The sequence below is a fragment of the Streptomyces sp. NPDC006296 genome (assembly GCF_040613235.1).
In the GTDB taxonomy this organism is placed as follows: Bacteria; Actinomycetota; Actinomycetes; order Streptomycetales; family Streptomycetaceae; genus Streptomyces.
Window position 1 is genome coordinate 1 of sequence record NZ_JBEXRT010000029.1, and the last position, 56,779, is coordinate 56,779.

Annotated in this window: 50 protein-coding genes (1 of these 50 cut by a window edge); 25 read left to right on the plus strand and 25 right to left on the minus strand. The window is 73.3% G+C overall.

All coding sequences use genetic code 11. From position 1 onward, the window contains the following. Window positions 1-496 precede the first annotated feature (496 nt). Window positions 497-1,189: a metal-dependent transcriptional regulator gene (locus tag ABZ172_RS20405; protein WP_356885146.1), complete on the minus strand. Its 693-nt coding sequence runs from the start codon at window positions 1,187-1,189 to the stop codon at window positions 497-499. 207 nt (window positions 1,190-1,396) lie between these two features. Here ABZ172_RS20405 and ABZ172_RS20410 point away from each other — a divergent pair, with 207 nt between their 5' ends. Beyond that, entirely contained in the window at window positions 1,397-2,152 is a 756-nt protein-coding gene (locus ABZ172_RS20410) for an SIS domain-containing protein (RefSeq protein ID WP_356885147.1), read from the plus strand. A gap of 30 nt (window positions 2,153-2,182) precedes the next feature. On the opposite strand, the gene ABZ172_RS20415 is transcribed toward ABZ172_RS20410, so the two are convergent. Both ABZ172_RS20415 and pdxH read right to left on the minus strand, forming a co-directional pair. Next, window positions 2,183-3,568 (minus strand): PAS domain-containing protein, encoded by a 1,386-nt coding sequence (locus ABZ172_RS20415; RefSeq protein WP_356885148.1) that lies wholly within the window; start codon window positions 3,566-3,568, stop codon window positions 2,183-2,185. Window positions 3,569-3,982: 414 nt separating this feature from the next. Next, a complete protein-coding gene (gene pdxH, locus ABZ172_RS20420; RefSeq protein WP_356885226.1) occupies window positions 3,983-4,615 on the minus strand; it encodes a pyridoxamine 5'-phosphate oxidase in 633 nt (210 codons plus the stop codon). Between the two features lie 258 nt (window positions 4,616-4,873). Between pdxH and ABZ172_RS20425 the strand changes: the two genes are divergently transcribed. After that, window positions 4,874-5,983 (plus strand): citrate synthase 2, encoded by a 1,110-nt coding sequence (locus tag ABZ172_RS20425; protein WP_356885149.1) that lies wholly within the window; start codon window positions 4,874-4,876, stop codon window positions 5,981-5,983. A 261-nt stretch (window positions 5,984-6,244) separates the two neighbouring features. Here ABZ172_RS20425 and ABZ172_RS20430 read toward each other — a convergent pair whose 3' ends face one another. Further along, window positions 6,245-6,559: a hypothetical protein gene (locus tag ABZ172_RS20430; protein WP_356885150.1), complete on the minus strand. Its 315-nt coding sequence runs from the start codon at window positions 6,557-6,559 to the stop codon at window positions 6,245-6,247. 416 nt (window positions 6,560-6,975) lie between these two features. Here ABZ172_RS20430 and ABZ172_RS20435 point away from each other — a divergent pair, with 416 nt between their 5' ends. From ABZ172_RS20435 to ABZ172_RS20445, 3 genes are all read left to right on the plus strand, one after another. Further along, window positions 6,976-7,800, plus strand: a complete 825-nt coding sequence (locus ABZ172_RS20435; protein ID WP_356885151.1) for a helix-turn-helix transcriptional regulator — start codon at window positions 6,976-6,978, stop codon at window positions 7,798-7,800. Continuing rightward, on the plus strand, window positions 7,787-8,017 hold the full coding sequence (locus tag ABZ172_RS20440) for a DUF397 domain-containing protein (RefSeq protein WP_356885152.1): 231 nt from the start codon (window positions 7,787-7,789) through the stop codon (window positions 8,015-8,017). The genes ABZ172_RS20435 and ABZ172_RS20440 overlap by 14 nt, the downstream gene beginning before the upstream one ends. 374 nt (window positions 8,018-8,391) lie before the next feature. Further along, window positions 8,392-9,393, plus strand: coding sequence for a MarR family transcriptional regulator (locus ABZ172_RS20445; protein WP_356885153.1), 1,002 nt, complete (start codon window positions 8,392-8,394; stop codon window positions 9,391-9,393). Between the two features lie 28 nt (window positions 9,394-9,421). Here ABZ172_RS20445 and ABZ172_RS20450 read toward each other — a convergent pair whose 3' ends face one another. The 10 genes from ABZ172_RS20450 to ABZ172_RS20495 all read right to left on the minus strand — a co-directional run bounded on the left by ABZ172_RS20450 (window position 9,422) and on the right by ABZ172_RS20495 (window position 21,757). Then, window positions 9,422-10,000 (minus strand): TetR/AcrR family transcriptional regulator, encoded by a 579-nt coding sequence (locus tag ABZ172_RS20450; protein WP_356885154.1) that lies wholly within the window; start codon window positions 9,998-10,000, stop codon window positions 9,422-9,424. Further along, entirely contained in the window at window positions 9,988-10,731 is a 744-nt protein-coding gene (locus ABZ172_RS20455) for an enoyl-CoA hydratase family protein (RefSeq protein ID WP_356885155.1), read from the minus strand. The genes ABZ172_RS20450 and ABZ172_RS20455 overlap by 13 nt, the downstream gene beginning before the upstream one ends. After that, window positions 10,728-12,305: a 4-coumarate--CoA ligase family protein gene (locus tag ABZ172_RS20460; protein ID WP_356885156.1), complete on the minus strand. Its 1,578-nt coding sequence runs from the start codon at window positions 12,303-12,305 to the stop codon at window positions 10,728-10,730. Before ABZ172_RS20460 ends, ABZ172_RS20455 begins: the two co-directional genes overlap by 4 nt. 74 nt (window positions 12,306-12,379) lie before the next feature. Further along, on the minus strand, window positions 12,380-13,546 hold the full coding sequence (locus tag ABZ172_RS20465) for an acyl-CoA dehydrogenase family protein (RefSeq protein ID WP_356885157.1): 1,167 nt from the start codon (window positions 13,544-13,546) through the stop codon (window positions 12,380-12,382). Beyond that, a complete protein-coding gene (locus tag ABZ172_RS20470; RefSeq protein WP_356885158.1) occupies window positions 13,543-15,696 on the minus strand; it encodes a biotin carboxylase N-terminal domain-containing protein in 2,154 nt (717 codons plus the stop codon). The genes ABZ172_RS20465 and ABZ172_RS20470 overlap by 4 nt, the downstream gene beginning before the upstream one ends. Before the next feature lie 8 nt (window positions 15,697-15,704). Next, the gene (locus tag ABZ172_RS20475) at window positions 15,705-17,309 is read right to left on the minus strand and encodes a carboxyl transferase domain-containing protein (RefSeq protein WP_356885159.1); all 1,605 of its coding nucleotides are present in this window, start codon (window positions 17,307-17,309) and stop codon (window positions 15,705-15,707) included. Continuing rightward, window positions 17,306-19,051, minus strand: a complete 1,746-nt coding sequence (locus ABZ172_RS20480) for an acyclic terpene utilization AtuA family protein (RefSeq protein ID WP_356885160.1) — start codon at window positions 19,049-19,051, stop codon at window positions 17,306-17,308. The genes ABZ172_RS20475 and ABZ172_RS20480 overlap by 4 nt, the downstream gene beginning before the upstream one ends. Further along, complete coding sequence (locus tag ABZ172_RS20485; RefSeq protein WP_356885161.1) at window positions 19,048-19,854, minus strand: TIGR03084 family metal-binding protein; 807 nt, start codon at window positions 19,852-19,854, stop codon at window positions 19,048-19,050. Before ABZ172_RS20485 ends, ABZ172_RS20480 begins: the two co-directional genes overlap by 4 nt. A 347-nt stretch (window positions 19,855-20,201) precedes the next feature. Next, on the minus strand, window positions 20,202-20,720 hold the full coding sequence (locus ABZ172_RS20490) for a DUF664 domain-containing protein (protein WP_356885162.1): 519 nt from the start codon (window positions 20,718-20,720) through the stop codon (window positions 20,202-20,204). An 89-nt stretch (window positions 20,721-20,809) separates the two neighbouring features. Next, window positions 20,810-21,757 carry an EamA family transporter gene (locus ABZ172_RS20495; RefSeq protein ID WP_356885163.1) on the minus strand — a complete coding sequence of 316 codons (948 nt, stop codon included), beginning with the start codon at window positions 21,755-21,757 and terminating at the stop codon, window positions 20,810-20,812. A 146-nt stretch (window positions 21,758-21,903) separates the two neighbouring features. Between ABZ172_RS20495 and ABZ172_RS20500 the strand changes: the two genes are divergently transcribed. Beyond that, complete coding sequence (locus ABZ172_RS20500) at window positions 21,904-22,806, plus strand: LysR family transcriptional regulator (RefSeq protein ID WP_356885164.1); 903 nt, start codon at window positions 21,904-21,906, stop codon at window positions 22,804-22,806. A 70-nt stretch (window positions 22,807-22,876) separates the two neighbouring features. On the opposite strand, the gene ABZ172_RS20505 is transcribed toward ABZ172_RS20500, so the two are convergent. Together ABZ172_RS20505 and ABZ172_RS20510 are read right to left on the minus strand one after the other, a co-directional pair. Next, window positions 22,877-25,654, minus strand: coding sequence for an FAD-binding and (Fe-S)-binding domain-containing protein (locus ABZ172_RS20505; RefSeq protein ID WP_356885165.1), 2,778 nt, complete (start codon window positions 25,652-25,654; stop codon window positions 22,877-22,879). Window positions 25,655-25,980: 326 nt separating this feature from the next. Next, window positions 25,981-27,744, minus strand: a complete 1,764-nt coding sequence (locus ABZ172_RS20510) for an LCP family protein (protein ID WP_356885166.1) — start codon at window positions 27,742-27,744, stop codon at window positions 25,981-25,983. Between the two features lie 449 nt (window positions 27,745-28,193). On the opposite strand from ABZ172_RS20510, the gene ABZ172_RS20515 reads away from it, so the two are divergent. The 7 genes from ABZ172_RS20515 (at window position 28,194) to serC (ending at window position 34,841) form a co-directional block, all read left to right on the plus strand. Continuing rightward, complete coding sequence (locus ABZ172_RS20515) at window positions 28,194-29,738, plus strand: ATP-binding protein (RefSeq protein ID WP_356885167.1); 1,545 nt, start codon at window positions 28,194-28,196, stop codon at window positions 29,736-29,738. Then, window positions 29,735-30,166: a roadblock/LC7 domain-containing protein gene (locus ABZ172_RS20520; RefSeq protein WP_356885168.1), complete on the plus strand. Its 432-nt coding sequence runs from the start codon at window positions 29,735-29,737 to the stop codon at window positions 30,164-30,166. Before ABZ172_RS20515 ends, ABZ172_RS20520 begins: the two co-directional genes overlap by 4 nt. Continuing rightward, window positions 30,163-30,534: a DUF742 domain-containing protein gene (locus ABZ172_RS20525; RefSeq protein WP_356885169.1), complete on the plus strand. Its 372-nt coding sequence runs from the start codon at window positions 30,163-30,165 to the stop codon at window positions 30,532-30,534. Before ABZ172_RS20520 ends, ABZ172_RS20525 begins: the two co-directional genes overlap by 4 nt. Then, window positions 30,515-31,174: an ATP/GTP-binding protein gene (locus ABZ172_RS20530; protein ID WP_356885170.1), complete on the plus strand. Its 660-nt coding sequence runs from the start codon at window positions 30,515-30,517 to the stop codon at window positions 31,172-31,174. Before ABZ172_RS20525 ends, ABZ172_RS20530 begins: the two co-directional genes overlap by 20 nt. Then, the gene (locus ABZ172_RS20535; protein WP_356885171.1) at window positions 31,171-32,406 is read left to right on the plus strand and encodes a cytochrome P450; all 1,236 of its coding nucleotides are present in this window, start codon (window positions 31,171-31,173) and stop codon (window positions 32,404-32,406) included. The genes ABZ172_RS20530 and ABZ172_RS20535 overlap by 4 nt, the downstream gene beginning before the upstream one ends. Beyond that, complete coding sequence (locus ABZ172_RS20540) at window positions 32,403-33,611, plus strand: cytochrome P450 (protein ID WP_356885172.1); 1,209 nt, start codon at window positions 32,403-32,405, stop codon at window positions 33,609-33,611. Before ABZ172_RS20535 ends, ABZ172_RS20540 begins: the two co-directional genes overlap by 4 nt. Window positions 33,612-33,722: 111 nt before the next feature. Then, window positions 33,723-34,841 carry a phosphoserine transaminase gene (gene serC / locus ABZ172_RS20545; RefSeq protein ID WP_356885173.1) on the plus strand — a complete coding sequence of 373 codons (1,119 nt, stop codon included), beginning with the start codon at window positions 33,723-33,725 and terminating at the stop codon, window positions 34,839-34,841. A gap of 68 nt (window positions 34,842-34,909) precedes the next feature. Here the strand turns inward: serC and ABZ172_RS20550 are convergent, their stop codons facing one another. Continuing rightward, window positions 34,910-36,646 (minus strand): SpoIIE family protein phosphatase, encoded by a 1,737-nt coding sequence (locus tag ABZ172_RS20550; protein ID WP_356885174.1) that lies wholly within the window; start codon window positions 36,644-36,646, stop codon window positions 34,910-34,912. A 263-nt stretch (window positions 36,647-36,909) separates the two neighbouring features. Here ABZ172_RS20550 and ABZ172_RS20555 point away from each other — a divergent pair, with 263 nt between their 5' ends. Beyond that, window positions 36,910-37,311, plus strand: coding sequence for a PPOX class F420-dependent oxidoreductase (locus ABZ172_RS20555; RefSeq protein WP_356885175.1), 402 nt, complete (start codon window positions 36,910-36,912; stop codon window positions 37,309-37,311). 100 nt (window positions 37,312-37,411) lie between these two features. On the opposite strand, the gene ABZ172_RS20560 is transcribed toward ABZ172_RS20555, so the two are convergent. Continuing rightward, the gene (locus tag ABZ172_RS20560) at window positions 37,412-38,392 is read right to left on the minus strand and encodes a WD40 repeat domain-containing protein (protein ID WP_356885176.1); all 981 of its coding nucleotides are present in this window, start codon (window positions 38,390-38,392) and stop codon (window positions 37,412-37,414) included. Here ABZ172_RS20560 and ABZ172_RS20565 point away from each other — a divergent pair. After that, window positions 38,391-39,149 carry a GDSL-type esterase/lipase family protein gene (locus tag ABZ172_RS20565; RefSeq protein WP_356885177.1) on the plus strand — a complete coding sequence of 253 codons (759 nt, stop codon included), beginning with the start codon at window positions 38,391-38,393 and terminating at the stop codon, window positions 39,147-39,149. The two genes, ABZ172_RS20560 and ABZ172_RS20565, sit on opposite strands and share 2 nt — an antisense overlap. A gap of 19 nt (window positions 39,150-39,168) precedes the next feature. Here the strand turns inward: ABZ172_RS20565 and ABZ172_RS20570 are convergent, their stop codons facing one another. Further along, window positions 39,169-40,374: an SUKH-4 family immunity protein gene (locus ABZ172_RS20570; RefSeq protein WP_356885178.1), complete on the minus strand. Its 1,206-nt coding sequence runs from the start codon at window positions 40,372-40,374 to the stop codon at window positions 39,169-39,171. Window positions 40,375-40,547: 173 nt separating this feature from the next. Here ABZ172_RS20570 and ABZ172_RS20575 point away from each other — a divergent pair, with 173 nt between their 5' ends. Continuing rightward, on the plus strand, window positions 40,548-41,507 hold the full coding sequence (locus ABZ172_RS20575; RefSeq protein ID WP_356885179.1) for an endonuclease/exonuclease/phosphatase family protein: 960 nt from the start codon (window positions 40,548-40,550) through the stop codon (window positions 41,505-41,507). A gap of 48 nt (window positions 41,508-41,555) precedes the next feature. Here ABZ172_RS20575 and ABZ172_RS20580 read toward each other — a convergent pair whose 3' ends face one another. From ABZ172_RS20580 to map, 3 genes are all read right to left on the minus strand, one after another. Next, complete coding sequence (locus ABZ172_RS20580) at window positions 41,556-42,197, minus strand: helix-turn-helix domain-containing protein (RefSeq protein ID WP_356885180.1); 642 nt, start codon at window positions 42,195-42,197, stop codon at window positions 41,556-41,558. A 1,159-nt stretch (window positions 42,198-43,356) separates the two neighbouring features. Further along, a complete protein-coding gene (locus ABZ172_RS20585) occupies window positions 43,357-43,713 on the minus strand; it encodes a hypothetical protein (RefSeq protein ID WP_356885181.1) in 357 nt (118 codons plus the stop codon). Window positions 43,714-44,013: 300 nt separating this feature from the next. Continuing rightward, a complete protein-coding gene (gene map, locus ABZ172_RS20590) occupies window positions 44,014-44,796 on the minus strand; it encodes a type I methionyl aminopeptidase (protein ID WP_356885182.1) in 783 nt (260 codons plus the stop codon). 64 nt (window positions 44,797-44,860) lie between these two features. Here map and ABZ172_RS20595 point away from each other — a divergent pair, with 64 nt between their 5' ends. From ABZ172_RS20595 to ABZ172_RS20615, 5 genes are all read left to right on the plus strand, one after another. Then, complete coding sequence (locus ABZ172_RS20595; protein WP_356885183.1) at window positions 44,861-45,166, plus strand: helix-turn-helix transcriptional regulator; 306 nt, start codon at window positions 44,861-44,863, stop codon at window positions 45,164-45,166. Window positions 45,167-45,305: 139 nt separating this feature from the next. Beyond that, window positions 45,306-45,680: a VOC family protein gene (locus tag ABZ172_RS20600; protein WP_356885184.1), complete on the plus strand. Its 375-nt coding sequence runs from the start codon at window positions 45,306-45,308 to the stop codon at window positions 45,678-45,680. Window positions 45,681-46,091: 411 nt separating this feature from the next. Next, a complete protein-coding gene (locus ABZ172_RS20605) occupies window positions 46,092-47,783 on the plus strand; it encodes a histidine kinase (RefSeq protein ID WP_356885227.1) in 1,692 nt (563 codons plus the stop codon). A gap of 97 nt (window positions 47,784-47,880) precedes the next feature. Beyond that, a complete protein-coding gene (locus ABZ172_RS20610; protein ID WP_356885185.1) occupies window positions 47,881-48,534 on the plus strand; it encodes a response regulator transcription factor in 654 nt (217 codons plus the stop codon). Window positions 48,535-48,694: 160 nt separating this feature from the next. After that, window positions 48,695-50,443, plus strand: coding sequence for an endo-1,4-beta-xylanase (locus ABZ172_RS20615; protein WP_356885186.1), 1,749 nt, complete (start codon window positions 48,695-48,697; stop codon window positions 50,441-50,443). Window positions 50,444-50,615: 172 nt separating this feature from the next. On the opposite strand, the gene ABZ172_RS20620 is transcribed toward ABZ172_RS20615, so the two are convergent. Then, the gene (locus ABZ172_RS20620; RefSeq protein WP_356885187.1) at window positions 50,616-51,119 is read right to left on the minus strand and encodes a hypothetical protein; all 504 of its coding nucleotides are present in this window, start codon (window positions 51,117-51,119) and stop codon (window positions 50,616-50,618) included. 389 nt (window positions 51,120-51,508) lie between these two features. Here ABZ172_RS20620 and ABZ172_RS20625 point away from each other — a divergent pair, with 389 nt between their 5' ends. The 4 genes from ABZ172_RS20625 (at window position 51,509) to ABZ172_RS20640 (ending at window position 55,094) form a co-directional block, all read left to right on the plus strand. Then, window positions 51,509-52,093, plus strand: coding sequence for a hypothetical protein (locus tag ABZ172_RS20625; RefSeq protein WP_356885188.1), 585 nt, complete (start codon window positions 51,509-51,511; stop codon window positions 52,091-52,093). A gap of 141 nt (window positions 52,094-52,234) precedes the next feature. Next, window positions 52,235-53,065: an ammonia-dependent NAD(+) synthetase gene (gene nadE / locus ABZ172_RS20630; RefSeq protein WP_356885189.1), complete on the plus strand. Its 831-nt coding sequence runs from the start codon at window positions 52,235-52,237 to the stop codon at window positions 53,063-53,065. A gap of 11 nt (window positions 53,066-53,076) precedes the next feature. Next, a complete protein-coding gene (gene pip / locus ABZ172_RS20635) occupies window positions 53,077-54,051 on the plus strand; it encodes a prolyl aminopeptidase (protein ID WP_356885190.1) in 975 nt (324 codons plus the stop codon). Between the two features lie 47 nt (window positions 54,052-54,098). After that, complete coding sequence (locus ABZ172_RS20640) at window positions 54,099-55,094, plus strand: aldo/keto reductase (protein ID WP_356885191.1); 996 nt, start codon at window positions 54,099-54,101, stop codon at window positions 55,092-55,094. Between the two features lie 240 nt (window positions 55,095-55,334). Here the strand turns inward: ABZ172_RS20640 and ABZ172_RS20645 are convergent, their stop codons facing one another. Both ABZ172_RS20645 and ABZ172_RS20650 read right to left on the minus strand, forming a co-directional pair. Further along, the gene (locus tag ABZ172_RS20645; RefSeq protein ID WP_356885192.1) at window positions 55,335-56,669 is read right to left on the minus strand and encodes an MFS transporter; all 1,335 of its coding nucleotides are present in this window, start codon (window positions 56,667-56,669) and stop codon (window positions 55,335-55,337) included. A gap of 91 nt (window positions 56,670-56,760) precedes the next feature. Continuing rightward, a protein-coding gene (locus tag ABZ172_RS20650; RefSeq protein ID WP_356885193.1) for a MarR family transcriptional regulator crosses the window boundary here: on the minus strand, window positions 56,761-56,779 show its 3' portion. It continues 422 nt past the right edge of the window; the window shows 19 of its 441 coding nt (coding positions 423-441); the start codon falls outside the window, past its right edge — the gene reads right to left on this strand; its stop codon occupies window positions 56,761-56,763.

A 56,779-nucleotide genomic window follows, 5' to 3' on the forward strand; every position in this document is an offset into this window, starting at 1 on the left:
ACATACCCGGGGAGGGGGCCGGAGGGGGCACTGGGGCCGGGGGGCACTGACAGCGAGCGCGGGGGCCACCTGGACAGCCGGGGGGCGCCCCGCCCCCGGCGCCTTCGGGCGCCGGGGCCGCTTCCCGTCCGGGGGCACCGGGGGCCGCGCTCGGCGCGGACCGCCGGGGCGGCGCGCCGCAGCGCCGCGAGGAATCGAACATCCGGCCAGGCCCGGACGGCGCGGGACGGCGCGGGGGCGTCGGGGAGTACGGCGGTCACCTCGCGGTGCATGTGCCAGTGCGACGGGGCGCATTCCCTGCTCCCTCCCCGACCGCCCGGCGGATCGCGCCGGCGCCCTCAGGTCATTTGCCTGGGCTCAGCCTGGCACGCGTTTCGCCCGGGCGCTGCGATTCCGGACGGAAAAGCGATAGCGGGCTTACCCGCCCACATCTGCACGTGCATCCGCATCGGCGCCTGCACGCGTGACAGGGCGCCGATGCGCACACAACCGCTGGTCAGCGCTTTGCGACGAAGACGTGCGAGGCGACCTCGGCGTCCAGCTCGGCCGCCTCCCCACTGGAACCGACCAGCACGCCGCCGGCCGACTCGGTCACGCTGACGACCGAGCCCGGCTGCACACCGGCCCGCCGCAGCGTGTACATCAGCTGCGCGTCGGTCTGGATCGGCTCCCCGATCCGGCGCACCACCACGGTCTTGCCGTCCGCGCCCGGGTCGAGCTCGGCCAGGCTCACCATGCCCTCGTCCAGGAACGGATCGGCCTCGGCCTTCTCGCCCAGCTCCTCCAGGCCCGGGATCGGGTTGCCGTACGGGGACTCCGTGGGGTGCCGCAGCAGCTCCAGCACCCGGCGCTCCACGGCCTCGCTCATCACGTGTTCCCAGCGGCAGGCCTCGGCGTGCACCTGCTCCCACTCCAGCCCGATGACGTCGACGAGCAGGCACTCGGCGAGGCGGTGCTTGCGCATCACCCGGGTCGCCAGCCGGCGGCCCTCCTCGGTCAGCTCCAGGTGGCGGTCGCCCGCGACCTGGACGAGGCCGTCGCGCTCCATGCGTGCCACGGTCTGGCTGACCGTCGGACCGCTCTGGTCCAGCCGTTCGGCGATCCGGGCGCGCATGGGGACCACGCCTTCCTCTTCGAGCTCGAGGATGGTGCGGAGATACATCTCCGTGGTGTCGATCAGTCCGGACATACGTGCCCCTCGATGCTGTGACATGAAGTCGTCGTGCGATGGCCCTGCACCAATTCTGACGCATCGCACCGGCAACCGTGCCCCGCCGTCGGCAGTCCGTGCGCACGGCCCGTTCCGGGCGCTATTGACAGTCCGCCGGTCCGGACCGCAACGTGATCCGCGACACGGGCACCGCAGGGCCCCCATCCCGCAGGAAAGGCCTCCTCGATGAGCGACAGCAAGCTCGCCGGTCAGTTCTTCGACGCAGCGATCGGCCTGCTGGAGCGGGTGCGCGACGAGGAGGCGGAATCGATCGCCGCGGCGGGGGCCGCGATCGCCGACACGGTCGCCGCGGGCGGCCGGCTGTTCGCCTTCGGCGCCGGTCACTCGTCGCTCGCCGCGCAGGACGTCGTCTACCGCGCGGGCGGGCTGGCCCTGATGAACCTGCTCGCGGTGCCCGGCACCGTCGGCGTCGACGTCATGCCGGCCACGCTGGGCTCGGCGCTGGAGCGGGTGGACGGACTGGCGAGCGCGGTGCTCGACTCCAGCCCGGCCCGGGCCGGCGACCTGCTCGTGATCATCTCGCTGTCCGGGCGCAACGCGCTGCCGGTGGAGATGGCGCAGAACGCCCGCGCGCTCGGCCTCACGGTCATCGGCGTGACCTCCGTCGCCTACGCCACGGGCACCCGGTCGCGGCACGTCTCCGGCGGGTTCCTGCGCGACCACTGCGACATCGTGCTGGACAGCAAGATCGCGATCGGGGACGCGGAGCTGCGGGCGGAGGGCGTCGAGGCGCCCTTCGGGCCCGCGTCGACGGTCGTCACCAGTGCGCTGATGCAGGCGATGACCGCCACCGCCGCGGAGGAGCTCGTGGCCCGGGGGATCGAGCCGCCGCTGCTGCGCTCGGGCAACGTCGACGGCGGGCACGAGTGGAACGGGCGCGTGATGCGGGAGTACGGCGACCGCGTCTTCTACCAGCGCTGAGCGGCACCCACCGCTCGGGCGGGAGACCGCTCAGACGTCCGGCCCGGCCGTGAGCCGCGCCAGGTCGACCGCGGTGGCGACCCGGGCGGCCACGCTCTCCGCGTACATCACGTCGGGGGGTGCGAACGCGCTGCGGTTCGCCGCGCGCAGGAACGTCACCACGCCGAGCGTCCGGCCCCGGCTCCGCAGCACCGCGCACAGGGCGTGCACCGCGCCGTCCGGCCACTGGTGCTCCGCCGTCCAGGCGGTGTCCGCACCCTCCGGTGCGGCGGCCCGGACGGAACCCTCGCGCTCCACGGCCCGGCGGGCCGGGTGCGCCGGCGCGTACCGCACCGGGAGCGGTCCGCCGGAGACCGGCAGGCAGGGCCCCGGTGCGTCGGACGGGGTGGCCGCGGCCCGCACGAGCCGCTCCCCCGCCTCCGGGCCGGCCAGCAGGTCCACGACGGCGTGGTCGGCGAACCCGGCCAGGGCGTAGTCCAGCGAGGTGGTCGCCGCCTCCATGGGGTCCTCGCACTCCGCCGCCTGGCGGGCCGCCCGGTGCAGCTGGTTCGCACGGAAGCGCATCCGGTCGGCGTCCTGCTCCCTGGTCCTCGCCGCGGTGACGTCGCGGAACATCCAGCCGACGCCCAGCGGAACCGGTTCCTCCGCGAGCGGCGAGGCCAGCCTCAGGAACCCGCTGCGCCAGCAGCGCCGCCGGTCGCCGTCGGCGGTGCGCAGGGTCACCCACAGCTCGGCCGGGGCGGGCGGCGCGCCGTCGGCGAGTACGTGCTGCAGCGCGCTCTCCAGGTCCTCGACGCCCTGCACGATCAGCTCGCCCAGCGGGCGCCCCAGCAGGGCGGTGTTCCCGCCGCCCAGCGCACGGGCCGCATAGGCGTTGACCACGGTGGGCCGGAGGTCGACGTCGACGGCGACCACACCCCAGGGCGCGCCCTCGAACAGGGCCTCGCTGAGCGCGATGGAGCGCTCCAGGTCGATCTGCGCGTGCACCTCGCTGAACGCGCAGTACACCCCGGCGGGCTCGCCGTCCTCGCTGCGGACCCGCGAGGACTGGGTGCGCACCAGCACGCGCCCGCCGTCCTTGCGCAGCAGCGCGAACTCGTGGACCTGGCGGCCCGGCGCGTGCATGACGGCCAGCAGCCGCTCCTGCACGTCCTCCGCATCCGCGCTCCGCACGGCCCAGCCGGCGAACCCGCGCCGTCCGACGGCCTCGGCGGCGCTCCAGCCGAGGACCCGCTCGGCCTCGCGGTTCCAGTGGGTGACGGTGCCGTGCGCGTCGAAGGCGAAGAGTGCGGCGTCCATCCCGTCGAGCAGCGCGGCGAGCAGCCGGGAGCCGGGGACCTCCGTCGCGGGCTCCCGCCCGGGGTCCTCGTCGGGGCCGAGCGCGTCGGTGGTCCCGGTACTCCTGGAAGCACTCACTCCGTACCTCCCGCAGGACGTGTTCCGCTGCGCGTTCCGCATGGCCGCACGTCGGACCATTCAACTGGAAGGCGGGGCACCACACGGCCTCTTCCCCGAAATCCGGCGTCCACCGGTGGACGCGTTAAATCGCTTGTGCGGCCGTGCGGGCCTTCCTAGGCTGTGGGCACACGCTGAAAGGAGGTGATCCGAAAAGTGCAGTCTTATCGGATTCGTGAGGTGGCTGCGGGCTGACAGCCCGTCGTCGCACACCGTGCACCTCGGCAGGCTGTCTGCCGAAACCCAAGCAGTCACCGACCCGCAGGCTCGCCGGTAAGTCCGGCCGGCTCCCCCGCGAGGGGGACCAGAGCCTGCGGGTTTCTGCGTGCTCCGGGCGGGCGGCGCGGGGCCGTGCCCCGCTCCGGCCCCGGCCGGTCAGGGGCAGAGGCGCTCCACGCGCCAGCCGGACCCGGGGTCCTCCCGGGTGTAGCGCAGCCGGTCGTGCAGCCTGTTCTCGCGCCCCTGCCAGAACTCGATCGACTCCGGCTCGACGCGGAAACCGCCCCACTGCGGGGGCGCCGGGACCTTCTCGCCCTCGGGGTAGCGGGCCACGAGCGCGTCGTAGCGGTCCACCAGCTCCTGCCGGGAGCCGATCACGGCCGACTGGTCGCTCGCCCAGGCGCCGAGCTGGGAGCCGTGCGGGCGGGTGCGGAAGTACGCCACCGTCTCCTCCCGCCCGACGCGGACGGCGGTACCGGTGACGACGACCTGGCGGGCGAGCGGGTGCCAGGGGAAGAGCAGCGAGACACAGGGGTTCGCCGCCAGCTCCCGGCCCTTGCGGGAGCCGTAGTGGGTGAAGAAGACGAAGCCGCGCGCGTCGTAGTGCTTCAGCAGCACCGTGCGGGAGGACGGCCGGCCCCGGGAGTCCGCCGTGGAGACGACCATCGCGTTGGGCTCGTGCAGCGTGCCGCCCCCGGCGACCTGGCGGAACCAGTGCGCGAACTGGTCCATCGGGTCGGCGGCGAGATCCTTCTCGGTGAAGTCCTCGGAGCGGTACTGCTCGCGCATCGCGGCCGGATCGGTGGTGCAATCGGATGACGCCACGCGGGAGGAGGCGGAAGCGGAGGGCGGAGTGGCATCTGCTGTGGGCACGGGGCCATCCTGCCGCAGTGGGCCGCTCCGGGGGCGGGGAGCGACGCGATCGCCGGTCCGCGCCCCGGTGGCGCTGTGCCGGACGTCACCCTTCCCCGCGTCGTGGTAACCCGCCAGTATCGGGGACAGGCCGCCGAGGCCGTCTCACAGCCGCCGAGTCGAGGGAGCCGCCCGATGTCCGACTTCGTACCCGGACTTGAAGGAGTCGTCGCGTTCGAGACGGAGATCGCCGAGCCCGACAAGGAGGGCGGCTCGCTCCGCTACCGCGGCGTGGACATCGAGGACCTCGTCGGCCATGTGTCGTTCGGCAACGTGTGGGGCCTGCTGGTGGACGGGGCGTTCAACCCGGGGCTGCCGCCCGCCGAGCCCTTCCCGATCCCCGTGCACTCCGGTGACATCCGGGTCGACGTGCAGTCGGCGCTCGCCATGCTGGCCCCGGTCTGGGGCCTGAAGCCGCTGCTCGACATCGACGAGCGGACCGCGCGCGACGACCTGGCGCGGGCCGCCGTGATGGCCCTGTCGTACGTCGCGCAGTCGGCCCGCGGCCAGGGCCGGCCGATGGTCCCGCAGAGCGAGATCGACAAGGCCGGGTCCGTGGTGGAGCGGTTCATGATCCGCTGGCGCGGCGAGCCGGACCCGAAGCACGTGAAGGCCGTCGACGCCTACTGGACCTCGGCCGCCGAGCACGGGATGAACGCCTCGACGTTCACCGCCCGTGTCATCGCGTCCACGGGCGCCGACGTCTCGGCGGCGCTCTCCGGTGCGGTGGGTGCCATGTCGGGTCCGCTGCACGGCGGTGCGCCGTCCCGGGTCCTCGGCATGATCGAGGAGATCGAGCGGACCGGCGACGCCACGGCCTACGTCAAGCAGGCGCTGGACAAGGGCGAGCGCCTGATGGGCTTCGGCCACCGCGTCTACCGCGCCGAGGACCCCCGGGCCCGCGTCCTGCGCCGCACGGCCCGCGAACTGGCCGCCCCGCGCTTCGAGGTGGCGGAGGCGCTGGAGAAGGCCGCGCTGGAGGAGCTCCACGCCCGGCGCCCCGACCGCGTGCTGGCGACGAACGTCGAGTTCTGGGCGGCGATCGTGCTGGACTTCGCCGAGGTCCCGGCGCACATGTTCACCTCGATGTTCAGCTGCGCCCGCACGGCGGGCTGGTCGGCGCACATCCTGGAGCAGAAGCGCACGGGCCGGCTGGTGCGCCCCTCCGCGACGTACGTCGGCCCGGGCACCCGCGACCCGCGCTCGATCCCGGGGTACGACCAGCTGGCGGACCTGGGGAACTGACGGGCAGGGCGAGGCGGTACGGGACGTACCGCCTCGCCCTTCGCTCGGCCGGGACCGCATCACGCTGTCCCGCCCTGCCCAGGACCCACCCCGCAGGGTTCCCCACAGCTCGATCCACCATCCGTGTCGCTCCGAATACGGTAGTGGGCGACGGCGCAGCGGCGCCTGTCCGGTGATCCGCTGAAGCGGGGCCGACAGCCGCCCCCGTCCGGTCGACGTCCGCCACCGGGCCATGCACGTGCCGGTGGAGTTGACGGGGTGTCACTCGCCGCCGGACGCGGACTCGTCGGAGGTGCCGTCCAGCCGTCGCCCCCGGCTCTCGGCCACGCGCCGTACGTCCCCCAGCGATTCGGCCAGGCGGCACGCGAGGTAGTGCACCTGGGGGCCGGTCGCCCGTAGGTCGCCCAGCAGGTCCGCCGCGTGACCGAGCAGATCCACGGCCATGGACAGCTGCGCACTCTCGATCCGGTCCGCCATCCGCGACACCGTGCCCGCGCCGTCCCCGAGGAGATAGCAGGGCTCGCCGCCCGCCGTCGTCCACGGGAGCAGCCGCACTTCTCCGGAGTCCGCCCTCACGCCACCGCCTCCCATCCGCACGGGATGACCACGAGCGCACGCCGCCGCTTCAGCTCCGCGATCCTGTGGGCTTCTCGCTCCCTTTCGTGCGCCACGTAGTACGGGCGCACCAGTGGGCTGTCCTCGCCACGCGGCGGACGTTCGCCGGTGCAGTGTTCGGTGATCCCGGCGGGGCGAGCGCACGCGCCCGGGGGGTGCCCTGCTCCGGACGCCGGCCGTCTCGCCGGCAGCGCGAAGATCCGGGCGATGCGGTCAATCATGGCTTCCTGCTTCCTGCGGATTTCGTGGCCACGCCACACGAGGGAGCGAACGACTGCGCTCCGTGCTCAACTCTTCACAGGATGAGGTCGCCACTCGCTACGCTGCCAGGGGTTCGCGCCTGACAGCGGGCCTGTCATCCCGAGGAGTTGGTCCGCATGGCGTCGCACCACAGGCCGCGCACCGCGCGAGCGAAGTACGGCGAGGAGCTGCGGCTCAGGCGCACGGCGGCGGGACTGACCCAGGACGCGCTGAGCGAGCAGATCGTGTGCTCGCCGACGCTCATCAGCCACTTCGAGGCGGGCCGTCGGCTGCCCAACCCGGACGACGCCCAGCGGATCGACCGAGCGCTGAGCACGGACGGGTTCTTCGCCCGGTGGCTGGAGGATCTGGACACGAAGTTCGTCGACCACTTCGCGGCGGTGGCCGAGCTGGAACGGCAGGCGACGGAGATCCGGCAGTTCGGACTCACCCTTGTTCCGGGCCTCTTGCAGACGGACAGCTACGCACGGGCGCTCTTCCGCGCCTACCGGCCCAACCACCGAAGCGAGGAACTTGACAGAGACGTCGTCATTCGAACGGAACGTGGTCGAGTACTCGACAGCCCCTTGAATCCCGTGGTGTGGACCCTCCTCGACGAGGCCGTGCTCCGTCGGCACATCGGCGGACCGGCCGTCATGGCAGAGCAACTGCGGAACATTGCGGGCTTGGCTCATGCCGGGCGCATTCGGCTTCACATCGTGCCGTTCGAGGTCGGGGCGCATGCCTTGCTCCAGAGCCTGGTCACCCTGCTGAGCTTCGCCGATTCCGCCCCAGTCGCTTATGTCGAGGGCTTCATGACAGGGCATTTGATGGACGATCAAGCGGCGGTGAGGGCCAGTCACACGGCCTACGCTCTTTCGCTGGGCGACGCGTTGTCGCATGATGATTCACTGGCCTTGGTCCAGGCCGCAGCGGAGGAACTCGAACATGGTCAGCAGTGAACGCACTGTCGCCGACTCGTCCACGTTCGCCCGGTGGTACAAGTCCAGTTACAGCGGTGGCGATCAGGGCGAATGCCTCGAAGTGGCTCGCGGCTACGACGCCGTCTCCGTACGGGACAGCAAGGTCTCCCACGGGCCGGCCCTGATCGCGTCCACGGCAAGCTGGTCGGCCTTCGTCGCAGCCGTCAGGAACGGCTCACTCGGCCTCGACGCCTGACCGGGTCTCCCCACGGGCCACCAGGCGCGGCCCGAAGCTCGGATCTCGCGTCCCGGAACCCGAGCCCCGGGACCGGTCGGTTCACTCCTCAGGGTGGACGTGAAGACGGGTGCGCCCGAAGCGTGAGCTTCGGGATCCGAGCGCCGGGACGCGAGCTCCGGGATGCGAGCGCCTTCTTGTGACCGGTAAGGAAAGAAGGGGTTCGGGGAAACCTCCCCCACCTCCCGGACCCGTCACCGCCAGCAAGTATGACTATTCGTGATCGAGTTGCAGCGAAGCGTCACGGCTGCTTACCGTGCGACCGAACGAACGACCCCGACGCGGTGTTAGCAGCACCGGCCGGGGTCTCACCCCAAGATCGAAAGAGCGATCCCGTGGCTACCGAGCAGCCTAGTCCGGCCCCCTCCGCCCCCGCACTCTCCTGCCCGTACCCGATGGCCAAAGCCGGTTACGGCAAGCGCTCGTTGCCGGATCGAGGCCCCTCACGCGCGGACGCCTTCGCTCTCCTGCCCGCCCGCGAGCGGTACGTCGCCGGGTTCGTCGACCACCTTCCCGACGGTGCGGCCATGGATGTGAAGAGCCTCGCCAGACAACTGCCGCTCTACGGACAGCAGGCGGTCGGCTCCGCCCTGAGAGCCCTGTCCGTGGCCGGCCACCTGCGGCGCGTACGGTGCCTGGTCGGTGAGGGCGAGCAGGTCCGCTGGGTCTTCCGGACGTTCTGGTCCCGTACCGCTCGCGACAACGAGTGGTGGGGCACCCACCTCGCCGCCGGGGGCCGTGAGTCAAGCCCGGTCGTCCCCGCAGCAACGCCGCCGTCCGGAGCCGGCGTGGAGGAAGCGCCCACAGCACCTGCCGTGCCGCAGCAGCGGACCCCGGAACCCGCTCCGGCTCCGGCTCCGGCTCCGGCTCCGGCTGATGCCCCCTCTCCCGCCTATCTGGCCCTGGCCCGGCTCGGACGCGCCGACTCGCGTCTGGCCCTGTCCGCCGCCGACTGCGCGGTGCTGGAGGCGCGGGCCGCCGAGTGGCTGGCCCGGGGCGTGACCACCGAATACCTGACCCAGGCCCTCACCGCCGGGCTCCCCGGGCAGATCGGCTCGCCGGTCGGGTTCGTACGCCGCCGCCTGGCCGACAAGATCCCGCCGATCGTTTCCCCGGCCGTGGCGCCGACCGCGTCCGGCGGCCCCGTTCACCGCGTGATGATGGAGTGCGCCGAGTGCGGTGTACCCGGCCGCCCGGAGGCGCTTCCCGACGGTCTCTGCCGCCCGTGCGGCCGGCCCGATCCGTCGGCGCCGGTGGACCTGCCCCCGGGTGCTCTCGCCGAGTCCGAGGTCCGCGCCCTCGCGGGCCACGTGAGGGAGTTGCTCAGGTCCCGCTGAGTGCGGGGCGGCCGTCCCCCACCACGCGTCAGCCCAGCGCCTCGTCCAGCAGGGCCGCCCACTGGGCGACCACCCTCTCGCGCCGTGCCCGGTCGTCCGTGAGGAGGTTGGCGAGGCCCAGGCCGCGGGCCATGTCGAGGAGTCCCTGGACGGTCTCGCGGACGCCGGGGCGGGACTCGTCGGCGTGCAGGAGCTCGACGGCGATCCGGTGGGTCTCGCGCCCCACCCGGGCCTCCAGTTCGGTGACGCGGGGCCTCAGTTGGGCTTCGTTCGAGGCGGCGACCCAGAGCTGGAGCGCGGCACGGAAGAGGGGCCCGGTGTAGAGGTCGACCAGGGCGGCGATCACCGCCGCGCGGTCCTGGACGGGCAGGGCGCGCAGGGCGGCGGAGCGTTCCTCGGCGACGTACTCGACGGCGCCGGTGAACAGGTCCTCGCGGGTGGGGAAGTGGTGCTGGGCCGCGCCGCGTGAGACGCCGGCGTGCTCGGCAACGACGGTGACCGTGGAGCCCGCCCAGCCGTGTTCGGCCAGGCAGGCCACCGCCGATGCCAGGAGCCGTTGCCGGGTGGCGCGGCTCCTGTCCTGCTTGGGGGGCGTCACAGCACCCATGCGGGATCCCGTCGCTCCAGGAAGGCCGTCATCCCCTCCCGTGCCTCGTCGGAGGCGAAGAGCGCTGCCGAGCGGGCGATGAGGTCTTCGGCGTGGCTGTCGAATCTCTCCAGCACAGTAGCCGTGACCAGCTCCTTCGACGCCGCCAGCCCCTGCGGGGACGCCCTGCGCAGTCCGTCCAGTACGGGGACGAGCGCCTTGTCCACCCCGTCGGCGGACCCGGCCGCGAGGCTCACGAGGCCGATCCGGACGGCCTCCGCCGCGTCGAAGCGCTCACCGGTGAGGGAGTAGCGGGCGGCGGCGCGCGGGTCGAGGCGGGGCAGCAGGGGCAGCGAGATCACGGCGGGCGCGAGGCCCAGCCGGGACTCGGTGAGGGCGAAGGTCGCGTCCGGTCCGGCCGCCGAGATGTCGCAGGCGCCGAGCAGGCCGAGGCCGCCGGCCCGGACGTGGCCGGTGACCCGGGCGACGACGGGTTTGGGCAGGGCGACGACGGCCCGCATCAGTGCGACGAAGGCCGCCGGTTCGGGTGGGGCGGTCAGGTCGGCTCCCGCGCAGAAGGTGCTGCCGGTGTGGGTGAGGACGACCGCGCGCACGGTGTCGTCGTCCGCGCAGCCGGCCAGCGCCTCGGTCAGCTCACCGACCAGGCGCGCGGAGAGCGCGTTGCGGTTCGCCGGGGAGTCCAGGGTGAGGGTGGTGACGCCCCGGTCGTGCGCGGGGGGTGCCAGGGTCATCGCCGCTCCTCCCGGTCACGGAGCTCGCGCCGCAGGATCTTGCCGGACACCGCGCGGGGCACGGCGTCGATGAACTCGGCCCGTCTGACCTTCTTGTACGGCGAGACGCGCTCGGCGACATGGGTGAGCACGTCCTCCTCGGTGAGGTCCTCCGCGCCGGGCCCGCGGACCACGTACGCCTTGGGGATCTCGTTGCCGTCGGCGTCGTGCACGCCGATGACGGCGGCGTCGGCGATCCCCGGGTGGGTGAGGAGGAGCGCCTCCAGGTCGGCGGGGGCGACCTGGTAGCCCTTGTACTTGATGAGTTCCTTGACCCGGTCGACGACGTACAGCCAGCCGTCCGCGTCGACCCGGCCGACGTCGCCGGTGTGCAGCCAGCCGTCGGGGTCGATCAGGGCGGTGGTGGCGTCGGGGCGGCCGAGGTAGCCCTTCATCACCTGGGGGCCGCGGATGAGGATCTCGCCGGCGGTGCCGGGTGCGGTGTCGATGCCGGGGTCGGTGAGGGAGACGATCCGCATCTCGGTGCCGGGCAGCAGCTTCCCGACGGTGCCCGGCGGGGGGTTCTCCTCGTCGAGGGGCACCACATGGGTGCCGGGCGAGAGTTCCGTCATGCCGTAGGCCTGCCGTACGGCGGGCAGCCCGAGCCGGGCGGAGCAGGCCGCGGCGAGCCCGGCATCCAGGGGTGCGGCGGCGCTGACGACGTACTCCAGCGACGAGAGGTCGTAGGCGCCGACCAGCGGGTGCTTGGCGAGGGCCAGGACGAGGGGCGGGGCGACGTACAGGCCGGTGACGCGGTGGGTCTGGATCGCCTCCAGGAACGGGGCGAGCTCGAAGCGGGGCAGGACGACGACCGTGGCGCCGTAGCGCAGCGGGCCGTTCATGAGGGCGGTCAGCCCGTAGATGTGGAAGAAGGGCAGCACGGCCAGGATGCGGTCCCGCTCCCCCAGGGGGACGAAGGGCCGCAGCTGCTCCAGGTTGGTGGCGATGGAGCGGTGGGTGAGCATGACGCCCTTGGGGGTGCCGGTGGTCCCGGAGGAGTACGGGAGCACGGCGACGTCCTCGGCCGGGTCGAAGACGAGGTCGGGTTCGGGTGCGGTCGAGCCGAGCATGTCGAGCACGGAGGTGTGGCCCTCGGCCCGGTCGCAGACGTAGATCTCCCGGACGCCGCCGGCGAGTTCGGCGGCGCGGCGCGCGACGTCGAGGAGCGGCGAGACGGTGACGATCCAGCGGGCGGCGGAGTCGCCGAGCTGCCGGGCGAACTCCTCGGCGGTGGCCAGCGGGTGGACCGTGGTGACGGTGGCGCCGGCCCGGGTCGCGCCGTAGAGGACGGGCGGGTAGGCGATGGTGTTGGGGCTGTGCAGCGCGAGCACGTCGCCCTTGCGCAGCCCGGCCTCGGCGAGGTGGGCCGCGATGCGCCGGTGGAAGGTGTCGAGCTGGGCGTAGGTGAGGCACGTGCCGTCGGTGCCGTCGATCAGGGCGGGCGCGTCGCCGAAGGCAGCGGCGTTCCCGAGTACGGCTTCGTGGATGGGTCTTTCGAGGGGCTGGACGTCTGCGTACGCGCTGTGGAACACCATGGCGGTCCCCGTTCGAGGCGTGTGGAGGGCCGCGACCGCCCCTGCGGCGGCGGGCCGGGGGGAATCCGGGGCCGTCAGTACGACTTGGGCAGGCCCAGGGTCTGGTGGGAGACGTAGTTGAGGATCATTTCCCTGCTGACCGGCGCGATGCGGGAGACGCGCGCGGCCGTGACCAGGGAGGCGAGCCCGTACTCGCGGGTCAGGCCGTTGCCGCCGAGGGTGTGGACGGCCTGGTCGACTGCCCGGACGCAGGCCTCGGCGGCGGCGTACTTCGCCATGTTGGCGGCCTCGCCCGCGCCGGTGTCGTCGCCGTCGTCGTAGAGCCGGGCGGCCTTCTGCATCATCAGCCGGGCGAGCTCCAGCTCGATGTGCGCCTGGGCCAGCGGGTGGGCGACGGCCTGGTGGGAGCCGATGGGCGCGCCCTTCCAGACGGTGCGGGTCTTCGCGTAGTCCACGGCCTTCTCGACGGCGTAGCGGCCCATGCCGAGGGAGAAGGCGGCGCTCATGATGCGTTCGGGGTTGAGCCCGGCGAAGAGCTGGAGCAGCCCGGTGTCCGCCTCCTCGCCGACGAGCGCCCCGGCGGGCAGCCGTACGTCGTCGAGGGTGAGCTCGAACTGCTTCTCGGCCGCCCGGAGTTCCATCTCGATCGGGGTGCGGGTGAAGCCGGGGGTGTCGCGGGGGACGATGAAGAGGCAGGGCTTGAGGCTGCCGGACCTCGCGTCCTCGGTGCGGCCGACGATCAGGGTGGCGTCGGAGATGTCGACCCCGGATATGAAGACCTTGCGGCCGGTGAGGAGCCAGTCCCCGCCGTCGCGGCGGGCCGTGGTGGTGATGCGGTGCGAGTTCGATCCGGCGTCGGGCTCGGTGATGCCGAACGACATGGTGAGGGAGCCGTCGGAGAGTCCGGGGAGCCAGGTGCGCTTCTGGGCCTCGGTGCCGAAGCGGGCGATGACGGTGCCGCAGATCGCCGGGGAGACGACCATCATGAGCAGGGGGCTTCCCGCGGCGCCGAGTTCTTCCAGGACGATGGAGAGTTCGGCCATGCCGCCGCCCCCGCCGCCGTACTCCTCGGGCAGGTTGACCCCGAGGTAGCCGAGCTTCCCCGCCTCGGCCCAGAGCGCGCGGGGGTGTTCGCCGTCGCGGGCCGACGCGGTGCCGCGGTCGGGGCCGAAGCGTCTGCCGAGGGCGGCCACGGCGGCGCGGAGGGCCTGGTGTTCCTCGGTTTCCAGAACGGTGCTCATGAGGTCGTCTCCTCCTGGTGCGCGGGTGCGGACACGTGCTCCGGTGCGGACGCCTGCCCGGGTGCGGACGTGTGCTCCGGCAGGTGGGTGGATGCGGGTGGGGGCGGTGAGGCTGTCGTGCCCTCCGGTGCGGGTGCGGGCGGTGACGCGGTCGTGCCTGCGGGTGCGTCCTGAGGGACGGCCGGGAGCTCGGGGGCCGCTGCCGGGGCGTCCTGGACGACGGCGAGCAGGGTGCCGACCTCGACCTGGAGTCCGGGGGCGGCGTGCAGCGCGGTGAGGGTGCCGGACGCGGGCGCCAGGACGCGGTGCTCCATCTTCATCGCCTCCAGCCAGATCAGCGGCTGTCCGGCCGCGACGGCCGCACCCGGCGCGAGTCCGTCGGCGAGGCGGACGACCGTGCCGGGCATGGGGGCGAGCAGCGAGCCGGGCTCGGTGCGCTCGGCGGGGTCGGCGAAGCGGGGCAGGGCGGTGAAGGTGTACGACCCGGACGGGGTGTCCACGTAGACGCGGTCGCCGTGCGCGGTGACGGCGAAGTGCCGTGTCAGTCCGCCGGTTTCGAGGGTGACCGTGTCCGCGCGGGCGGCGACGACCCGCTCGCCGGACTCGGGGGCCGGCGCGCCGTCGCGGCCTGTGCGGTAGGCGATCGTGTACTCGGTGCCGTCGGGCTCGGCGCGGTAGCCCTTGGTCTGCGGTGCGGAGGCCAGGTTCCGCCAGGCGCCGAGGCGGGCGGTGCCCGGTCCGCCCCCCGCGGTCCGGGCCGCCGCCGCGGACGCGAGGGCGGCGGCGGTGGCGGCGAGACGCCGGGCGGTGTCCGCACCGGGGCCTCCGGTCGCCGTCAGTGCGGCCAGGTGGCGGTCGTAGAAGCCCGTGTCCGGCGGTCCCGCGGTGAAGTCCTCGTGGCGCAGGGAGCGTACGAGCAGGTCCCGGTTGGTGACCGGGCCGTGGATGCGGGCGCGTTCCAGGGCGTGGGCGAGGAGGCGGACCGCCTCGGCGCGGGTGGGGGCGTGGGCGACGACCTTGGCGATCAGCGGGTCGTAGTGCACGCCGATGGTGTCGCCCCCGGTGTATCCGGTGTCGACCCGCAGCCCGGGGGCCTCCGGCAGGTCGAGCGTGAGCAGCGCTCCGGTCTGCGGCTGCCAGTCGCGGGCCGGGTCCTCGGCGTAGAGGCGGGCCTCGACGGCGTGTCCGGCGGGGGCGGGGGGTCCTGCGGGGGGCAGCGGCCGGCCCTCCGCGACCCGTAGTTGCAGGGCGACGAGGTCGAGGCCGAACACCGCCTCCGTGACCGGGTGTTCGACCTGGAGCCGGGTGTTCATCTCCAGGAAGAAGGGGCGCCCTTCGGCCGACACCAGGAACTCGACGGTGCCCGCGCCCCGGTAGTCGACGGCCCGCGCCGCCGTGACGGCCGCCTCGCGCAGCCGCTCGCGCAGTCCGTCGTCGAGGCCGGGCGCGGGGGCCTCCTCGACGACCTTCTGGTGCCGGCGCTGGAGGGAGCAGTCGCGGGTGCCGAGCGTCCACACCGCGCCCTGTCCGTCCGCCATGACCTGGACCTCGACGTGCCGGCCGCGTTCGACCCAGGGTTCGGCGAAGACCTCGCCGTCGCCGAAGGCCCCGGCGGCCTCGGCCGATGCCGCCGTCAGCTCGTCGCCGAGCAGGGCGAGTTCACGCACGATCCGCATCCCGCGCCCTCCTCCGCCCGCCGCCGCCTTCAGCAGCAGGGGGAGGTCGGCGGCGGTGGCGGTGGCCGGGTCGACCGGGGCGAGCAGCGGCACACCGGCGGCTGCCATCAGCTTCTTGGCCCTGGTCTTGGAGGCCATCAGCTCGACGGCCTCGGCCGGCGGCCCCACCCAGACGAGTCCCGCGTCCCGCACGGCACGGGCGAAGCCGGCGTTCTCCGAGAGGAAGCCGTACCCGGGGTGCACTGCGTCGGCGCCCGCCGCGAGCGCGGCGGCGACGATCAGGTCGCCGCGCAGATACGTGTCGCCCGGTGCCGCGCCCGGCAGGCGTACGGCGGTGTCGGCCTCCCGTACGTGCAGGGCGCCCGCGTCCGCGTCGGAGTGCACGGCGACGGTGGCGATGCCCTGCTCACGGCAGGTGCGGAAGATCCGGCAGGCGATCTCGCCCCGGTTGGCGACCAGCAGTGTGGTGATCATCCGATGCCTCACATCCGGAAGACGCCGAAGCCGCGCGCGCCTTCGACCGGGGCCGTGTGGATCGCGGACAGGCACATCCCGAGGACGGTCCTGGTGTCGCGGGGGTCGATGACCCCGTCGTCGTACAGCCGCCCCGAGAGGAACATCGGGAGGGACTCCGACTCGATCTGCTGCTCCACCATGGCGCGGAGCCCGGCGTCGGCCTCGTCGTCGTAGGGCAGCCCCTTCGCGGTGGCGGAGGCGCGGGCGACGATCGAGAGGACGCCGGCGAGCTGCTGCGGTCCCATGACCGCGGACTTGCTGCCGGGCCAGGCGAACAGGAAGCGGGGGTCGTAGGCGCGGCCGCACATGCCGTAGTGCCCGGCGCCGTAGGAGGCGCCCATCAGGACGGACAGGTGCGGGACCCGGGAGTTCGACACCGCGTTGATCATCATGGCGCCGTGCTTGATGATGCCGCCCTGCTCGTACTCCCTGCCGACCATGTAGCCGGTGGTGTTGTGCAGGAAGAGGAGCGGGGTGTCGCGCTGGTTGGCGAGCTGGATGAACTGCGCGGCCTTCTGCGACTCCTCGCTGAACAGGACGCCCTGTGCGTTGGCGAGGATGCCGACGGGGTAGCCGTGCAGGCGTGCCCAGCCGGTGACCAGGCTGGTCCCGTAGAGCGGCTTGAAGGCGTCGAAGTCCGAGCCGTCGACGATCCGGGCGATGACCTCGCGCGGGTCGAAGGGGACCTTGAGGTCGCCGGGCACGATCCCGGCCAGTTCGTCCTGGTCGTACTTCGGCGGCTCGGCGGGGCCCGGATCCGGGTGCGCCTTGCGCCAGTTGAACCGGGCGACGATCCGGCGGGCCTGGCGGAGCGCGTCGTGCTCGTCGACGGCGTGGTGGTCGGCGAGGCCGGAGGTGCGGGCGTGCATCCCGGCGCCGCCGAGCGACTCGTCGTCGCTCTCCTCGCCGGTGGCCATCCTGACCAGCGGCGGGCCGCCGAGGAAGACCTTGGACCGCCCCTCGATCATCACGGTGTGGTCGGACATGCCGGGGACGTACGCCCCTCCGGCGGTGGAGTTGCCGAACACCACGGCGACGGTGGGGATCCCGGCGGCGGAGAGCCGCGTGAGGTCGCGGAACAGCGCCCCGCCCGGGATGAAGATCTCCTTCTGGGACGGCAGGTCGGCCCCGCCGGACTCCACGAGGCTGATGCAGGGCAGCCGGTTGGCGAAGGCGATCTCGTTGGCGCGCAGCGCCTTCTTCAGGGTCCAGGGGTTGGAGGCCCCGCCGCGCACGGTCGGGTCGTTGGCGGTGATCAGGCACTCGACGCCGGAGACGGTCCCGATGCCCGTGACGAGCGAGGCGCCGACCGTGTAGGCGGGGGCGTCGCTGCCCCAGGCCGCCAGCGGGGACAGTTCGAGGAACGGGGTGTCCGGGTCGAGCAGCAGCTCGATCCGCTCCCGGGCGAGGAGCTTGCCGCGGGCGCGGTGGCGCGCCGTGTACTTCTCGCCGCCGCCCGCGAGTGCCTTGGCGTGCTCGGTCTCCAGGTCGGCGAGCTTCGCGAGCATGGCCTCGCGGTGGGCGGCGTACTCGGGGCCCGCGGTGTCGAGCGCGGTGGGCAGGACGGTCATGCGTGCACCTCCGGTTCGTCGGGCAGCCCCACCGGGACGGTGACGTGCCGGGACCGCAGCCACTCCCCCAGCGCCTTGGCCTGCGGGTCGAAGCGCGCCTGCGCGGCGACGCCCTCGCCGAGGAGTCCGCGGACGACGAAGTTCAACGCCTTCAGGTGCGGGAGGACATGGCGTACGACGGTGAGCCCGGCGGTCTCCGGGAGGAGCTCCTGGAAGCGGGCGACGGTCAGTTCGTGGGCCAGCCACCGCCAGGCGTCGTCCGAGCGGACCCACAGCCCGACGTTGGCGTCCCCGCCCTTGTCGCCGCTGCGGGCGCCCGCCACGCGGCCGAGCGGGACGGACCGGGTGGGCCCGGCGGGCAGCGGTTCGGGCAGGGCGGGTTCCGCCACCGGGGCGGGCACCCGGTACGTACCGGCCGGCGGGACGGCCTCCCGGGTCCCGTCCGGCAGGACGGCCGTGTGCGCGACCTCGCCGGCCGGTACGTACGCGGCCTCGAACACCCCGTAGGGAGCGCCCTTGCCCGGCGGGGCCGTCAGGTGGAAGCCGGGGTAGCTGCCGAGCGCCAGCTCGACGGCCGCACCGGACACGGCGCGGCCGACGGCCTCCGCGTCCGGGTCGCGCACGACGAGCCGGAGCAGGGCGCTCGCGGTCTCCTCGGTGTCCGCGTCGGGCCGGTCGGTGCGGGCGAGCTCCCACCGCACCTCGGCGGGCGGGCGTCCGGCGCGGTCCAGGGCGTCGGCGAACTGCTCTTTCACCAGGCGGGACTTGGCGTCGATGTCGAGTCCGGTGAGCACGAAGACGACCTCGTTGCGCCAGCCGCCGAGCCGGGTCAGCCCGACCTTCAGCGTGGGCGGCGGGGCCTCTCCCCGCACGCCGCTGATCCGCACCCGGTCGGGCCCGTCCCGGGTGAGCCGCACCGTGTCGAGCCGGGCGGTGACATCGGGCCCGGCGTAGCGTGCGCCGTCGGTCTCGTACAGCAGTTGCGCGGTGACGGTGCCGAGGTCGACGACGCCGCCGGTGCCTTCGTGCTTGGTGAGGACGCAGCTTCCGTCCGCGTGGACCTCGGCGAGCGGGAAGCCGGGGCGGCGGACGTCGTGGTCGCCGAAGAAGGCGTAGTTGCCGCCGGTGGCCTGGGTCCCGCACTCCAGGACGTGCCCGGCGACGACGGCCCCGGCGAGCGCGTCGTGGTCGCCGGGGCCCCAGCCGAAGTGGGCGGCGGCGGGCCCGGTGACCAGGGCGGCGTCGGTGACCCGGCCCGTGACGACGATGTCGGCCCCGGCCCGCAGACAGGCCGCGATGCCTCCGCCGCCGAGGTAGGCGTTGGCGGTGAGGAAGCCGTCGGGCACGGGGCGGCTGTCACCCTCCACATGGGCGACGCGCACCGGGATCCCGGTCCGGTCCGCCAGCTCCCGTACGGCGTCGGCGAGTCCGGCCGGGTGGAGCCCGCCGGCGTTGGTGACGATCTTCACGCTCCGCTCGTGGGCGAGCCCGAGACTCTCCTCCAGCTGCCGGAGGAAGGTCGTGGCGTATCCGCGCCGCGGGTCCTTCAGACGGCTGCGGCCCAGGATGAGCAGGGTCAGCTCGGCGAGGTAGTCGCCGGTCAGGACGTCGAGGGGCCCGTCGGTGAGCATCTCGCGCACCGCGTCGAAGCGGTCGCCGTAGAAACCGGACGCGTTCCCGATCCGGAGCGGCTGCGGCTGCGGCTGCGGCTGCGGCTGCGGGACCGTGGGCGGCCGGGTCACCGGTCCGCCTTCCGGGGGCGCCCGGGCCCGGCGGGTCCGGCGAAGGCCTGCGCGAGGTCCAGCCACCGACCGGCGTCCGGGCCCACCGCCTCGACGGCGAGGTCGTCCCGGTGGGCGCGCTGGGTGACGAGGAGGCAGAAGTCGAGGAGCGGGCCGGTGACCCGCTGGGGCGCGTCCTCGGGTCCGAACACCAGCAGCTCGCCGTCCTCCGGACGGAGTTCCACCCGGAACTGCTCGCCGGGGGGCCGCAGTCCGCGCACGGCGTAGGCGTAGTCCCGGGCCCGTACGCCGATCCTGGCGACGTGCCGCAGCCGTGCGGTGGGCTTCCGGGTCACCCCGAGCGCGTCGGCGATGTCCTGGCCGTGCGCCCAGGTCTCCATGAGCCGTGCGGTCCCCATCGAGGCGACGCTCATGGGCGGGCCGTACCAGGGCAGCTTCGTCCCGGCGGGAGCCGCGCGGAGAGCCTCCCGGAGCCGGGTCCGCCCCTCCCGCCACTCCACGAGCAGGGCTGCGGGCGTGAGGGCGGTGACGGCTTCCCGGGCGGCGTCGTCGACGAAGCCGGCGGGGGCGGACAGCGCCTTCTCGACCTCGGCGGCGAAGGCGTCGGGCTCGGTGGCGGCGACCAGGGCGGCCTCGTCGGTCCAGTTCAGGTGGGCGATCTGATGGGCGACGGTCCACCCCTCGGCGGGGGTCGGCACGGCCCACTCGTCCGCGCTCAACCCGGCGACCAGCAGGTCGAGTTCGGCGCCCTCCTCCCGCAGGTCGTCGAGCACGGCGGCGGTCACGGCCGATACGTCGGGCACGGTGCGCTCCCCTCGGGGCGTGGCGGTGTGCCCCGGAGCATGGCAGCGGCCCACAAAACAAGCAAGCATGCTTGCATGATTCGGTTCAGGGGACTGTGGCGCGGGGGCGGCGGCCCCGGCCGTCACCTCCGGCGAGCAGTCCGGCGCGAACGACGACGACGCGCCTCAGGCACCCCGGAGGGGCACGGCGCATACGGGAGCCCGGGCACGGACAGCCCGAAGAACCGGGCGGCGGTCGCGACAGGCCGGTGCGGAGAGGCACCCCTTCCGCCGCACCGCCCGCGCCCGGCGCGGTGACGCGGGGAGGGCCGGTGCGGCGCCACGCGGGCGGCAGCCGCGGCGTGCCGCTACTGCCCCTTCGACGCCGCCTCGGCCATCCTCGCCGTGGTGCTGGCACCGTCGAGCGCCTCGCGGATGATGTCGGCGTGGCCGCTGTGGTGGGCGATCTCCCGGAAGATGTGCCACAGGACGCGGCGGACGGTCCAGACGACGGGCTCCGGGGGCGACCACGGGTAGGTGGGGAGCGTGATCTCCCGGTCGAGGTCGGCCTCCTCGCGCACCGTGCGGTCGAACGCGGCCGCTGCCGCGTGGAACGCCTCCAGCAGCCCGGGCACCGTCTCGGTGTCGGTCATCCGGTTGCCGTCGGGGTCGAGGTCCGCCCAGCCGACCTCGGCGGGGGCGGTGCCGTCGACGACGTCGAGCCACATGCGCTGCACGAGCCCGAGGTGCTTCAGGAGACCGCCGAGGGTCAGCTCGCTGACCGTCGTCCGGGCGCGGGCCCCCGCGTCGTCGAGTCCGGCGAGCGTGTAGAGGAAGTTGGTGCGCTGATCGTCCACGAGGGCGAGCAGGTCGTCGCGTTCCGGCATGGGCTCCTCCGTGGTCGGCCGTCACGATCACCCTAGAGTCGGACGCCCTCCCGCGCAGCGGAACGGACGGGTCCCCGGGCGCGCGGGGCTCAGCGCTTCCGCGTGCCCCGTGTCTGGCTGCGCACCGCGCCGATGCTCGCCCCGATGACCAGGGCGATGGCGAGGGCGTCGGTCGTGGAGAGCGCCTGGTCGAGGATGAGGAAGCCGGCCGTGGCCGCGATGGCCGGTTCGAGACTCATCAGGACGGCGAAGGTGGGTGCGGGCAGCCGGCGCAGGGCCATGAGTTCGAGGGTGTACGGCAGGACCGAGCTCAGCAGTGCCACGGCGATGCCCAGGCCCAGCGTGGAGGGGACCACGAGCTTCGCGCCGGACTCCATGATGCCGAGGGGCAGCGAGAGGCAGGCCGCCACCACCATGGCCAGGGCCAGTCCGTCCGCCTGCGGGAAGCGGCGCCCGGTGCGGGCGCTGAAGAGGATGTACAGCGCCCACATGACGCCCGCGCCGAGCGCGTACGCCACCCCGACGGGGTCCAGGCGGTCGAAGCCTCCGCCGCTGAGCAGGAAGACACCGCAGAGGGCGAGCGCCGCCCAGACGAGGCTGACGAGGCGGCGGGAGGCGACGACGGACAGGACCAGCGGCCCCAGCACCTCCAGGGTGACGGCGGCGCCCAGCGGAATGCGGTCGGCGGCCTGGTAGAAGAGCGTGTTCATCGCGCCCATCGCGACACCGAAGGCCAGCACGGTGCCCCAGTCGGCCCGCGTGTGCCCGCGGAGCCTCGGCCGGCAGACGACCAGCATCACCAGCGCGGCGGCGGCGAGGCGCAGGGTGACGACGCCGAGCGCCCCCGCCTTCGGCATCAGCAGGACGGCGACCGCGGCACCGAACTGGACGGAGAGACCGCCCGCGACCACCAGCGCGACCGGCCCCAGCGCGGCCCCGCGGCGAGCCGGGGCGCTGCCCGGCCCGTCGAGCGCGGACACCGCCTCGGGGACGGCGACGGCAGCGGCCGACTCTGCGACAGCGCGGGGGTCGTTCACCGGAGTCCTTCCCTGGCGTTAGGTTCACTATGGAGCACTAAGACGTACACGATACTGCACTCGCGGCGGAGCGCTCGCGTCCTCACGGTAGAGACCTGCGCGCCTCCCGTGAAATGCCGATTGCGCTCCCGTTATGCTCCGGACGCATGAGCACTGGACAGCGCACCGGGAACACCGCCCGCGGTATCGAGGTCCGGCATCTGCGGGCGTTCCTCGCCGTCGCGGACGAGGGCAGCGTCACGCGCGCCGCCGCACGCCTGCGGGTCACCCAGCCCGTCGTCTCGCGCACCCTCGCCGCCCTGGAGGAGCGGCTGGGGGTCCGGCTCGTCGACCGCTCCACCCACCACCTCGCGCTGACCCCGGAGGGCGTCGCCTTCCGGGACAGGGCCGCCGCGGCGGTCGCCGCCTTCGACGAGGCCCTCGATCCCGGCCGGCCGGGCGCCCGGCCGCTGCGTCTGGGGCATGCCTGGTCCGCGTTCGGCCCGTACACCACTCCGCTGCTGCGGACCTGGCAGCGGCGGTACCCGGAGACCCCGCTCGAACTGCTGCGCATCGACGACCGCACGGCCGGTCTGACCCGCGGCGAGGTGGACGCGGCGGTGCTCCGCGGCCCGGTGAGCGCCCCGGGCCTGGTCACCGAGGTGCTGTTCACCGAGGCGCGGGTGGCGGCGGTGGCCGCCGACGGGCCGCTCGCCGCCCGCGGTTCCCTGTCGCTGGCGGACCTGGCCGGCGGCACCGTGGTCCTGAACACCGTCTCGGGCGCCACCACGCTGGATCTGTGGCCGCCGCACGCACGGCCCGCGACCGCGCTCGCCGTCGCCAACACCGACGACTGGCTCACCGCCGTCGCGGCCGGGCAGGGCAGCGGGGTCTCGGGGAACTCGACCGCCCAGATGCATCCGCACGCCGGGGTCGCCTACGTGCCGCTGGACGACGCCCCCGCCCTGCCCGTGCTGCTGGCCCGCCGGGAGGGACCCGGCCACCCGGCGCTGCCCCGGCTGGCAGAGCTCGCCCGGGAGATCGTGGACCGCGAACGGCGGACGCGGTGAGCGCGGCCCTCGCGTGCGGCCCCGGCGCGCGCGCCGCGGTGGGCTCCCGTGCCCCGGCGGGCCCGCGCCCCTAGCCGTCCAGTCCTTCCGCCAGCACCTCGGCGAGGTGCCGGGCCCGCCGCCCCGCCAGCTGGTCCAGCTGGGTGCGGCAGGAGAAGCCGTCGGCCAGCAGCTCCGTGCCGGGGCCCGCCTGACGCACGGCCGGGAGCAGCTGGTCCTCGGCGCAGGCCACCGAGACGTCCCAGTGGCCCTTCTCGAAGCCGAAGTTGCCCGCCAGGCCGCAGCAGCCGCCGCTCAGTTCACCGGTCAGGCCGGCCCTCTCGCGGAGCCGCCGTTCGGCCGCGTCGCCGAGCACCGCGTGCTGGTGGCAGTGGGTCTGGCCCGCGACGCGGCGGTCCAGCCGGGGCGGGGTCCAGTCGGGGGCGTACTCCTCCAGGTACTGGGCCAGGGTGCGCACGGAGGCGGCGAGCCGGGCCGCGCGCGGGTCGTCGGGGAGGAGTTCGGGCAGGTCCGTGCGCAGGGTGGCGGCGCAGCTCGGTTCCAGGACGACGACCGGGCCGCCGCGGTCCGGGCCCATCCGGTCCAGGGTGCGGCGCATGACGGCCCGGGCCGCGTCGAGCCGGCCGGTCGAGACCTGGGTGAGGCCGCAGCAGACGTGCCGGCGGGGCAGCACCGGTGTCCGTCCCGCCGATTCCAGGACCCGCACGGCCGCGCGGCCGGCCTCCGGGGAGAAGTGGTCGGTGAAGGTGTCGGGCCAGAGGATCACCGTCTCCCCCGCCGCCGGTGCCCGGCGGGCGCGGACCCAGGACCGGAACGTCCGCCGGGCCGGCACCGGGAGCGGGAGCGGGCGGCGCGGATCGATGCCGCCGAGCCGCCGCGCGAGGGCGGCGAGCGGCCCGATCCGTGCCAGCGCGTTGAGCACACCCGCCACGGGGGCCGTGAGGCGCAGCAGGCGCGGCAGGCCGCCCATCGCGTAGTGGGAGACCGGACGCAGCCGGTTCCGGTAGTGCTGCTGGAGGAACTCGGCCTTGTACGTGGCCATGTCGACCCCGACCGGGCAGTCGGTGCGGCAGCCCTTGCAGGACAGGCACAGGTCGAGCGCGTCGCGCACCTCCGTGGACCGCCAGCCGTCGGTGATCACCTCGCCGGCCAGCATCTCGTGGAGCAGCCGGGCGCGGCCCCGGGTGGAGTGGGCCTCCTCGCCGGTCGCCCGGAAGGAGGGGCACATGACGTCCGGTCCCGGCGCCGCCGTACGGCACTTGGCGACTCCGACGCAGCGGCGCACGGCGGCCGCGAAGTCACCGCCGTCGTGCGGGTATCCGAAGGCCACGTCCACCGGGCGCCGGGGCAGCACCGCGAAGCGGAGGTTCTCGTCGAGGCGGGCGGGGCGGGCGAGGATGCCGGGGTTCAGTCCGCCGTCGGGGTCCCAGAGGTCCTTGAAGCCGGTGAACAGGCGCACCAGGTCGTCGCCGTACATCCGGGGCAGCAGTTCGGCCCTGGCCTGCCCGTCGCCGTGTTCGCCGCTCAGGGATCCGCCGTGCGCGACGACGAGGGCGGCCTGGTCCTCGGAGAAGCGTCGGAAGCGGGCCACACCGGGTGCGGTCAGCAGGTCGAAGTCGATGCGCACATGGATGCAGCCGTCGCCGAAGTGCCCGTACGGGGTGCCGCGCAGGCCGTGTCCGGCGAGCAGTGCCCGGAAGTCGCGCAGGTAGGCGCCGAGCCGGGCGGGCGGTACGGCGCAGTCCTCCCAGCCGGGCCAGGCCTCGGTGCCGTCCGGCATCCGGGTCGCGGTCCCCGCGGCGTCCTCGCGGACGCGCCACAGGGTGCGCATCCCGGCGGGGTCGGTGACGACGGTGCCGTCCAGGGCGTCGGCCGCGCGCAGCACGCGCGTCGCACGGTCGCGGGCCTCGGCGGGGGTGGCGCCGCCCGTCTCCACGAACAGCCAGGCGGCCCCGCGCGGCAGGCCGGCCGGTTCGCGCACCAGGTCGGCGGCCATGCCCTCGACGGTCAGCGGGCCGTACGGGAGGAGGCCGGGGGCGGCTTCGGCGGCTGCCGCCTCGTCGGTGTAGCCGAGGACGGCGAGCGCCCGGGCGCGGGGTGTCTCGACGAGGCGGACGGTCGCCTCGGTGACCACGGCGAGCGTCCCCTCGCTGCCGCAGAGGGCGCGGGCGTGGTCGGGGCCGTTCTCGGGGAGCAGCGCGTCCAGGGCGTATCCGGAGATGCGGCGCGGGAGTTCGGGGAAGCCGGTGCGCAGCAGGGCGAGGTGGCCGGCGGCGAAACCGTGCACGCCGGGCGGCGCGTCGGGCCGTCCGCGCCCGACGTGCAGGGCCTCGCCGCCGCCGTAGCGGAGGACGCGCAGGCTGCGGAGGTTGTCGGCGGTGGTGCCCCAGGCGACGGAGTGGGAGCCGCAGGAGTTGTTGCCGATCATGCCGCCGAGGGTGCAGCGGCTGTGGGTGGACGGGTCGGGGCCGAACGTCAGCCCGTGCGGGGCGGCGGCGGCGCGCAGGTCGTCCAGGACGACGCCGGGCTCGACGACGGCGGTACGGGACCCGGGGTCCAGCTCGACGACGCGCCGCATGTGGCGGGTGAAGTCCAGGACGACGCCGGTACCGGTGGCCTGACCGGCGATGGAGGTGCCGGCACCGCGGGGCACGACGGGGGTGGCGTGCTCCCGGCAGATCCGGAGCGTCTCCGCGACGTCGGCCGCGTCGCGGGGGGCCACGACCGCCTGCGGGACGCGGCGGTAGTTGGACGCGTCCATGGTCGTCAGCGCCCGCGCGGTCGCGTCGGACCGCACGTCACCGCGGACGGCCTGGGACAGGGCTCGGACGAGATCGGTGGCGGACATGGCCCCAGCATGCCGGTCCCGGAGGCGGAGAGGGCCCCGGAACGCCGGGCGGACCCGGTGCGAACGCCGTGGCGGGTGCCGGTGCGGACCGGGCCGGCCTCCGGGCGACGTGACGGCCCCGGACCGGACCGGCACGGGAGAAACGCCGGAACCAGCGAACAGGCCCGGACCGGACCGACACCGGAGACGGCCGGAACCAGCGAACCGCCCCCGGACCGGACCGGCACCACGAGGGTGGCCCCGGACCGGCCCCGGCCTCCGGGCGACGTCACGGACCCGGACCGGACCGGCGCCACACGGTGGCCCCGGACCGGCCCCCGTACGGGCTACTTCGCGCAGACCGCCTTGTCGGCCTCCACGCGCTGGATCTCGTCGGGTGCCTTCTCCGGGGCGGAGAGCGGGCTGCCCGCCTCGGTGAAGTCCGGTCCCAGGGTCAGCACCATGGGCTCCATGTCGCCCGCGTCCGTGGTCGTCGGCTTGAGGGCCGAGGCGGACATGCCCATCAGGTCGGCCAGCCGGCGGGCCTGGTCGGCCTGGTTGGGGGCGTAGACGAGCTGGGTCTTCTTCACGTTCTCCGGCGCGTTGGCCTGGTTCGTGGACTTCAGCACGCCCTCTTCGTTCTGCAGCCAGTCCAGGGCGTTCTGCGCGGAGCCTGCGGGGGCGCCGCCGTTGAAGACGTCGACCCGCACGTCCGCGGCGGCGGCCATCTCGCCCTTCAGCTTCGCGGCCTCCGCGGCCTTCTCCGCGGCCTTCTCCTTCTTCTTCACCGCGGTGAAGGAGACGTCCTCGCGCATCATCGAGAAGACCTGCGGCGCCTTGGACTTGTCGAGGATGACGGTGGCCTTGTCGTCCGGGTTGTCCAGCACGGGGACCGTCGTGAAGGTGATGTTCTTCGGGTCGACCGAGGCCAGCTCCATGCCGAGCTTGCGGAGCTGGTTGATGTCGGCGATCTTGTCGTCGACGGTGAGGGCGTTGGTCGCCGCCTCCGCGAGCGACAGCATCTTGCTGGGGCTGGTCAGCGTGTCGTTGGACTTCAGCTTGCGCATCAGGGAGGCCAGGAACTGCTGCTGGATCTCGATGCGGCTCAGGTCGCTGCCGAATCCGACGGAGTGCCGGGTGCGCAGGAAGGACAGGGCCTGCTCGCCCTCGATGGTGTGCTCCCCCTGGGAGAGCTTGAGGTGGGAGTCCTTGTCGTCGATGTCCTTGGCGAGGCAGACGTCCACGCCTCCCACGGCGGTCGTCAGGGACTTGACCGCGTTGAAGTCGGCCACCATGAAGTGGTCGACCTTCATCCCGGTGAGCTCGGTGACCGTCCGCATGGTGCAGCTGGGGGTGCGGTCGGACTGCCCGAGGCTGGCGTTGAAGCGCCCGCCGGTCGTCCCCGGGATGTCCTTCGTCTCGCCGTTCTCCAGACGCGTCGGGCAGTCCGGGACATCCGTTATCAGGTCGCGCGGGATGCTCAGGGCGGTCGCGTTCGTACGGTCCTTGGAGACGTGGAAGAGGATGTTGGTGTCGGCGTGTCCGACGCTGCCCGCGTCGCCGTAGCCCTCGTTGCCCTCACCGGTGCGCTTGTCGGTCCCGATCACCAGGACGTTGATCGCGCGGTCCTTGCTGAAACCGCCGGTACCGGCGCCGTCGGTGGAGATGGCGGTGATGTTGCCGTTGAAGTGCTCGTACAGGAAGTAGCCCGTGGTGCCGACGCCCACCAGCAGGAAGGCGAGCACACCGCCGGTCCACACCAGGGCCTTCTTCTTGCCCGACTTCCGGGGCTTGGCCTTGCGGCGCCCGGCGGCCGGCGCGGCGGCGCGGCTTCCCGGCCGGCGCGCCTCGTCCCGGTCGCCGCGGCCGGCGGCCCGGCGGCCGCTCCGCTGTCCGGGCACGGAGGCGCGGTCGGCGGACGGCTGGGCCTGCGCCTGTGGCTTGGACCGCCGGCGCTGTCCGGGGGCTCTGGTGTCGGTCGCACCGACGGATGCGGATGATCGCCCTGAGGAGGGGGTCAGTCGCAGTTCGTAATCACCGGTGTCGGGGTTGAGTACCCACTGGTCTGCGGGGTCGATTCCCTCGTCCCGCCCACGGCCTTGCGCGTCCACGGTTGCCTGCGTCCTCCGTCGGGGCCACGCGGCGCCTCCCCCTTCAAGGCGCGCGGTGTGTCTTACGGCGGTGCCGGCCTCGAAGGCCGACTGCACCGGAGCGCTCACATTAGCTGGCCACCGGCCTGCAAGCGACGATCGTGACAAATCAAGCACCACACAAAGGACATAACTTTACATTTGCCGCCACCGACCCTCGCAAATCGCCCGCGAATCCGGGCCCCGGGACGCGCGCGACCTCGATCGAGTCACTTCACGCGAGATTTCAAACAGAAGTAGCCACAAGGAATCCCCAAACAAGACGCCAATTCTCCTATAGTTGCCGTGGCTTGATCAGGATCAATCGGGTCCAGTTGTGGGTCTTTCACCGTCACCACACCGGAATGTCCCGGTTGTTCCTCTGGTCTCACCAGCCCTTCCCTCCGCACCGTCCGCCCCGAGGACTCCGATTGCGCTCTTCAATCCGGCCGACCGCACTCGCCCTGCTGATCTCGGCAGCCGTCACCGGTGCCCTGTGCCTGTGGGCGGTCACCGCCGCACCCGCCTCGGTACGGACTCCGCTCATCTGGGGGGCGGGGGGTGCCGCGGTGGTCGTGTGCGTCGCGGTGGCCGTCGCCGTCCACACCCTCGCCACCGCCCGCCGGCTGCGCGCCCTGCGGGCCGCCGACTCCGAGCGCTTCACCGCCGAGACCTCCCGCCTCGTCTCGGCCTCCGCCGCCGAGGCGCAGCGCTTCACCGCGGAGACCGCCCGCTTCAGAGCGGCGGCGTCCGCCGAGGCGGCCCGGGTGACCGCGGAGGCCGACGACCGGGTCGCCCGGGTCACCGTCGAGGCCGCCGAGCAGCACGAGCGCCTCACCGCGGAGACGGTCCGGCTGACCGCCCGCGCCCGGCGGGCCGAGAACGAGCGCGCCGCGGCCGTCGCCGCCTGCGCCAACGCGGCCGGCCGGATGCAGGCCCTGTCCACCGGCATGCTGGCCGACCTGCGGGAGATGGAGCACCGGCACACCGCCGAGGACGTCCTCGGGGACCTCCTGCACCTGGACCACCGCACGGCCCAGGGCGGCCGGCTCGCCGACTCCATCGCCGTGCTGACCGGGGCGCGCTCCGGACGCCGCTGGTCCAAGCCGATCGTGATGGAGTCGATCCTGCGCGGAGCGATGGGCCGGATCGGCGGCTACCAGCGCATCCGGCTGCACTCGACCAGCGACGTGGCGATCGCGGGGCACGCCGCCGAGGGCGTCATGCACGCCCTGGCGGAACTCCTCGACAACGCCGCCAACTTCTCGCCGCCCACCGCCGAGGTGCACGTGTACGTCGAGGAGGTCCCGGCGGGCATCGTGGTCACCGTCGAGGACAGCGGCCTCGTGATGAGCGAGGTGCAGCTGCGCCGCGCCGAGCGGGCCGTGTCCGCCGAGAACGAGGGGCTGACCGGTGTCTCCGGCACCCGGCTCGGTCTCGCCGTCGTCGGCCGGCTGGCCAGGAAGCACGGCCTCACCGTCTCCTTCCGGCCCTCGGCGCGCGGCGGCACCGGCGCCCTGATGATGCTGCCGCAGGAGCTCATCTCCCGTACGCCCGCCCCGTCCCCGGAGCCCGCCGCGCGGCGCCCCGAGCCCGAGCCGGACCACACCACGCCGGGCACGGCCGCGGCGCACGCACGACCCGCGGCGGCGGACGCCCGCCCCGCGCCCCGCGCGGACGCCGGTTCCCGGCCGGACGCCCCCTCCGCGAAGCCGGAGTCGGCGGCGGCGTCGGCCTCGGAGTCGGCGTCCGAGTCCACCGGCAGCGTCCCGCAGTTCGGCGAGAGCGGTCTGCCCAAGCGGCGCCGCGGCCGTACCCTGGCCGCCGCCGAAGCCCGTACCGGCAAGGACGCGTCCGACGAAGCCGAGTCCCCCCGGCCCCGTTCCACCGACCCGAAGGTCCAGGCCGCCCGCTTCAGCACCTTCAGCCAGGCGGTACGAGCCAATTCCCCGCACCCGGAAGGCAACACTCGATGAGCGCGACCACCGACGAGAAGCTGAACTGGCTGCTGGAGGGGCTGCTCGACCGCACGCCCGGTGCCCGGCACGCCCTTGTCCTGTCCCGGGACGGTCTGAAGCTGTGCCGCACCCCCGAACTGACCGTCGACCAGGCCGACCAGCTGGCGGCGATCGCCGCGGGCATCCAGAGCCTGTCGCACGGCGCGTCCATCGAGTTCGGTGACGGCAGCGGCGGCGTACGGTCCGCGATGACCGAGTTCTACGGCGGTGTGCTGTTCATCGTGGAGGCGGGGGCGGGCGCCCACCTCGCGGTCGTGGCGGCGGAGGACTCCGACGTCGGCCTGGTCGGTCACAACATGAGCGAACTCGTCGAGCAGCTGGGCGAGTACCTCGTCGCCCCGCCGCGCGGCACGGCGGCCCCGGCCACGGAATCCGCGGACGCATGACGTCCGTACCGCGCCCCCGGCCCGGACGCGACGACGACCCGGACCGGCTGTACACCCTCACGGGGGGCCGCAGCCGGTCCGGTTCGGCGGCGTTCGACCTGGTGACCCTCGTCGTCGCCGAGTGCGACCCGAACCCCGGGATGCAGTCGGAGCACGTCGCGATCCTGCGGATGTGCGACAGCCCCACCGCGGTCGTCGAGATCTCGGCCACGCTGAACCTGCCGGTCGGCATCGTCCGCATCATGCTGTGCGACCTGCTCGACACCGGCCGGATCAGCGCCCGTCACCCCCGTACTGCACGTGTCGCGGACCGGCTCCCCGACACCGACACCCTGGAACAGGTGCTCGTTGGACTCCGCAACCTCTGACCGTGCCGCCCTGCAGGCCACGGCCGACAACGGACTGAAGATCGTCGTCGTCGGCGGCTTCGGGGTCGGCAAGACCACCATGGTCCGATCCGTGAGCGAGATACGCCCGCTCAACACGGAGGAGACCATGACCCGCGCGGGCGAGGCCGTCGACGACCTCGACGGCGTGCACTCCAAGACGTCCACCACGGTCGCCTTCGACTTCGGCCGCATCACCCTCGACGCGCGCTCGGTCCTCTACCTCTTCGGCGCGCCCGGGCAGGAGCGCTTCTGGTTCCTGTGGGACCGCCTGTTCTCCGGCACGCTGGGCGCCGTCGTCCTCGTCGACACCCGGCGGCTCGCCGACTCCTGGTACGCGATCGACCGCCTGGAGCACCACGGCACGCCGTTCATCGTCGCGTGCAACGACTTCGGCGGCCCGCTCCACACGGAGCAGCAGATCCGCGAGGCCCTCGACCTGTCCCCCGACGTCCCGCTCGTGGAGTGCGACGCCCGGGACCGCTCGTCCAGCAAGTACGTCCTGATCACGCTGGTCGAGCACCTTCACGCCCTCTCCGTCGCCCGGCAGAAGGGCGCGGACGCCGCCCTGGCGGACAGCTCCGCGCCGGCGGCCGCGAAGACCCCGGAGCCCACACCGTGACCCAGTGCCCCGTGCCCCACGGTTCCGTCCCGCTGTCCGGACCGCGATTCCAGGACGATCCCCTGCGGCTGTACCGGGACATGCGCCGCGACCACGGCGCGGTGGCCCCCGTCGTGCTCGACGGGGGCGTGCCCGCCTGGCTGATCGTCGGCTACCGCGAGCTGCACCAGGTGACCAGCGACCCCGTGCTCTACAGCCGGGACTCGGAGCTGTGGAACCAGTGGGACAACATCCCCGAGGACTGGCCGCTGCGGCCGATGATCGGCAGGAAACAGGCGTCGATCCTCTACACCGTCGGTGAACGGCACACCGTCCGCGCGGCGATGATCAGCAACGCGCTGGAGGCCGTCGACCCGTTCCTGCTGAAGGGGTACGCGGAGGAGTTCGCGGACAGCCTCATCGACGAGTTCTGCGCGGCCGGACGGACCGACATCATCGCCGCGTACGCGATGCGGCTGCCCGCCCGTGTGCTGGCCAAGCTCTACGGCTTCAGCGACGAGATCGGCGGTCCGCTCGTGGCCGCCCTCAACGACCTGATCAACGGCGGCGAGCGGGCCCTGGAGGGCCAACAGCACCTCGGCGGGGCCATGTACCAGCTGCTGGCCGACAAGCACGCCGAGCCCGGCGACGACGTCGCGACCCGGATGCTGAACGACCCCGGCGGCTTCACCGACGAGGAGGTCGCCGAGGACCTCATGGTCATGATGGCGGCCGGCCACCAGCCCAGCGCGGACTGGATCGGCAACTCGCTGCGGCTGATGCTGACCGACGACCGGTTCGCCGCCTCGCTCTCCGGCGGCCGGCACAGCGTCGCCGAGGCGATGAACGAGGTCCTCTGGGAGGACACCCCGACGCAGAACGTGGCCGGCCGCTGGGCCTCCCGCGACACCCACCTGGGCGGCCGCCACATCCGGGCGGGTGACATGCTGCTCCTCGGCATCGCCGCCGCGAACGGCGACCCGCAGGTGCGCACCGACGGTTCCACCCTGACCGGCGGCAACAACGCCTTCCTCTCCTTCGGCCACGGCGAGCACCGCTGCCCGTTCCCGGCCCAGGAGACCGCCGAGGTCATCTCCCGCACGGGGATCGAGGTGCTCCTGGACCGGCTCCCGGACCTCGACCTCGACGTCCCCGAGGACCGGCTGACCCGGCGCCCGTCCCCCTGGCTGGCCGGACTGACGGACCTGCCGGTGCACTTCACGCCCACTCCCGCACTCGGAGGCCAGAAATGACCCGGATCGCCCTCGATCCCCTCGTCACCGACCTCGACGCCGAGAGCGCCGCGCTGCGCGCCGCCGGCCCGCTGGCCGAGGTGGAGCTCCCCGGCGGGGTGCACTGCTACGCGGTGACGCATCACGCCGAGGCCCGGCAGCTGCTCACCGACAGCCGTGTGGTCAAGGACATCGAGGTCTGGAACGCCTGGCGGCGCGGCGAGATCCCGAGCGACTGGCCGCTGATCGGCCTCGTCAACCCGGGCCGTTCCATGCTGACGGTGGACGGCGCCGACCACCGCCGGCTGCGCGCCCTCGTCGCCCAGGCCCTGACGGTGAAGCGGGTGGAGAGGCTGCGGTCCGGCATCGAGGCCCTGACGAACGCCTCCCTGGACCGGCTCGCGGCGCTGCCCCGGGGCGAGGCGGTGGACCTGAAGGCGGAGTTCGCCTATCCGCTGCCGATGAACGTCATCAGCGAGCTGATGGGCGTGGACGCGGCCGACCACCCCCGGCTGAAGGAGCTGTTCGAGAAGTTCTTCTCGACGCAGACCCCGCCGGAGGAGGTCCCGCAGATGATGGCGGACCTCGGCGTCCTCTTCACGAAGATCGTCGACGCCAAGCGGGCGGCGCCGGGCGACGACCTGACCAGCGCCCTGATCGCGGCGTCCGAGGACGGCGACCACCTCACCGACGAGGAGATCGTCAACACCCTCCAGCTGATCATCGCGGCCGGTCACGAGACCACGATCAGCCTGGTCGTCAATGTCGTCGAGGCGCTCCAGACCCACCCGGAGCAGCGCGGGCGCGTGCTGAGCGGCGAGGTGCCGTGGGAGAACGTGATCGAGGAGACGCTGCGCTGGAACACCCCGACCACGCACGTCCTGATCCGCTTCGCGACCGAGGACATCGAGGTCGGTGACCGGGTGCTGCCGAAGGGCGAGGCGCTGATCGTCTCCTTCGGGGCGCTGGGCCGCGACGAGCGGCAGTACGGCCCGACGGCGGGTGAGTTCGACGTCACCCGCACCCCGAACCGTCATATCGCTTTCGGCCATGGTCCACATGTCTGCCCGGGGGCCGCGCTGTCCCGTCTGGAGGCGGGGATCGCCCTCCCCGCGCTGTACGAGCGCTTCCCCGGTCTGGACCTCGCCGTTCCCGCCTCCGACCTGCGGAACAAGCCGATCGTGACGCAGAACGACCTGCACGCGCTGCCCGTCGATCTGGGCTGATCCGGCACGCGCTCCGGCTCGCCGCGGCGGGGTCGTTTGTTGGCCGGAGCGTGTGTCTCATCCGACGGACGGGGTCCTCGGCCGCCGTCGTGAGGGACTACGCTCCGGACCGTGGCTGACATCGAGATTCCCGCTGACCTCAAGCCCGCCGACGGACGATTCGGCGCCGGGCCCTCCAAGGTGCGGACGGAGGCGGTCGACGCTCTGGCCGCGACCGGCACCTCTCTCCTCGGCACGTCCCACCGCCAGGCTCCCGTGAAGAATCTGGTCGGCGAGGTACGTGCCGGCGTACGCGACCTCTTCTCCCTCCCCGAGGGGTACGAGGTGATCCTGGGCAACGGCGGCTCCACCGCCTTCTGGGACGTCGCGACGCACGGTCTGATCGAGAACAAGTCCCAGCACCTGAACTTCGGCGAGTTCTCGTCCAAGTTCGCGAAGGCCGCCAAGCTCGCCCCGTGGCTGGCCGACCCGACCGTCATCGCCGCGGACCCGGGCACCCACCCGGACCCGCGGGCCGAGGCCGGTGTGGACGTCTACGCCTTCACGCACAACGAGACCTCGACGGGTGTCGCCGCACCGGTCCGGCGCGTCGCGGGGGCCGACGAGGGCTCCCTCGTCCTGGTGGACGCCACCTCCGGTGCGGGCGGCCTGCCGGTCGACATCGCCGAGACCGACGTCTACTACTTCGCCCCGCAGAAGTCCTTCGCCTCCGACGGCGGCCTGTGGATCGGCGTGTTCTCCCCCGCGGCCCTGGAGCGCGCGGCGCGTGTCCACGCCTCCGGCCGGCACGTCCCGGAGTTCTTCTCGCTGCCCACGGCGATCGACAACTCCCTGAAGAACCAGACGTACAACACCCCGGCGCTGGCCACCCTCTTCCTGCTGAACGAGCAGCTGAAGTGGATGAACTCCCAGGGCGGTCTGGACTTCACGACCGGCCGCACGGCCGCCTCCTCGCAGCACCTGTACGGCTGGGCCGAGGAGTCCAAGCACGCCACCCCGTTCGTCACCGACCCGGCGAAGCGCTCGCAGGTCATCGGCACGATCGACTTCGAGGACGGCATCGACGCGGCGGCCGTCGCCAAGGTGCTCCGCGCCAACGGCGTCGTCGACACGGAGCCGTACCGCAAGCTGGGCCGCAACCAGCTGCGTGTGGCGATGTTCCCGGCGATCGACCCGGCGGACGTGCAGGCGCTCACCGCCTGCATCGACTACGTGATCGACAAGCTCTGACGTCCCGGAACGGCCCCGCACACCCGGTGTGCGGGGCCGTTCCGGCGTCACGCGGCCCGGAGCGTTCCTCACCCGCCGCCCCGGACGGCACGGATGACGAGCACCGCCACGTCATCCCGCTGCGAGACGTCCCTCAGCCCGTGGGAAAGCACGTCGAGAAGCAGCGGGAGGGGCTTGCCGCCGTGTTCGGCGAGTACCGCGGCCGTGTCCCCGATACACGCGTCGATGTCGCGGCCGCGGCGCTCGACCAGCCCGTCGGTGTACAGCAGGAGCACACTGCCGCAGGGCAGGTCGTGGAGGTGATCGTGCCGCGCGGGGCCGTTCGGCGCGCCGAGGAGGAGCAGGTCGTGCTCGTCCAGCACCGTGACACGGCCGTCGGGTGCCCGCAGCAGGGGCGGTGGATGGCCGGCGTTGCACCAGGTCAGCCGCCACTGCCGGCCGTCGGGGTCGAGGCGGGCGTGGATCGCGGTGGCTCCGGGGCCCAGGGGCAGCACGTCCAGGGCACGGTCGACCGCGTCCAGCGCGGCGGCGGGTGAGTGCGCGGAGTGGTCGAGGCTGGCCTGACGGAGCATGCTGCGGACCTGGCCCATCACCGTGGCTGCCTGGACGTCGTGTCCGATGATGTCGCCGACGGACAGCATCAGGGCGGGTCGCTTCGTGGCCGGGAGCGGCGGCAGCCAGTACGCGTCGTACCAGTCGCCGCCCACCATGTCCTGGTCGGTGGCCGGGAGGTACAGGGCGGCCATGTCCAGGCCCGGCACGGTCGGCAGGTCGGTCAGCATGGAGGCCTGGAGCTGTTCCGCGGTGCTGAGGCGGTTCGCCACGAACCTGGTGCGCTCGACCGCCTGGCTCACGTACCCGGCTACCGCGGTGAGGACCGCCTCCTCCGTCAGCGCCGGGGCGTGGGGACGGGACCAGCACCACGTCACCACCCCTCGGCCCGCCAGCAGTGGAACACTCAGGGATGACCGGAGTCCCAGCGAGTCGTACTCGGCGACGGCCTCGGGACTGTAACGGGCCGCGAGCACGCCGTGGTCCGGGACCATGACGGTGCGCCGTTCGCGCATGGCCCGGGCGCTGGGGAAGCCGGCGTCCAGGGCCAAGCGGTCGATGGCGGTCTCCGCGGGTCGCACGTCGTCCGGGTCGAGCACACGCCACAGCCCCTGGGCGTCCGTGAGGAGCAGGCTCACGAAGGACGGCTCGGCGGGTCCGCGGAACAGGTTGCGGAGGCGGCGGGTGAGGTCCGTCAGATCACCCGCGTGAGCGAGCTCGACCGAGGCGCGCAGCAGCAGGCCGGCGTGGTCGCGGTCTCTGCGGATCAGTTCGGTGGCGACCCTCATCCGCAGTTCCGCGGAGCAGGCGGCGGTGAGGTCGTCGAGGTCCTGCAGTTCGTCCGCGGTCCACGCCCGGGGCTCGTGGTCGATGGCGCAGAGGGAGCCGAGCACGTGCCCGTCGGCGTCGGTCAGCGGCAGGCCTGCGTAGGCGACCGCCTTGAGGTCGGGGACGGCGAGGCTGGCGCAGGTGAGGGGATGCAGCCGGGTGTCGTCCAGGATCAGAGGCAGTCCGTCGGCGACGACATGCTGACAGAAGGAGTGGCTCAGGGGGGTCTCGCGCCGCGTCGCCCAGGGTTCGGCGAGTCCGATCAGGCCGGGGAGGACCTGCCGGTCGTCCTCCAGGAGCGAGACCATCGAGACCGGGACGCGCAGCAGCCGGGAGACCAGCCTGGCGAACCGGTCCATACCGGGATCTGCCGCCGCTGACAGCCCCGCGAGCCGCAGGGCCTCCAACCTCCCGAGTTCGCCCACCCCGGGGCCTCCGTCGTTCGCCTGGCAGGGAGCCGCAGCACTCTCACACCGCGCCTGGAGCATATCTAGGACAATTATCATCATGCCATGACATATGAATTTACCAAGTGGAACGGGAGACGCCGGACCGGGCCCGTCGCGGATTCCGGCTGGTCGGCCGGCGGTCGGCCAGCCGGAATCCGCGTACCGCGGATGCGGGAAGCCCGGAGCGTGCGTACGGCCGGATCGTTCGTACCGCCGCCTTCTGCCGCATCATGGAACACATGGAGACGATCCATGAGCTGGAGCCGTTCGTGCGGCAGTACACCGTCCTGCTGAGCAGCCGCAGGCCGGACGGCACGTACGCCCGGACCCCCGTGAGCATCGCCGTCGAGGGGGACCACGCCTACGTCCGTACGTTCTCCTCGGCCTGGAAGGTCGACCGGATGCGCAACCACCCGGTGGTGGAGATCGCCCCGTGCACCGTCCGGGGCGCACCGACGGGACCACCCGTGAAGGCCTGGGCCCGGCTGCTGCCGGAGGGCTCGAAGGAGAACACCCACGCCTCCCGCACGATGTCCCGGAAGTACCCGGCGCTCCAGGGGGTGGTCGTGCCGCTCGCCCACCGGCTGAGGCGGGACCGCACGCTCCACTACGAGCTGCGGCCGGTCCTCGACGACGCCTGACGCGGCACACACCGGCCCTCACCGGCGCCTCACGCGGCACGCCGGGCCTCACCGGCGCCTCGCGCCGGGCCTCACCGGGGCGGCCCGTGCGGCGCCCGTCCTACTTTTTGCGGCGGCCGGCGGCGAACAGGGCCAGCAGGACGACCGCACCAGCCACGGCGGCGCCCGTCGCGGTGGTCTTCGCCGAGCCGTCGCCGTCCCCGCCGTCCCCGGACGAGGTCCCGCCCCCGCCGCCCCGGGGGGAGGACTCGCTGCCGCCGCCGCCCTCCACCTCCACGCGCGCCACCTCGCTCCGCTCGCCCTCGGAGCCGAACATCATCGCCGAGCCGTCCGCGGTGTACGTCACCGATTCGGACTGCCGCTGGAGGGGGGCGCTCACGGCGTGGTCGGCGCCGAGCCGGCCGTCCTCGAAGGCGTAGCGCCGGGCGCTGAAGTACGACCGCAGCACGAGCTCCCGGCCGTCCGGGGAGAACGCGCCGTCCGTCACCCACGGCACCTCGCCGACGCGCCGGAAGACGTTGCCGCCGCCGGCCGTCAGCCTCTGCGGGCCCTCGTAGAGACCGCCGCCCTCCTCGTTCTTCGAGGCGATGTAGACCCGCCCGGTCACGGGGTGGACCATCAGCGCCTCGGCGTTCCGCGCCCCGTCCGCGTACGTCACGTCGTACTGCGTCGCCCGCACCGTGGTGTCGGCGAGCCGTTCCGGCTCGGGGAAGCGGTAGATCCAGACGTGGTCCCAGGTCCCGTCGAGGTTGTCCCCGATGTCACCGACGTAGAGGTCGCCGTCGGGCCCGAGCGAGATCGCCTCCACGTCGCGCGGCTCGCCCACGCCCTCCATCGTGACGGTCGCCACGGTCTTCCCGGTCCGGGAGTCGACGGCGTAGACGTACGGTCCGTCGTCGCTGTCGTTGTGGGTCCAGTAGACGCCCGGATGGATCCGGCTGGCGGCGAGGCCGCTGGACTCGGTGATCCGGGGGTCCTCGATCGTGAAGGTGCGGTCCGCTCCGTCGTCCGCGACGGCGGGCGCCGTCCCCGTCAGGAACAGGAGGGCAGCGGCGGCGGAGACGGTCAGCAGCGATCTCATGGGGCAAGTGTCCACTGTCACGTCGCAGGCCGGAGCGGTGATCGGCCATGATGTCGCCATGCGTTTTCTCTTCGTCGGCGACAGCATGACCGTGGGCAGGGCCGGCGACTTCACCTGGCGCTACCGCATGTGGCAGCACCTCGAAGCGACGCTCGGTGAGGACGGATACGCGATCACCGGCCCGCGCAGCGGGTTGTACGACACCGAGGCGGACGCGCCGCTCTCCCAGGAGTACGGCGACGCGGCCTTCCCCGCGTCCGCGCGCCGGCATCTGGCGGGCTGGGGCGAGGGCTGGCTGCACATGGCGCCGGTCATCGCGGACACGGTCAGGGCGGCCCGCGCCGACGTCCTGCTGGTCTCGCTGGGCCTGATAGACCTCGGCTTCTACACGGACAGCGCGCAGACGGCCGCGAACGCACGCGCCTTCCTCACGGCGGCCCGTACCGCGAACCCCCGTGTCCGGCAGGTGCTGCTCCCCGTCATACCGAACGTCCGGGCGGAGTCCGACGCCCCCTTCGCCGCCGAGTGCGACCGCTTCAACGCCCTGCTGGCGCAGGTGGTCCGCGAGCTGGACACCCCCGCGTCCCCGGTGCTGCTGGCGGAGCACCCGGCGGGCTACGACATCCACACGGACACCTACGACGGGACCCACCCCGGCGCGACCGGGGAGCACAAGCTGGCCGGCGCCTTCGCCGACGCCCTGCACCGGGCGTGGGGGGTCGGCGGCCCGTACGCGGGGGCTCTGACGGCGGTCTGACGCACCGCGGACCGGACGGTCACAGCACGCCGCCCGCCTCGTCGTGGAACACCTCCGGCCAGTACCGGTAGTCGTCGGGTCCGGTGGCGGGGAGGCAGGCGACGGGGTCGACCGCGGCCAGCACGGTGATCATCGTGTCGGCGACCTGGTGGTAGAACTGCCCCAGCTCACCCGAGAGTGCGTGCTGCTTCTCCAGCCGCCGCTGCCTGCTGTGCATCCAGACCGTGAACGCCAGGGTGGAGACGTCGGCGTTGACCGGGGTGACCTTCTCGTCGTCGACGAGGGCGTAGTGCACCCGCCCGGTCCGGCCGTCGACGAGGGCGTCGAAATCGTGCATCAGCCCGCCGATGACCACCAGATGGTCCGAGCCCTCGGGCAGCGGCCCGTCGCTGTGCAGGTGCGCCAGCTCGGGGTCGGCCCGTGTCTCCGCGCGGGCCACGGTCAGGGTCTTCAGGATGTCCTCCGGTTCGTCCAGCCAGAGCATCAGCCCGTGCCGCGGCAGCCCGACCTCGGTCAGGAACCGCCGGGTCGGCTCGTGCTCCAGCACCTCGGGCAGATCCGCCGGTGCGATCCGGACGACCTCCCCCGCACCGAACTCCTCCTCGATGAAGCCCGCCGGCAGATCGAGGTGCAGGCCCCGGCCGGGCGCCGCGGTCAGGACCATGGGCCGGAACAGCGCGGCCGTCATCCAGACCGAGGGCACCTCGCCCTCCGGCTCCACCTCCCGCCAGCCGTCGTCGCCCCAGTCCTCGGCCGTGAAGACCGAGAGCAGGAGGGCCGAGGCCTCGTCGGCCACCGAGGCGCCGGTGCGGCCCTTCAGATGGGCGAACCGGCCCTCCAGGGCGTCGAGTTCCCCGACGGCGGCGAGGAAGCGGGCGAGGGCGTCGAGGGACGGGGCGAGCCGAGAGAGCTCGGCGTACTCGGGGGCGTACATGCGCACGGTGAAGACCCGGCCGGTGTCGCCGTCGACGACGACCGCCTGCGCCTCGCCGCCTTCGTTCAGCAGGTGCCCGACCACCACGGTGCCCGCTATCCGCGGATCGAGCGCGCCGGGGTCGTCCTCCGCGTCGACCAGGTGGACCGCCGTCACCATGGGGGCCCCGGAGAAGCGCATCATCTCGTGCGCGCCCGGCAGCACACCGCCGGCGAGCGCCCGCCGCGTCGCTCCGTGCGTGATGTCCGGATGGATCGAATCCTCCGGTACCGCGATGCCGGTCCCCGTCATGACGCAACCTCAAAGCTTCTCGTCCGTAGTGGTGTTGCCGCTGTCTCCACCGTACGGACGGTCGCTGACATCCGCGCGGGCCGGCCGGGACCGGAACCGGACCGGGGTGCGGCGGCGTTCTCCCGGAGGGGGCGGGGCACCACGCCGGGTGCCCCGGACGGGAGGGCGGGCGGATGACGGGGACGCGGGACGCGAAGGCGGGGGACACCGGCCGGAGGCGGGGCGGTGTGCTCGCCCTGCTCTGCCTGCTGGTCGCCGTGCTGCTGGTCGCCCCCGGGCTGGTCCCCGGCACCCCCGGCCGGGCGGGCAGTCTGCTGGAGACCTTCCTGCCCTGGCTGGGCCTGGCCGTGCCGGTCCTGCTGGTCGCGTCGCTCCTGCGGCGTTCGCGTGGGGCGGTGGCCGCGCTCCTGCTGCCCGTGGTGGCCTGGGGCGCGCTGTTCGGCCCGCGGCTGTTCTCCGCAGGCCCGTCCCCGGACGGGGCGTTGACGGTGGTCCAGCACAACGTCAGCGATGTGAACCCCGATCCGGCGGCCACCGCACGCGCGCTGGCCGGGGCGGGCGCCGGTCTGATCGCCGTCGAGGAGCTGACGGCCGCGGCCCTGCCGGCCTTCGAGGCGGCCCTGTCCGCGGGTTATCCCCATCACGCGACGCGGGGCACCGTCGGACTCTGGTCGAAGCATCCCCTCGGCGCCGTACGCCTGGTGGACCTCAGGCCGCACGACGTCGGCGCGGGCTGGGACCGGGGGCTGCGGGCGACGGCCCGCACCCCGCGCGGCGTGGTCGCGGTGTACGTCGCGCACCTGCCCTCGGTCCGGATCGGCCCGACGACCGGCCTCACCTCCGGGCGCCGGGACGAGAGCGCCGCTCTGCTCGGCGCCGCGCTCGCCGCCGAGCCGCTGGAGCGGGTGATCCTCCTCGGCGACCTCAACAGCACCCTGGACGACCGGGGGCTGGAGCCGGTCACCGCGCTGATGGACGCACCGGACCCGGCTTTCGCGTTCAGCTGGCCGGCCCGGTTCCCGGTGGCCAGGATCGACCAGATACTCGCCCGCTCGGCGCGGGTCACCGGCATCCGGCCGCTGCCCGCCACCGGCAGCGACCATCTGCCGGTGGCGGCGGACATCAGGTTCTGAGCACCGGCCGCTCCGGCCCGCCGTGGGCCGACGCGGGCCGCGCCCGGCTCAGTCGACCATCTCCACGCCGAGCATCGCGAGCCCCAGCTTCGTCAGCTCCTCCGTCACCTCGCCGGGCCGGGCCCTGCGAGGACGGCGGGCGTGGTGCGCCATGAGCTCGTGGACCGTGCCCACCATCACCATCACCACGACCCGGTGGTCCCGCTCCTCCACCTCGCCCCGCACCGCCGCGCGCTCGGCCTCGCCGGTCAGGAAGTCCGTCCACAGGTCACGCCACCGCTTGCAGTGCGCGTCCACCGCCGGACTCACGCCCAGGACCTCGACGAACGTCACCCGCGCCTCGCGCAGGTCCCGGGTCACCGCCGTCACATAGGCGTCGAAGAGCAGCCGGAACCGCTGTTCCAGCGGGCAGTCGTCCATCCCCTCGGAGAGCAGGGCCACTTCGGACGCCCGCAGGCCCGCCGTCGTGATCTGGTTGTGCAGGGCCATCAGCAGGCCCTCGCGGGATCCGAACTCCTCCAGGAACACCTCCTCCGGCACTCCGGCCAGGGCGCACAGGTCCCGTTCGGACGTCTGCGCGTAGCCGTGCACCCCGAAGAGCTCCAGGCCCGCCTCCATGAGCTGCCCACGCGCCCGGACACGCACACCGTCGACCACTCCGGTCAGTTGGTCCACCGGGACATCCACCACGGGTCCTCCTTGGTCTGCCGCCTCCCGGTGCGCAGGACCGCCGCCGGAGCGGGGTGTGCGGGCGGGAGAGCGTCGGGCGCGTCGGGATGGCGCGTGCGCCATTGTCACGGCGGGGCCCGGTGGGCACACCCCGCGCCGCGCCGTCGGACACGCAGTCCGCCAGGACCGGTGACGGCTCGTACTGATGTGCCGGATCCGCCTGCCGGGAGTCCGGCCGGAAGCGGTCGGACAGGGCGCAGGAGACGACGCGGACCGACCGGAACCGGTCAGCCGGACCGCCGGGGTCTCGCCCGCGATCGGCCGACCTGAGCCGGGGAGTCCCGCCCGCGATCGGCCGGCCGGACGCCGCGCCGCTCACCGGCCGAGACCCCGCGCAGCAGCCAGCGGGCGGCGAGCTCCGCGAGCCCCCTGGCCTCCCCGGCCCCGAGGTAGAGCTCCCGCCGCACATGGCGCAGCGACAGCAGGACGCGCTCCCCCTCGGCCGCCTCCGGCCCGAGCGCGGCGGGGCCCCGGCCGCGGGATCGGCCGCAGGACCGGCTTCGGGATCGGCTTCGGAGGGTGGGTGGGGAGCGTTCTTCTCCTGTTCTTCGTCCACCGGTAGGTGACGACCGGCCACCCGGCCGACCGGTCCACCGACCGTCGGTTTCCGGGCACTCGGAGGCGCGTGCGCGAGCCCGTGGCGCAGCGCGGCGGCCTCCTCGGACGTGAGGGGCACATTGGACAGCAGCTGCTCCGTCACCCAGCGCCCGCGCTCGCCCTGCTCGCGCCACTCATGGACGTAACCGTGCGCGACCAGCAGCTCCTTGGACTTCTGATACGCCCGCCCCGTGATCCCGAGCTTCCGCGCCTGCTCGCCGAGCGACAGGCCGGCCGGTCCGTCGGGGAGCCCCTGCACGGCGAGGAGCAGGATCTTCGCGTCGCTGTTCAGCCGCGCATGGCGGACGACGTCGTGCGAAGCCTTCGTGTAGCGCCGGGAGGGCGCGATAGCATGCCGAAGCATCTCGGTGGAGGTCCATCCACTCGTGGGTGAAGGCCCTCGGGTCGGTGTTGGTAGCACCTCCGGGGGCCGCCCCGCGCACCGCATGTGCACGGAACGTGATGATGTGATGACGGTACCGCACCGCATGGGTGCTTTTTCCCCTGTGCCCCGAGGCCCCGCTCACGGACCGGTCCGGCCCGCCAGCACGGCGACCGCCACCTCGTACAGCAGCTCGGCATCCACGAACGGGGCCTCCCCGGTGGGCCGCGAGCACCAGTCAAGCGGCCACGTCCTGCCCCCCAGCGCCGGAATACCGACGAACGCGTCGCAGGGCATCTCCCCGCCTATCAGCCGCGCCCCGATCGGCCACCGGAGGGCGGCGCCGCTCCGCGGCGGCAGCAGGAAGCACATGCTCCCGCCACCGGCCCCCGACCGCACGATCGGGCCCGCCCGGAAGCCGGTGAACTGCATCAGCCCGTACGCCACCTCGTCGCCCGACGCCCCGATGACGCGCACGGCGTCGAACTGGACGCCCACACGCCGGATCGCATGTCCGCTCGCGGGAACCCAGAAGGGCGCCGGGCCCGGTGAACTCCTCTGATCCATGGACCAAGCGTGCCGACGAACACGCAAAGTGACCAGGGTCACAAGGTGACTGTGCACGGTCGTGTACTCCGGAGGCCGACTTGCGCACGTCAGTGAGCCCGGAAGTGGTAACACGGAGAGGCGAGGAGCGCCGACGCACCCCTGACCGGCACCTCCGGCGGGCGGGAACCCGCGGCGCGGCGGGGCGAGAAGACGCCCCACCGTGCGGCGCACCGCCGCCGGACGGGGCCCCTAGGACCGCGCCCGCGAGGGCAGGGTGAGGATCTCGGCTCCGTCCTCGGTGATGGCGACGGTGTGCTCGGTGTGCGCGGTCCGGCAGCCCGTCGCGCTGCGCAGCGTCCAGCCGTCGGCGTCGGTGACGAGGGTGGCGGTGTCGGCCATCACCCAGGGCTCCAGGGCGAGCAGCAGACCCGGGCGCAGGGTGTAACCGCGGCCGGGCCGACCGGCGTTCGGGACGTGCGGGTCCTGGTGCATGGTCGAGCCGATGCCGTGGCCTCCGAACTCGGTGTTGACCGGGTAGCCCGCCTCGCCGAGGACCGTGCCGATGGCGTGCGAGAGGTCGCCGATGCGCGCCCCCGGCTTGGCGGCGGCGATGCCGGCGGCGAGCGCCCGTTCGGTCGTCTCGATCATCGCGACGCTCTCCGCGGGCCGGGCCCGGCCCACCAGGAAGCTGATCGCGGCGTCCGCGGCCACCCCGCCCAGCGAGACGGCCAGATCGAGGGTCAGCAGGTCCCCGTCGGCCAGCTTGTAGTGGTGGGGGCGCCCGTGGAGCACACCGTCGTTGACGGCCGTGCAGATGTAGTGGCCGAAGGGGCCGCGCCCGAAGGAGGGCGCGTAGTCGACGTAGCAGGACTGCGCCCCCGCCTCGACGATCATCTCCTTGGCCCACCGGTCGATGTCCAGCAGGTTCGTCCCGACCACGCTGCGCCGCCGGAGCGTGTCCAGGATGTCTCCGACCAGGGCGCCGCTGCTCCTCGCCCGTTCGAGCCGCGCGGAGTTCAGGATCTCGATCATGGGGCCTCTCCCGTGTTTCCAATAATTATCCCGGTCTAACTATACCGGTATTAGAATGGTCCCCATGGTCAGGTTGCCGCTCACCCCCGCCGAGGTAGAACGCGGACAGCGCCTCGGCGCGCTGCTCCGCCGAGCCCGGGGCTGCCGCTCGATGCTCGACGTGGCCCTCGCCGCGCAGATCTCGCCGGAGACGCTCCGGAAGATCGAGTCCGGCCGGGTGGCCACCCCCGCCTTCCCGACCATCGCGGCGATCGCCGACACCCTGGGCCTGTCCCTCGACACCGTCTGGGCCGAGATCAGCCGGCCGGAGCAGGCCGTGGAGGACCCGGCGGTCCTGCGGGTCGCACCGCAGGCGTCGCTGGCCTCGTAGGCCCGCGCCCGGAGCGGCGCCGCACACCCGGAACGGGCGCGGTGCCCACGGCCACCGCCCGGCCGGCCGGTGGAGCCGGCCGGTCAAGAATCCCGCGATCCGGTGGCGTACGCCGTGCGGACCGGGGAGGCTCGTGGTCATGGTCTCGGTGGTGCAGAACGTGGCGATCGACTGTGCGGATGCCTACGGGCTGGCACGGTTCTGGAGCAGTGTGACCGGCAGCCCGCTGGATCCGGAGGCCGCACCGGGCAGCCCGGAGACCCAGGTGCTGCTGCCGGAGGGCCCGATGCTGTATTTCAACCAGGTGCCCGAGGCCAAGACGGTCAAGAACCGCCTCCATCTGTGCCTGCGCCCGGAGACCTCGCGCGACCAGGAGGTGGAGCGGCTGGTGGGCCTCGGGGCCGCCTTCGTCGCCGACCGCCGGAATCCCGACGGTTCGGGCTGGGCGGTCCTCGCGGATCCCGAGGGCAACGAGTTCTGCGTCCTCCGCAGCGAGTCCGACAGGGCGTCCTGAGCAGGGAGACCGACGGGGCGGCCCGATCGGGGAGTTCGCCCTCCCCGCGTGAGGCGGAGCCGCGAGCCGGCTCACGGCCGCCGTGTCGTGCGGCGAGCCGAACGTCATGATGACGACGGTGCCGAGGAACGCCGGGAGCGGGGCAGGCACTCCGGGCGGGCGTCCGGGAGCCGTGGCCCGGGGCCGGAGACCCGGCGACGCGGCGGGACAAAGACTTTCGTCTCTCCCGGCCGCGACCGACGGCCACGGCGGCGACGGGCCCCGGGGCCCTACCGTGACGGCGTGACTCGTGCGGAAACCATGTCCTCCCCAGCACCGCCCGCCTCTCCGGCACCCTCCGGGCAGAAGCGCGCGGTGCGCCCCCTCCGTCCCCTCCGTTCCCTGCCGGGACGCGAACTCTTCACCGCCGGTATGTGGCCGGCCCGGCGCATCGTCGGCGAATCGCTCCTGGGACTCGTCCTGGCCCTCTCGGCGGTCGCTCTCGGGATCATGGAGAAGCACGGCCCGGCGGCGACCGTCGGCATCGGACTGGGCGCCGCGCTCCTGTCGGTGCTGCGCCGGGTGCTGCCCGCCACGGTGCTGCTGGTGACCGCCGTCGGCTGCGCCGCGCTCAGCGGCGTCGCGCCGCTCCTCTTCGTCGCGTCCTGGTCGGCGGGCCGGCGCATCGACGGGCTCGGCCGGGCGGCCGGCTGCTTCGCCCTCGCCCACGCTCTCGCCCTGACCCTGTCGGTGTTCTGGGAAATGCCGGACGTCTCGCTGTCGCTGACCGTCGTCGCCGGACTGCTGCTGCTGATCCCGGTCCTGCTGCCGGGACTCGCCGGACGCTACTGGTCGCAGCGCCGGACCCTGACGTACACCCTCGACGAGTACAACGCCCAGCTCCTGCGGGAGCGCGTGATGATCGCCGGGCACGCCCGGATCCGGGAGCGCCAGCGCATCGCCCAGGACATGCACGACAGCCTGGGCCACCAACTCGCCCTGATCGCGGTCCACACGGGCGCCCTGGAGGTGGACCGCACGCTGACGGCCGCCCAGCGGGAGGCCGTCGGCGTCCTGCGCGAGGCGTCGGTGGCCGCGATGCACGAACTGCGCGACGTGGTCGGTGTCCTGCGGGACGGGGCCGAGACCCCCGGCCCGGCCGACGCCCCGGACCCCTCCGCGTACGGCGAGGACCCCGGCACGGCGGTGCAGGGGGTGGCCGGCGTCGACAGCCTGGTCGAGGCGTCCCGGAAGGCGGGAGCGGCCGTGGAGCTGCGGCGTTCGGGGGACGTCCGCCCGCTCGCCCCGACCGCCGGCCGGGCCGCGTACCGCGTGGTGCAGGAGGGGCTGACCAACGCGCACAAGCACGCCCCGGGCGCGTCGATCGTCGTCGGGCTGCGCCACGAGCCGGACTCGCTCGTGGTGGAGGTGGCCAACGGCCCGGCGGCGGAACCCGCGAGCGGGGTGCCGAGCGGACGCCAGGGGCTGACCGGACTCGGGGAACGGGCCCGGCTCGTGGGCGGCATGGTGCACGCGGGCCCCACGCCGGACGGCGGCTTCCGGCTGGCGGCCGTGCTGCCGTACCCCTCGCAGGACGGCGAGCCGGCGAACCCCGCGCACGAGGCGGCCCCGACGACGTTCGTCGCCGCAGCGGACGACTTTCGGGCGCAGCGTCCGGCGGGCCCTCCCGGCCAGAGTGATCACGTCATCGACCGTGGTCTACCGAAGGAGCTGGCCAGAGCAATGAACAGGACCAAGAGGGGCAACGGCATAGCGATCGGCTGCGGAATCGCGGCGCTGGCGGGCGTCGTCGTGGTGGCCGCGGCCGTCGTCGGCGGCATCTTCCTCATGCGTGAGGCGGACAAGGTCATGATCGAGCCCGAGCAGTACGACGCCGTGAAGGTGGGGCAGTCCGAGGCGGAGGTCCGCGCCCGGCTCCCGCACGGCGACTCGGTCCTGAACACCGGTCCGGGCACGGACGCACCGGCCGAACCCGAGGGCTCGACCTGCCTGACGCTCATGTCCACCGAGTTCGGAAGCAGCATGGACACCGAACCGGTCTTCCGGTTCTGCTTCCGGGACGGCAAGCTGATCGAGAAGCGGTCCTTCGAGACGAAGGTCTGAGGGCCCGGCGGCGGCCCGCCCGTCAGGACGGCCGCCGGATCGGGGAGGATGACCGGATGCCCGCAGCCATGACCGCTCAGGACCGCGCAGGAGAGTCGTGATCAAGGTTCTTGTCACGGACGACGAACCGCTCATCCGGGCGGGCATCAGGATGATCCTCTCCTCGGCCGAGGACATGGACGTCGTCGCGGAGGCGGCGAACGGCCGCGAGGCGGTCGAGATCGCCCGCTCGCAGCGGGTGGACGTCGCCCTGCTGGACATCCAGATGCCCGTGATGGACGGCCTGACCGCCCTGGCCGAGCTGCGCCGGTCCGCCCCCGACGTACGGGTGCTGATCCTGACGACGTTCGGGGAGCGGCAGAACGTCCTGCGCGCCTTGGGCGCCGGGAGCGCGGGCTTCCTGCTGAAGGACTCGGCGCCCGCCGAACTCATGGGGGCGGTACGGGCGGCGGCGGCCGGACAGGCCTATCTGTCGCCCGGTGCCACCCGCCACGTCGTCGACTCCCTGGCGTCCGGAGGCACCGCGGACCGGGCCGAGCGGGCGCGCCGCAGGCTGGAGAAGCTGACCGGCCGCGAGCGGGAGGTGCTGGCCCTGCTGGGCGAGGGCCTGTCCAACGCCGATGCCGGGCAGCGGATCCACATGAGCGAGGCCACGGTCAAGACCTACGTCAGCCGCATCCTCGCCAAGCTGGAGTGCGAGAACCGGGTCCAGGCCGCCCTGCTGGCCCGGGACGCGGGCCTCGGCACCTGACGACGGATCACCCTCCGCCGGCTCCGGCCGCGCACCGCCGGTCAGGCCCCACGGCGCGAGCCGGGACGGGCGGCAGAAGGCCGCCCTGCCTCACCTGTGGTGAACTGTGGCCCGGTCGGGAGACGTTGATCTTGTCTCGAACGGGAGAGCGGGAGGGGCCGTGGGCCTTGGTGGGGGGACGTGGCAGCGGCTGACCGCCGTGGTGCTCGTCATGGCGGTGGCGACCGGGTGCACGGGGCAGGGCGAGGGCGGGGGCGGGGGCGGCGGAAACGACGTGGACCTGCTGCGGAACCACGACTGGACGCAGCTGCCGGGCACCACCGCGCGGAACGGCATCCTGCGGGTCAGCGCATTGGACCGGCGCATCGTGGAGCAGGACTCCTCCGGCGGCCGGCCCAACCCCCCGCTGAACCTGGCCGGCCCGCATCTCAGGTCCGATGGCGACTTCACCGTCACCGCGCGGATGTCCGGAGTGGGTGACGACGACGGCGGCTCATGGCTGCGGCTGTACGGACGGGTTCCGGTCGTCTACGACGAGTGGCGGCAGGAGCGGCCCTCACTCCGCGTCGGCGTGACCGCCGGCGGACAGGTGAAGGTACAGATATGGGACGGCGAGGGCGATGAGCCGGCCGTCTCCGAGGATTTCGACTGCGGCTGCTCCGGGACGGTGACGCTCGCCGTGTCCAGCATCGGTGACACCTTCCGGGTGAGAGCCGACGGGCGGCGGCTGGGAACCGTGCGGGACCCGGGGGTGTTCGCCGAGGGCACTGTCTGGTTCGGTCTGGAGGCGGACGCGGGCGAGGACGAGCGCCGCGAGGGATGGCGTCTGACGCGGCTGAGCGCGCGGGCGGAGAGCGGTGACCCGCTCCGCGTGATCAAGGCGCCGCAGCTGCGCCAGGAGCGGTCCGACGACTCGCTGCGCGCGCGGGCCGCGGACGTGGGGCGGCCGTTCGACGTCGGCACCGCCCTGGCCGAGAACCCGCTGCTCACCGACTCACGCTACCGGGCGCTCGCGGGGAGCCAGTTCTCCATGCTCACTCCGGAGAACGCGTTCAAGCCGCAGTTCCTCCACCCGCGCCGGGGCGTCCACGACTTCCGCGACGCGGATCTGCTCGTGCGCTTCGCCCGCGCGAACGGCATGAAGGTGCACGCGCACACCCTCGTCTGGCACGAGGCTCTGCCCCACTGGATGAGGGAGGACGACGACCCCGAGGAGGTGCGCCGGACCATGCTCCGGCACATCGCCGTGGTCGCCGGGCACTTCAAGGGAAAGGTCGCGGAATGGGATGTGGTCAACGAGCCCATGTCCGACGACGGGGAGAGCTACACCGACGGGGATCTCGGCCTGCGCTCCGAGCAGAGCCCGTGGTTCGAGGCCATGGGCGAGGAGTACATCGACGAGGCGTTCAGGGCCGCCCACCGGGCCGATCCGAAGGCACGGCTGTTCCTCAACGAGTACGGGGTCGAGGAGGAGGGCGAGCGGTGGGACGCCCTTTACGATCTGGTCGAGCGGCTCAAGGAACGCGGCGTACCGATCGACGGCGTGGGTTTCCAGAACCATGAGTACGCACCCGGCGACCGCACCGACCCGGAGACCTTCCGCAGCCATGTGCGGGATCTGGCGGAGCTCGGGGTTCAGGCGCGGGTGTCGGAGATGGACGTCCCCGTGGGTGCGGACGAGGAGGACGGGCGGCAGGTCCAGGCCGATCAGATGGCGGGCAAGCTGCGGGTCTGCCTGGAGGAGCCGAACTGCACGTCGTTCTCCACCTGGGGATTCACCGACCGGTACGGCTCCACCGCCGACACCGGGATCTACCCTCCGCGGACGGCCGATTCCCTGCCGTGGGACGCGGCCCTGCGGCCGAAACCGGCGTACGAGCGCCTGCTCGCAGTCTTTGACGAGGCGTGAGGAATCACGGTGCGCCCTCTCGGCGCGGTGGACGGCGTCAGGTGAGCCGGCCGGCCGGCTGGGGCGGCGCGAGGCTCCGCTCGTCCCGTGCCCTGCGCGTGGCACGCGTACCGCGCCTCCAGGGACGCACGCCTCGGGCCCCGGCACGAACCGGCCGGTGCGCACGGGCGGTTCACGTGCCTCCGTGGTCCGGGAACGGCTCCCCGCAGGCACTGCAGAATCTCGGCGCCCGGTCCGCCGACAGCCGCCCGCACCCCGGGCAGACCAGGTCGAGCATGCAGGGCGCCTCGCCACCCTCGTGCGCGGGAGCGGGCACCGCGGGGGTGACGGCGAGTCCCGGGCGCCGGCGGTGCACCGTGAGATACGTCAGCCCCTCCGGCCCCGCTTCCAGGGCGCGCCGAGCGGTGCGCGGCAGCCAGACGACCGCCGTGGGGCCGAGGCGCAGGGTGTCCCCGGTGCCCGTGCGCAGGCCGCCCGTGCCCGCGAGGACGACCAGGAACACGTCCAGGGCGTCCTCCTGGTGCTCACCGACATCCGCGCCCGGCGGGAGCCGGACCACATTGGCGTCCAGCTCCCGCCCCTGCTCGGCGAGGCGCCAGAGCGCGCCCCGTCCACCGGGGGCGGCGGAGGCGAGGACCTCGTCCAGCACCGCCAGGACCTGCGGGACGGTGTTCACGCCGCGGCCTCCTCGTCGTGATGCTCGCGGGCCTCGTGGACCGGGCCGGAGCTGCTCTCCGCCCAGTGCTCGACGGCAGGGAGAAGCCGGTCGGCCTCTGCCCGGGTTCCGTCGCCCCGTGGTCCACGCGCGCCGCGGTGCGGGCTGCCCCCGGGCCCCCGGGTCCGGCCCGTGGGCAGCAGGCGCACCTCGGTCTGCCCGTTCTCCGGAGGAGACTAACTCCTTCCGGGTCCGCGGGGCCGAGGAGCCTGCACGGGGAGCTCGGCCCCGTGCGGTGGGAGGCACCACGCGAGGGGCGCGGCCCGGAAGCGGGGCCTCCGCAGATGGAGGCCCGCACCCTCCTGCCCGAACCCGCCGAACGGGCCCCGCGGCCGCTGTACGCTCCCCGCATGAGCCGGCCGACGCCTACGACAACTCCGGTCCCGGACGCGGACGGGTGCGTCGCGCTGACCCGGACCCTGCGCCGCCGCGGCACCGTCGTCCTCTCGGTGTTCGCCCTTGTCTGGGCCTTCGCCGGGGCGTCGGGACTCGCGTCCCCGGGCGCAGCCCTCACCGTCGAGATCCTCGCGGCGCCGGTCACGGCGGCGGCGGTCCTCCTCGCCTACCGCAAGGGCGCCGCCCCGTCGCCCCGCACGGTCGACCTGCCCCGGAACTGGGCGCGCTCGGTCGGCATCGTCAACGGCGCCGAACTCGTGGCGATCGGCGCGGTGATCGGCGTGTCCAACGCGTCGGGCCAGCCCGCGTTCATCCCGCCGTGCATCGCGCTGGTGGTCGGCCTGCACTTCGTCCCGCTCGCCCGCCTCTACGACCAGTGGCAGTACAAGGGCACGGCCGCGCTGCTCTGCACGGTCGGAGCTGTCGGCCTCGCGCTCGTCGCGGCGGGTGTCCCGGACGAAGGCGTGCGCGCCGTGGTGGGCCTGGCCTCCGCGGTGACGCTGTGGGCGTCCGCGTACCACGTGGCCGTCAAGGGCTGACGGCCACGCGCGCCGGGCAGCCCCTGCCCACCCGGCCCTCCGCCCCGGCCCGCACCGCGGCCCGCCGCCGCCCGTCCCTGCCGGGAAGCCGCTGGGTAGGGTGAGCATGACAGCCCATCGTGAACCGGAACGAGGACAGACGTGAGCGAGTCGGCGGCCATCGCCCTGCAGCAGGAGATCGCCCGCGAGCTCGACGTCGCGGAGACCTTCGAGGCGGAGAAGGAGATCGAACGCCGGGTGGCGTTCCTGACCGAGCGGCTGACCTCCGCCGGGCTGCGCTCCCTGGTGCTCGGCATCAGCGGGGGCGTGGACTCCACCACCGCCGGGCGGCTGTGCCAGCTCGCCGTCGAGCGCGCCCGGGCCGCGGGCCACGACGCGCGGTTCTACGCGATGCGGCTGCCCTACGGGGTGCAGGCCGACGAGCACGACGCCCAGCTCGCGCTCTCCTTCATCCGGCCCGACCACGTGCTGACCGTGGACATCAAGCCCGCGAGCGACGCCACGCTCGACACCCTGCTCACCGCCGACGTGAGCTTCCGCGACCCCCACCACCAGGACTTCGTGCTGGGCAACGTCAAGGCCCGGCAGCGCATGATCGCCCAGTACGCGGTGGCCGGGGCGCACAGCGGTCTGGTCGTGGGCACGGACCACGCGGCCGAGGCGGTCTCCGGCTTCTTCACGAAGTTCGGCGACGGCGCCGCCGACCTGGTCCCGCTGACCGGACTCACCAAGCGCCGGGTGCGGGCGGTCGCCGAGGCGCTCGGCGCACCCGCCGAGCTGGTCGGCAAGGTGCCGACGGCCGACCTGGAGACCCTCGACCCGGGCAAGGCGGACGAGCACGCGCTCGGGGTCACCTACGACGCCATCGACGACTTCCTGGAAGGCCTGCCGGTGGACGAGCGGACCTTCGACACCATCGTGGGCCGCTACCGCCTCACCGACCACAAGCGCCGGCTGCCCCTCGCCCCGTAGTCTCGGGCCCCATGGACCGGGAACCGGGCGAGAAGTACCCGCCGATCGAACCGTACGACCGAGGAATGTTGGACGCCGGTGACGGCAACCTCGTGTACTGGGAGATGTGCGGCAACCCCGACGGGAAGCCCGCCGTCGTCGTACACGGCGGACCGGGCTCGGGGTGCAACGACCGGGGCCGACAGTACTTCGACCCTGACCTCTACCGAATCGTGCAGTTCGACCAGCGCAACTGCGGCCGCTCCACCCCGCACGCGAGCGACCCCCGCACCGACCTGCGGCACAACACGACGGCCCACCTGATCGCCGACATGGAGCTGCTGCGCGAGCACCTCGGTATCGACACGTGGCTGCTGCACGGGGGCTCCTGGGGTTCCACGCTGATCCTCGCGTACGCCGAACAACACCCGGAGCGGGTCTCGGAGATCGTGATCCAGGCCGTGACGACGACCCGGCGCAGCGAGATCGACTGGCTGTACCGGGGAGCGGGCCAGATCTTCCCGGAGGCCTGGGACCTGTTCCGGGCGGGCGTCCAGGAGTCGGCGGGGACCGGGGACCTCGTCGCCGCATACGCCCGGCGGTTGGAGAGCCCCGACCCCGGCGTAAGGGCGAGGGCGACCGCCGACTGGTGCGCCTGGGAGGACGCGGTCATCTCCCAGGAGGCGTACACCGGTCCGTCTCCGTACGGCGGGCGGCCAAGCCGCGACCGTCAGGCACTCGCTCGGCTCTGCGCGCACTACTTCTCGCACGGCGCCTGGCTGGAGGAGGGGCAGCTGATCCGCGACGCGGGCCGTCTCGCGGGGATCCCCGGGGTCCTGGTGCACGGCCGCTTCGACCTGGGAGGACCGCTGACCACGGCCTGGGAACTGGCGAAGGCCTGGCCGGACGCCGAGCTGACGGTGATCGACGTCGCGGGCCACCTGGGCGGCCCGGCGACCTCCCGGGCGGTCCTGGCCGCGCTGGACCGGTTCGCGCGGCGCGCGTGAGGACGGCGCTTGCCTGGAGCGCGCTCGAAGGAGTTGTCTTGGGCCTCATGAAGTACACGCAGCTCGGACGCACCGGACTCAAGGTCAGCCGCCTCGTCCTGGGGACGATGAACTTCGGCCCCCAGACCAACGAGAGCGACAGCCACGCGCTCATGGACGCCGCCCTCGACGCGGGCGTCAACTTCTTCGACACCGCCAACGTCTACGGCTGGGGCGAGAACAAGGGCCGCACCGAGGAGATCCTCGGCACCTGGTTCGCCCAGGGCGGCGACCGCCGCGACAAGGTCGTCCTCGCCACGAAGGTCTACGCCAACATGGCGGCCGACGGCGAGGCCTGGCCCAACCACGACAAGCTGTCCGCCCTGAACATCCGCAGGGCCGTCGACGCCAGCCTGAAGCGTCTCCAGACGGACCACATCGACCTGTACCAGTTCCACCACGTGGACCGGGACACCCCGATCGACGAGATCTGGCAGGCCATCGACGTACTGATCCAGCAGGGCAAGATCCTCTACGCGGGCTCGTCCAACTTCTCGGGCTACAAGATCGCCCAGGCCAACGAGCGGGCCGCCCGGCGCGGCAGCTACGGGCTGGTCAGCGAGCAGTGCATCTACAACCTGATGGAGCGCGGGGCCGAGATGGAGGTCATCCCGGCCGCCCAGGAGTACGGCCTCGGTGTCATCCCGTGGTCCCCGCTGCACGGCGGGCTGCTCGGCGGCGCGCTCCGCAAGGAGCGCGAGGGCGGCGGCGCCCGGTCCACCTCCGGCCGGTCCGGCGACGCGCTGGCCGACCCGAAGGTGCGGGCGCAGGTCCAGGCGTACGAGGACCTGCTGGAGAAGCACGGGCTGGAGCCGGGCGAGGCCGGTCTGGCCTGGCTGCTGACCCGGCCCGGCGTCACGGGTCCGATCTCCGGCCCGCGCACCCGGGAGCAGCTCGACTCGGCGCTGCGCGCGGTGGAGCTGGAGCTGTCGGACGAGGTGCTGACGGCGCTGGACGAGATCTTCCCCGGGCCGGGCCCGTCGCCGGAGAACTTCGCCTGGTAGGAGCGGCAGGAGCACGGCGCGCGTGCGGCCTCCGCCCCCGGGGTTCAGCCTCCGAGGGCGGAGGCCGCCGCCACGACGACGAACATCAGCACGAGCACGGCGGCCATGATGCGGTTTCTGGTCTTCGGGTCCACCCGACGAGCCTAACCGGCCCGGTCACCGGCCCGGCGGCCAGGCCCGCGGCCGGACACGGGAACGCCGCCCGCTCCGGTGCGGAGGGGCGGCGTACGAGGGTGCCGCTCAGGCGGCGGTGGCCAGCTGCTCGCGCGGGACGAAGCGCAGGTGCGGGCGGCCCGGGCGCAGGTCGACCTTGAGGCGCAGGCCGCCGACGCGGGTCAGGGCGAAGCCGACGCCGAGCGCGGCCAGCATCGAGATCGCTCCGCCGGCCGCCATGCCGGTCCGGGCGCCGTAGGCGTCGCTGATCCAGCCGACGATCGGGGCGCCCACGGGCGTGCCGCCGGCGAAGACCATCATGTAGAGGCTCATCACCCGGCCCCGCATCTCGGGGTCCGCGGCCATCTGGACGCTGGTGTTCGCGCTGATGTTGGTGGTCAGCCCGATCATCCCGATCGGGACGAGCAGCAGCGAGAAGAGCCAGACGGACGGGGACAGGGACGCGGCGATCTCCAGAGCGCCGAACATGGTGCCCGCGGCCACCAGCATGCGCAGCCGTGAGGACCGGCGGCGGGCGGCGAGCAGGGCTCCGGCGAGGGAGCCGGCGGCCATGAGGATGTTGAAGAACGAGTACATCCCGGCGCCGCCGTGGTAGATCTCGTCGGCGAAGGCCGTGAGCCAGATCGGGAAGTTGAAGCCGAAGGTGCCGACGAAGCCGACCAGGACGATCGGCCAGATCAGCTCGGGCCGGCCCGAGACGTAGCGGAGTCCTTCGCGCAGCTGGCCCTTGGCCCGCTTGACGGTCACGGACGGGTGGAGCTCGTCCGTCCGCATCAGCATCAGGCCGATGAGGGGGGCCGCGAAGGACAGGCCGTTCAGCAGGAAGGCCCAGCCGCTGCCGACCGTCGTGATCAGGACACCCGCGACGGCGGGGCCGATGAGCCGGGCGGACTGGAAGTTCGCCGAGTTCAGGCTGACCGCGTTGCGCAGCTGCGCGGGGCCGACCATCTCGGAGACGAACGACTGGCGGGCGGGGTTGTCGACGACCGTCACCATGCCGAGGAGGAAGGCGACCAGGTAGACGTGCCAGACCTGGACGACGCCGGAGAGGGTCAGCACGGCGAGTGCGATGCCGCACAGGCCGAGTGCCGCCTGGCTCATGAGGAGCAGCCGCCGCTTCGGGAGCCGGTCGGCGATGACGCCGCCGTACAGGCCGAAGAGCAGCATCGGGAGGAACTGGAGGGCCGTGGTGATGCCGACGGCGGCGGCGGACCCGGTGAGGCTCAGGACGAGCCAGTCCTGCGTGATGCGGGACATCCAGGTACCGGTGTTGGAGATCACGGCGCCCGTGGCGAACAGGCGGTAGTTGCGGATCTTCAGCGACGAGAAGGTCCCGCCGGTCTTGCTCTCGTGGGTGGACGTCGGTGCGGGGGCGGAGTCTGCTCCGGATCCCGTACTCAAAAGGGTTCGCCTCCTCGGGCGTGGGCGGTGTGCGGACTGACGGGAGGTGGGCGGGGCATCGCGGGCTGCCGACCCGGGTGTCCCGCCGTGGTCACAGGTGGGCGAGCTTC

Coding starts and splice junctions, on each gene's coding strand:
- ABZ172_RS20405 (WP_356885146.1), bottom strand. CDS start 1,189: ATGTCCGGACTGATCGACACCACGGAGATGTATCTCCGCACCATCCTC.
- ABZ172_RS20450 (WP_356885154.1), bottom strand. CDS start 10,000: ATGGGTGCTGTGACGCCCCCCAAGCAGGACAGGAGCCGCGCCACCCGG.
- ABZ172_RS20540 (WP_356885172.1), top strand. CDS start 32,403: ATGACCCGGATCGCCCTCGATCCCCTCGTCACCGACCTCGACGCCGAG.
- ABZ172_RS20565 (WP_356885177.1), top strand. CDS start 38,391: ATGGGGCAAGTGTCCACTGTCACGTCGCAGGCCGGAGCGGTGATCGGC.
- ABZ172_RS20490 (WP_356885162.1), bottom strand. CDS start 20,720: ATGCCGGAACGCGACGACCTGCTCGCCCTCGTGGACGATCAGCGCACC.
- ABZ172_RS20505 (WP_356885165.1), bottom strand. CDS start 25,654: ATGTCCGCCACCGATCTCGTCCGAGCCCTGTCCCAGGCCGTCCGCGGT.
- ABZ172_RS20575 (WP_356885179.1), top strand. CDS start 40,548: ATGACGGGGACGCGGGACGCGAAGGCGGGGGACACCGGCCGGAGGCGG.
- ABZ172_RS20570 (WP_356885178.1), bottom strand. CDS start 40,374: ATGACGGGGACCGGCATCGCGGTACCGGAGGATTCGATCCATCCGGAC.
- ABZ172_RS20475 (WP_356885159.1), bottom strand. CDS start 17,309: ATGACCGTCCTGCCCACCGCGCTCGACACCGCGGGCCCCGAGTACGCC.
- ABZ172_RS20410 (WP_356885147.1), top strand. CDS start 1,397: ATGAGCGACAGCAAGCTCGCCGGTCAGTTCTTCGACGCAGCGATCGGC.
- ABZ172_RS20640 (WP_356885191.1), top strand. CDS start 54,099: ATGAAGTACACGCAGCTCGGACGCACCGGACTCAAGGTCAGCCGCCTC.
- ABZ172_RS20560 (WP_356885176.1), bottom strand. CDS start 38,392: ATGAGATCGCTGCTGACCGTCTCCGCCGCCGCTGCCCTCCTGTTCCTG.
- ABZ172_RS20625 (WP_356885188.1), top strand. CDS start 51,509: ATGAGCCGGCCGACGCCTACGACAACTCCGGTCCCGGACGCGGACGGG.
- ABZ172_RS20435 (WP_356885151.1), top strand. CDS start 6,976: ATGGCGTCGCACCACAGGCCGCGCACCGCGCGAGCGAAGTACGGCGAG.
- map (WP_356885182.1), bottom strand. CDS start 44,796: ATGATCGAGATCCTGAACTCCGCGCGGCTCGAACGGGCGAGGAGCAGC.
- ABZ172_RS20465 (WP_356885157.1), bottom strand. CDS start 13,546: ATGAGCACCGTTCTGGAAACCGAGGAACACCAGGCCCTCCGCGCCGCC.
- pdxH (WP_356885226.1), bottom strand. CDS start 4,615: ATGCGCGAGCAGTACCGCTCCGAGGACTTCACCGAGAAGGATCTCGCC.
- ABZ172_RS20600 (WP_356885184.1), top strand. CDS start 45,306: ATGGTCTCGGTGGTGCAGAACGTGGCGATCGACTGTGCGGATGCCTAC.
- ABZ172_RS20605 (WP_356885227.1), top strand. CDS start 46,092: ATGTGGCCGGCCCGGCGCATCGTCGGCGAATCGCTCCTGGGACTCGTC.
- ABZ172_RS20425 (WP_356885149.1), top strand. CDS start 4,874: ATGTCCGACTTCGTACCCGGACTTGAAGGAGTCGTCGCGTTCGAGACG.
- ABZ172_RS20455 (WP_356885155.1), bottom strand. CDS start 10,731: ATGACCCTGGCACCCCCCGCGCACGACCGGGGCGTCACCACCCTCACC.
- ABZ172_RS20460 (WP_356885156.1), bottom strand. CDS start 12,305: ATGGTGTTCCACAGCGCGTACGCAGACGTCCAGCCCCTCGAAAGACCC.
- ABZ172_RS20595 (WP_356885183.1), top strand. CDS start 44,861: ATGGTCAGGTTGCCGCTCACCCCCGCCGAGGTAGAACGCGGACAGCGC.
- ABZ172_RS20500 (WP_356885164.1), top strand. CDS start 21,904: ATGAGCACTGGACAGCGCACCGGGAACACCGCCCGCGGTATCGAGGTC.
- pip (WP_356885190.1), top strand. CDS start 53,077: ATGGACCGGGAACCGGGCGAGAAGTACCCGCCGATCGAACCGTACGAC.
- ABZ172_RS20470 (WP_356885158.1), bottom strand. CDS start 15,696: ATGATCACCACACTGCTGGTCGCCAACCGGGGCGAGATCGCCTGCCGG.
- ABZ172_RS20520 (WP_356885168.1), top strand. CDS start 29,735: ATGAGCGCGACCACCGACGAGAAGCTGAACTGGCTGCTGGAGGGGCTG.
- ABZ172_RS20525 (WP_356885169.1), top strand. CDS start 30,163: ATGACGTCCGTACCGCGCCCCCGGCCCGGACGCGACGACGACCCGGAC.
- ABZ172_RS20555 (WP_356885175.1), top strand. CDS start 36,910: ATGGAGACGATCCATGAGCTGGAGCCGTTCGTGCGGCAGTACACCGTC.
- ABZ172_RS20440 (WP_356885152.1), top strand. CDS start 7,787: ATGGTCAGCAGTGAACGCACTGTCGCCGACTCGTCCACGTTCGCCCGG.